44 protein-coding genes (2 of these 44 only partly in view) are annotated in these 57,671 nt (G+C 68.8%); 22 read left to right on the top strand and 22 right to left on the bottom strand.

What is annotated here, in order from left to right:
• Positions 1-453 carry the start of an OmpA family protein gene (locus tag AB0J62_RS29720; protein ID WP_363877938.1) on the bottom strand. It extends 642 nt beyond the left edge of the window, so the window shows 453 of its 1,095 coding nt (coding positions 1-453); its start codon is at positions 451-453; the stop codon falls past the left edge of the window.
• A gap of 284 nt (positions 454-737) precedes the next feature.
• On the opposite strand from AB0J62_RS29720, the gene AB0J62_RS29715 reads away from it, so the two are divergent.
• Positions 738-1,283 carry a helix-turn-helix domain-containing protein gene (locus AB0J62_RS29715; protein ID WP_363877936.1) on the top strand — a complete coding sequence of 182 codons (546 nt, stop codon included), beginning with the start codon at positions 738-740 and terminating at the stop codon, positions 1,281-1,283.
• Between the two features lie 100 nt (positions 1,284-1,383).
• Here the strand turns inward: AB0J62_RS29715 and AB0J62_RS29710 are convergent, their stop codons facing one another.
• Entirely contained in the window at positions 1,384-5,760 is a 4,377-nt protein-coding gene (locus tag AB0J62_RS29710) for a S8 family serine peptidase (protein WP_363877934.1), read from the bottom strand.
• A 295-nt stretch (positions 5,761-6,055) separates the two neighbouring features.
• Here AB0J62_RS29710 and AB0J62_RS29705 point away from each other — a divergent pair, with 295 nt between their 5' ends.
• Complete coding sequence (locus AB0J62_RS29705) at positions 6,056-6,652, top strand: winged helix-turn-helix domain-containing protein (protein WP_363877932.1); 597 nt, start codon at positions 6,056-6,058, stop codon at positions 6,650-6,652.
• Between the two features lie 11 nt (positions 6,653-6,663).
• Positions 6,664-7,821: a threonine synthase gene (locus tag AB0J62_RS29700; protein WP_363877930.1), complete on the top strand. Its 1,158-nt coding sequence runs from the start codon at positions 6,664-6,666 to the stop codon at positions 7,819-7,821.
• Position 7,822: 1 nt separating this feature from the next.
• On the opposite strand, the gene AB0J62_RS29695 is transcribed toward AB0J62_RS29700, so the two are convergent.
• The gene (locus AB0J62_RS29695; protein ID WP_363877928.1) at positions 7,823-9,811 is read right to left on the bottom strand and encodes an alpha-1,4-glucan--maltose-1-phosphate maltosyltransferase; all 1,989 of its coding nucleotides are present in this window, start codon (positions 9,809-9,811) and stop codon (positions 7,823-7,825) included.
• Positions 9,812-10,016: 205 nt separating this feature from the next.
• Between AB0J62_RS29695 and glgP the strand changes: the two genes are divergently transcribed.
• Positions 10,017-12,605 (top strand): alpha-glucan family phosphorylase, encoded by a 2,589-nt coding sequence (glgP, locus tag AB0J62_RS29690; protein ID WP_363877926.1) that lies wholly within the window; start codon positions 10,017-10,019, stop codon positions 12,603-12,605.
• Between the two features lie 69 nt (positions 12,606-12,674).
• On the opposite strand, the gene AB0J62_RS29685 is transcribed toward glgP, so the two are convergent.
• The gene (locus tag AB0J62_RS29685) at positions 12,675-14,129 is read right to left on the bottom strand and encodes an MFS transporter (protein WP_363877924.1); all 1,455 of its coding nucleotides are present in this window, start codon (positions 14,127-14,129) and stop codon (positions 12,675-12,677) included.
• Between the two features lie 49 nt (positions 14,130-14,178).
• Between AB0J62_RS29685 and AB0J62_RS29680 the strand changes: the two genes are divergently transcribed.
• Positions 14,179-14,778, top strand: coding sequence for a TetR/AcrR family transcriptional regulator (locus AB0J62_RS29680; protein ID WP_363877922.1), 600 nt, complete (start codon positions 14,179-14,181; stop codon positions 14,776-14,778).
• A 16-nt stretch (positions 14,779-14,794) separates the two neighbouring features.
• Positions 14,795-15,655 (top strand): alpha/beta hydrolase, encoded by an 861-nt coding sequence (locus AB0J62_RS29675; protein WP_363877920.1) that lies wholly within the window; start codon positions 14,795-14,797, stop codon positions 15,653-15,655.
• Here the strand turns inward: AB0J62_RS29675 and AB0J62_RS29670 are convergent.
• The 3 genes from AB0J62_RS29670 to AB0J62_RS29660 all read right to left on the bottom strand — a co-directional run bounded on the left by AB0J62_RS29670 (position 15,648) and on the right by AB0J62_RS29660 (position 17,819).
• On the bottom strand, positions 15,648-16,517 hold the full coding sequence (locus AB0J62_RS29670) for a transglutaminase domain-containing protein (protein ID WP_363877918.1): 870 nt from the start codon (positions 16,515-16,517) through the stop codon (positions 15,648-15,650). The genes AB0J62_RS29675 and AB0J62_RS29670 overlap by 8 nt on opposite strands.
• Positions 16,517-17,341 carry a MerR family transcriptional regulator gene (locus tag AB0J62_RS29665; RefSeq protein WP_363877916.1) on the bottom strand — a complete coding sequence of 275 codons (825 nt, stop codon included), beginning with the start codon at positions 17,339-17,341 and terminating at the stop codon, positions 16,517-16,519. Before AB0J62_RS29665 ends, AB0J62_RS29670 begins: the two co-directional genes overlap by 1 nt.
• A 91-nt stretch (positions 17,342-17,432) precedes the next feature.
• Complete coding sequence (locus tag AB0J62_RS29660) at positions 17,433-17,819, bottom strand: hypothetical protein (RefSeq protein ID WP_363877914.1); 387 nt, start codon at positions 17,817-17,819, stop codon at positions 17,433-17,435.
• Positions 17,820-18,148: 329 nt separating this feature from the next.
• On the opposite strand from AB0J62_RS29660, the gene AB0J62_RS29655 reads away from it, so the two are divergent.
• Entirely contained in the window at positions 18,149-18,586 is a 438-nt protein-coding gene (locus tag AB0J62_RS29655; protein WP_363877912.1) for a PadR family transcriptional regulator, read from the top strand.
• Positions 18,587-18,620: 34 nt separating this feature from the next.
• Here the strand turns inward: AB0J62_RS29655 and AB0J62_RS29650 are convergent, their stop codons facing one another.
• Both AB0J62_RS29650 and AB0J62_RS29645 read right to left on the bottom strand, forming a co-directional pair.
• Complete coding sequence (locus AB0J62_RS29650) at positions 18,621-19,388, bottom strand: SGNH/GDSL hydrolase family protein (protein WP_363877910.1); 768 nt, start codon at positions 19,386-19,388, stop codon at positions 18,621-18,623.
• 109 nt (positions 19,389-19,497) lie between these two features.
• Positions 19,498-19,806 (bottom strand): hypothetical protein, encoded by a 309-nt coding sequence (locus AB0J62_RS29645; protein WP_363877908.1) that lies wholly within the window; start codon positions 19,804-19,806, stop codon positions 19,498-19,500.
• A 136-nt stretch (positions 19,807-19,942) separates the two neighbouring features.
• On the opposite strand from AB0J62_RS29645, the gene AB0J62_RS29640 reads away from it, so the two are divergent.
• Entirely contained in the window at positions 19,943-24,220 is a 4,278-nt protein-coding gene (locus tag AB0J62_RS29640) for a BTAD domain-containing putative transcriptional regulator (RefSeq protein ID WP_363877906.1), read from the top strand.
• Here AB0J62_RS29640 and glgX read toward each other — a convergent pair.
• A complete protein-coding gene (gene glgX, locus AB0J62_RS29635) occupies positions 24,217-26,313 on the bottom strand; it encodes a glycogen debranching protein GlgX (protein ID WP_363877904.1) in 2,097 nt (698 codons plus the stop codon). The two genes, AB0J62_RS29640 and glgX, sit on opposite strands and share 4 nt — an antisense overlap.
• A gap of 136 nt (positions 26,314-26,449) precedes the next feature.
• Between glgX and AB0J62_RS29630 the strand changes: the two genes are divergently transcribed.
• From AB0J62_RS29630 to AB0J62_RS29605, 6 genes are all read left to right on the top strand, one after another.
• A complete protein-coding gene (locus AB0J62_RS29630) occupies positions 26,450-27,475 on the top strand; it encodes a Gfo/Idh/MocA family oxidoreductase (RefSeq protein WP_363877902.1) in 1,026 nt (341 codons plus the stop codon).
• A complete protein-coding gene (locus tag AB0J62_RS29625) occupies positions 27,472-28,515 on the top strand; it encodes a Gfo/Idh/MocA family oxidoreductase (protein ID WP_363877900.1) in 1,044 nt (347 codons plus the stop codon). Before AB0J62_RS29630 ends, AB0J62_RS29625 begins: the two co-directional genes overlap by 4 nt.
• A 91-nt stretch (positions 28,516-28,606) precedes the next feature.
• The gene (locus AB0J62_RS29620; RefSeq protein ID WP_363877898.1) at positions 28,607-29,386 is read left to right on the top strand and encodes an enoyl-CoA hydratase-related protein; all 780 of its coding nucleotides are present in this window, start codon (positions 28,607-28,609) and stop codon (positions 29,384-29,386) included.
• Entirely contained in the window at positions 29,386-30,336 is a 951-nt protein-coding gene (locus tag AB0J62_RS29615) for a methyltransferase domain-containing protein (protein ID WP_363877896.1), read from the top strand. The genes AB0J62_RS29620 and AB0J62_RS29615 overlap by 1 nt, the downstream gene beginning before the upstream one ends.
• A gap of 21 nt (positions 30,337-30,357) precedes the next feature.
• Positions 30,358-31,275: an acyltransferase gene (locus AB0J62_RS29610; RefSeq protein WP_363877894.1), complete on the top strand. Its 918-nt coding sequence runs from the start codon at positions 30,358-30,360 to the stop codon at positions 31,273-31,275.
• Position 31,276: 1 nt separating this feature from the next.
• Positions 31,277-32,431, top strand: a complete 1,155-nt coding sequence (locus tag AB0J62_RS29605; RefSeq protein WP_363877892.1) for a hypothetical protein — start codon at positions 31,277-31,279, stop codon at positions 32,429-32,431.
• On the opposite strand, the gene AB0J62_RS29600 is transcribed toward AB0J62_RS29605, so the two are convergent.
• A complete protein-coding gene (locus tag AB0J62_RS29600; RefSeq protein WP_363877890.1) occupies positions 32,418-33,149 on the bottom strand; it encodes a class I SAM-dependent methyltransferase in 732 nt (243 codons plus the stop codon). The genes AB0J62_RS29605 and AB0J62_RS29600 overlap by 14 nt on opposite strands.
• Positions 33,150-33,305: 156 nt before the next feature.
• Here AB0J62_RS29600 and AB0J62_RS29595 point away from each other — a divergent pair, with 156 nt between their 5' ends.
• The 4 genes from AB0J62_RS29595 to AB0J62_RS29580 all read left to right on the top strand — a co-directional run bounded on the left by AB0J62_RS29595 (position 33,306) and on the right by AB0J62_RS29580 (position 36,361).
• Positions 33,306-34,088 (top strand): electron transfer flavoprotein subunit beta/FixA family protein, encoded by a 783-nt coding sequence (locus AB0J62_RS29595; protein ID WP_363877887.1) that lies wholly within the window; start codon positions 33,306-33,308, stop codon positions 34,086-34,088.
• Positions 34,089-34,105: 17 nt separating this feature from the next.
• On the top strand, positions 34,106-35,065 hold the full coding sequence (locus AB0J62_RS29590; protein WP_363877885.1) for an electron transfer flavoprotein subunit alpha/FixB family protein: 960 nt from the start codon (positions 34,106-34,108) through the stop codon (positions 35,063-35,065).
• A gap of 288 nt (positions 35,066-35,353) precedes the next feature.
• Positions 35,354-35,542: a hypothetical protein gene (locus AB0J62_RS29585; protein WP_363877883.1), complete on the top strand. Its 189-nt coding sequence runs from the start codon at positions 35,354-35,356 to the stop codon at positions 35,540-35,542.
• Between the two features lie 9 nt (positions 35,543-35,551).
• Positions 35,552-36,361: an NAD(P)-dependent oxidoreductase gene (locus AB0J62_RS29580; RefSeq protein ID WP_363877881.1), complete on the top strand. Its 810-nt coding sequence runs from the start codon at positions 35,552-35,554 to the stop codon at positions 36,359-36,361.
• A gap of 700 nt (positions 36,362-37,061) precedes the next feature.
• Here the strand turns inward: AB0J62_RS29580 and AB0J62_RS29575 are convergent.
• The 11 genes from AB0J62_RS29575 to AB0J62_RS29525 form a co-directional block, all read right to left on the bottom strand.
• A complete protein-coding gene (locus tag AB0J62_RS29575) occupies positions 37,062-38,855 on the bottom strand; it encodes a hypothetical protein (RefSeq protein WP_363877879.1) in 1,794 nt (597 codons plus the stop codon).
• A gap of 270 nt (positions 38,856-39,125) precedes the next feature.
• Positions 39,126-40,796, bottom strand: coding sequence for a helix-turn-helix domain-containing protein (locus AB0J62_RS29570; RefSeq protein WP_363877877.1), 1,671 nt, complete (start codon positions 40,794-40,796; stop codon positions 39,126-39,128).
• A gap of 71 nt (positions 40,797-40,867) precedes the next feature.
• Positions 40,868-41,965 (bottom strand): o-succinylbenzoate synthase, encoded by a 1,098-nt coding sequence (gene menC, locus AB0J62_RS29565; RefSeq protein ID WP_363877875.1) that lies wholly within the window; start codon positions 41,963-41,965, stop codon positions 40,868-40,870.
• The gene (locus tag AB0J62_RS29560) at positions 41,965-42,831 is read right to left on the bottom strand and encodes a GNAT family N-acetyltransferase (RefSeq protein ID WP_363877873.1); all 867 of its coding nucleotides are present in this window, start codon (positions 42,829-42,831) and stop codon (positions 41,965-41,967) included. The genes menC and AB0J62_RS29560 overlap by 1 nt, the downstream gene beginning before the upstream one ends.
• Complete coding sequence (locus tag AB0J62_RS29555) at positions 42,828-43,949, bottom strand: M20 family metallopeptidase (protein ID WP_363877871.1); 1,122 nt, start codon at positions 43,947-43,949, stop codon at positions 42,828-42,830. Before AB0J62_RS29555 ends, AB0J62_RS29560 begins: the two co-directional genes overlap by 4 nt.
• On the bottom strand, positions 43,946-47,260 hold the full coding sequence (locus tag AB0J62_RS29550) for a serine hydrolase (protein ID WP_363877869.1): 3,315 nt from the start codon (positions 47,258-47,260) through the stop codon (positions 43,946-43,948). The genes AB0J62_RS29555 and AB0J62_RS29550 overlap by 4 nt, the downstream gene beginning before the upstream one ends.
• Positions 47,257-48,258, bottom strand: coding sequence for an ABC transporter ATP-binding protein (locus tag AB0J62_RS29545; protein WP_363877867.1), 1,002 nt, complete (start codon positions 48,256-48,258; stop codon positions 47,257-47,259). Before AB0J62_RS29545 ends, AB0J62_RS29550 begins: the two co-directional genes overlap by 4 nt.
• The gene (locus AB0J62_RS29540; RefSeq protein WP_363877865.1) at positions 48,255-50,126 is read right to left on the bottom strand and encodes a dipeptide/oligopeptide/nickel ABC transporter permease/ATP-binding protein; all 1,872 of its coding nucleotides are present in this window, start codon (positions 50,124-50,126) and stop codon (positions 48,255-48,257) included. The genes AB0J62_RS29545 and AB0J62_RS29540 overlap by 4 nt, the downstream gene beginning before the upstream one ends.
• Complete coding sequence (locus AB0J62_RS29535; RefSeq protein ID WP_363877863.1) at positions 50,126-51,115, bottom strand: ABC transporter permease; 990 nt, start codon at positions 51,113-51,115, stop codon at positions 50,126-50,128. Before AB0J62_RS29535 ends, AB0J62_RS29540 begins: the two co-directional genes overlap by 1 nt.
• A 4-nt stretch (positions 51,116-51,119) precedes the next feature.
• Positions 51,120-52,724 carry an ABC transporter substrate-binding protein gene (locus AB0J62_RS29530; RefSeq protein ID WP_363877861.1) on the bottom strand — a complete coding sequence of 535 codons (1,605 nt, stop codon included), beginning with the start codon at positions 52,722-52,724 and terminating at the stop codon, positions 51,120-51,122.
• 14 nt (positions 52,725-52,738) lie between these two features.
• Positions 52,739-54,127 carry a serine hydrolase domain-containing protein gene (locus tag AB0J62_RS29525; RefSeq protein WP_363877859.1) on the bottom strand — a complete coding sequence of 463 codons (1,389 nt, stop codon included), beginning with the start codon at positions 54,125-54,127 and terminating at the stop codon, positions 52,739-52,741.
• Between the two features lie 173 nt (positions 54,128-54,300).
• On the opposite strand from AB0J62_RS29525, the gene AB0J62_RS29520 reads away from it, so the two are divergent.
• The 4 genes in view from AB0J62_RS29520 to ligA are tightly spaced (at most 47 nt apart) and all read left to right on the top strand, a layout consistent with a single transcriptional unit that may run on beyond the window.
• On the top strand, positions 54,301-55,503 hold the full coding sequence (locus AB0J62_RS29520; RefSeq protein ID WP_363877857.1) for a cysteine desulfurase family protein: 1,203 nt from the start codon (positions 54,301-54,303) through the stop codon (positions 55,501-55,503).
• Positions 55,503-56,591 carry a tRNA 2-thiouridine(34) synthase MnmA gene (gene mnmA, locus AB0J62_RS29515; protein ID WP_363877854.1) on the top strand — a complete coding sequence of 363 codons (1,089 nt, stop codon included), beginning with the start codon at positions 55,503-55,505 and terminating at the stop codon, positions 56,589-56,591. Before AB0J62_RS29520 ends, mnmA begins: the two co-directional genes overlap by 1 nt.
• A complete protein-coding gene (locus tag AB0J62_RS29510; protein ID WP_363877852.1) occupies positions 56,588-57,565 on the top strand; it encodes a methionine synthase vitamin-B12 independent in 978 nt (325 codons plus the stop codon). Before mnmA ends, AB0J62_RS29510 begins: the two co-directional genes overlap by 4 nt.
• 47 nt (positions 57,566-57,612) lie before the next feature.
• On the top strand, positions 57,613-57,671 hold the start of the coding sequence (gene ligA / locus AB0J62_RS29505; protein ID WP_363877850.1) for an NAD-dependent DNA ligase LigA. It continues 2,050 nt past the right edge of the window; the window shows 59 of its 2,109 coding nt (coding positions 1-59); it begins with the start codon at positions 57,613-57,615; its stop codon lies beyond the right edge, outside the window.

The raw sequence follows: 57,671 nt of genomic DNA, 5'->3' as shown, positions 1-57,671 counted from the left end.
CGGGCCGAGCAACTGCTCGACCTCCGCGGAGATCGCGTCCTTGACCGCCTGGCTCCGCACCGGCGCCTGCACCCGGATCGATTGATTCGACCGCCCGACCTCGAACGCCGGTACGCCGGACTCCTCGGCCGGCGCACTCGGAGAAGCCGGCGTCGGAGTCGGTGTCGACCCGCCCTCGACTCGTACCGAGCGAACCCCTTCGACCCCGGCAGCGATCGCCTGGATCTGCGCCGGATCCACGTCTCCGGTGACGACGATCTTCGCGTCCCGGCCGTCGAAATCGACTGACGCGTTCTCGATCCCGCGGGCCTTCAACGCCGCAACCGTACGGTCCCGCAGATCGTCCTCGGTGGTGCCGGCCTTGGCGGGAATCAGCACAGCCGTCAGCAGTACAGGTACTGCGAGGGCCGCGAGCAACCAGATGACGAGCGGCCGCCGAACCAGACCGGGCACTGTTCCTCCGTGGATGCGGTCAGAGTGGCCGTGCGCGAGGAGACTACTCCGCATCGCCCCGGCTCCGCACACTCCACGGGGGAGCGTCGCCGATTTTCGTTCTGCAGCAGCGGGTTAGGGAGCTGGCGGGCAGCTGTCCAGGGAGCTGCCTGGGGGAGCTGTCCTGTCTCGGACAGGACGCATATGTGCCAGCCCGCTGCGCAGGGAATCCCTTGACTTAGTTCGTGCCGTGAACCGTACTTGTGGCGGGCAGTTCGACTGGGGAGGCGCTTGCTGTGATGTCGATGGAGAGGCAGTCCGATTCGTCCCTGATCATCGGCGTGGCCGCGTCCACGGCCGAACGGGTAGAGCTGGCTCGCCTGCTCGGCGAAGCCGATGCACTGCTGCTGGTGTCGAGCGCGGACCAGGCCCGCGCCTTCCTGGAGCTCACCGGAGTCACGATCGCGCCGAGCTCGGCTCTCATGGCTCCAACCATGGCCTCCACCACTGCTCAGCGCACGGCACCGGTCGCCCAGCCGATCAGGGCGGTGCCGGAGCCGGTCGCCGAACTGCGCCTGGACGTCGACCGCCGCGTGGTCCGCTGGCGGGACCGCGAGATGCCGCTGACCCGGCTCGAGCACGACTTCCTGCACTGCCTGGTGACAGAGCCCGGCCGGGTCTGGACGTACCAGCGTCTGCACCACGCCGTCTGGGGCAACGAGCACCTGGGCCACGGCTCCCACATCCACTCGGTCGTCAAACGCTTGCGCCAGAAGCTCTCGAACCTCGGCGCCACCGTCACCATTCACGCGGTCCGCGGCGTCGGCTTCCATCTCCTGCCGACAGCCTGAACAGGCTCCTGCGAACTGCCTGAACAGGCTCCTGCGAACTGCCTGAACAGGGCTCGGCCCCCGGACCAGTGCGGTCCGGGGGCCGAGTCTTACTGGCTGACTACTTGATCGACTTCAGTGCGAAGTTCTCGGTGACCGGCGTGCCGGCGACCAACTTCGTCGTACGGGTTTGTGGCTTGTAGCCGTCCTTGGCGGCGATCAGGGTGAGCGGGTTGTTGCGACGGTCGAGCCAGTAGGCGTACTGACCGTTCTTGTCGGTGATGAAGGTGTACGACTGCGCCCACGAGTCCACCTCGACGATCGCACCCGGGAGGGCGGCGGTGGCGCCGGACGAGCTGACGCCCGTGACGGTGCCCTGCAGCTTGCTCCAGGTGGTCGGCGGGGTGACGTTCATCGTCACGCCGACCGCGGGAACGGTGTACGGGGTGTTCTCGCCGATCGTCACGGCGCCGCTGTAGGTGCCGGGCTGGTCGACGTTCGCGGTGAGCGTGACCTTGACCGTCGTCGACTGTCCCGGGGCCAGGGTGGCCTCGGTCTTGTCGAGCGACATCCAGCTCACGTCCGCCGACGACTCGGTGCAGTCCTCGAGACCCGGCAGGGCCTCACTGTCCGCGGTGGCGTTGAAGCTACCGGAGGAGCCACCGATCTTGTAGAAGCCACACGCCGCACCACCGCGGTACCGCGGCAGGTTGGCGTTCGGCAGCGCGGTCCAGCTGTCCGACGCCGGGTCGTAGGAGAACCCTGCGTTGGTCACCGCACCGGCCTGTACACCGCCGACGACGAGCAGCTTGCCACCGGCGACGGCGTACGACGCCGCCCAGTGGTCGGCCGGAGCGTCCGCGATCGCGGTCCAGGAGTCTGCTCCCGGGTCGTAGACGTAGGCCGACTTCAGCGAGTTCGTGCCGTCGTTGCCGCCGGCGCAGTACAGCTTGCCGTCGATGGCGCCGCAGGATGCGAACGCGACCGACTGCGGGTAGTTCGCCAGCGTCTCCCAGGTGTTGGCGGCCGCGTCGTAGCGGACCACCGTGTTGCTCATCGGCAGACAGCCGGACGTGGTGCACCCGCCGACGGCGTACAGCTTGCCGTCGAGCACAGCCTGACCGGCAGCCGCACGCGGAGCCGGGTTGGCAGCGACCGTGGACCAGGCGTTGGCGGCCGGGTCGTACGACCAGGTCTCCGGCGCCGGGCCGGCGTCCGCCCAGCCGGAGCTGGCGATGATCTTGCCGCCCACGACACCGACGGTGATGGCGTTGCGAGCACCCGGCAGCGGGGCGATCGCGGTCCACGCGAGCGTGGCCGGGTCGTACACGTAGCTGTTAGCCGTCGACGCGCTGCCGTTGCCGCCGCCGATCGAGTAGACCTTGCCGTCGAGGTTGACGACCCGGTTGTCCATCACGGTCGCCGGGTAGTCGGCGATGTCGGCCCACGGAGCCGCCTGCGGCTGCGCAGCCACCGGCCCGGCACCGGTCTTGCCCGAGAGCATCCGGGCGAACGAGGTGTTCACGGCGAGCCGCTGCAGCGGTGCGCCGGTCCCGCTGTCCACCTGCGCCTTGGTGGTCTTGGTGCCGTTCGCGTTCTCCAGGACGAAGCCGCTGTCCTTCTCACCGAACTTCACATCGACCGCCGCGCCGCCGGTGTTGGTGACCTTGAACGACTTGGTCACGGTGCCGGTCGGCAGCTTCAGGTTGCCGGTGATGCTGCCCGGCGTGACCGCCAGCTGGCCGGCCTTCAGCGTGAAGTCGGCCGTGGTGGTCCAGTCGGCCTCGACCGGAACGGTCGCGGTCGAGCTGACGTAGTTGCCGGCCTTGGCGGTGAAGCTCTGGTCGCCGTCGGCCGCGGAGTACAGCCAGTAGAAGCCGTCGTTCAGGCCGGTGTCGTCGGGCGTCGCCACGGTGGTCGCGCTCTCGGTGGTGCCGTCATGGGTGACGACCGCACCGTTCACGAAACCGCTGGTGTTCGCGTCCTTGACGTTGCCGACGACGAGACCGCCGCCGGTCGGCTCACAGGTGACCTGGCTGCCGATCAGGACGTTGTCGACCTCCCACCACCAGGCGTACGCCGCGTCCCAGTAGTGGAACCGCACCTGTACGGCGGACTTGCCGGCCGCCTCGGGGATCGCGATCTCCTTGACTCCACGGACATCCGCGATCTGGGTCAGCGTGGTGGTCCAGGTCGCGCCACCGTCGACCGACAGGTCCACGTCGGCCTTCTCGCCCTGGTACCAGTTCAGATCCTGGTTGAACCGGATCACCGGAGCGGTGACCGAGCTCAGGTCGACGACCGGGCTGACCAGCGACGTGTCCTGCAAGCCGCCGCTGCCGTACTTGTCGCTGTCGACGACCGCGAACTTGCCGCTGCCGCCGGTCAGGTTGCCCCGGTTGCCCGGGTCGTCGAACTTCCAGACCTGCCCGTTGCCCTTGCCGTCGACGACGGTCCAGCCGTTAGGCACGGAGCCGCTGTCGAACGTCTCGTAGACGCCGTCCGAGCCCCACTTGTAACCGGGCGCGGTGGTGCACGAAGTCGGGTCCGCGGGGACCGCGATGTTCTTGGTCAGGTTGCCGCTGCCGACCGTGATCGGCTGGCTGACGGTCTGGTAGCCCGGGTACTTCGCCTCGACCTTGAGCGAGTACGCCGCACCGGACGGGACCTTCAGGCTGTACCGGCCGTTGCTCGGGGTCGTGTAGTCGAACACGCCACCCGGACCCTCCACCGATACCTTCGCGTACAGCGGCCAGCCGTGGCCGGAGCCGTCCGTGACGGTGCCACCGACACTCACCTGCGGAGTGCTCTCCAGGGCGAAGTTCTTGGTGGTGGTCTGACCAGTGGTGATGGTGGCCGTGGCGGTCTGGGTCTTGTACCCGAACGACGCGACCGTGAGGGTGTAGTCGCCGGCCGGAAGCACCGACGAGAACGTTCCGTTGCTGCTGGTGGTCAGCGACTTGTCGGCCTGACCGTCCTGGTGCACCGTCACGCTGGCGCCGGCGAGCGGGGCACCACCGGTGGCGGCGGTGACCGTGCCGGACAGCGTGCCGGTGTCGCCGATCGGGGCAGCGTTCAGCAGCGCGAGCGCGTCCAGACGACCCTGACCGAAGACGTTGTTGTTCGCGTCGGTACCACCGCACTGGCTGTTCGGGGTGTCGATCGCGGTCTGGTTCAGCAGCGCCCGCGTGGCAGCGACGTCACCCTTCAGGGACGGCGATGCCGACCACAGCAGGGCAACGGTGGCTGTCAGGTGCGGTGTCGCCATCGACGTACCGTTGAACGCGCCGTAGGTGTTACCCGGCAGGCTGGACCGGACGTTGACACCGGGAGCCGAGATGTTCGGCTTGATGGTGCCGTTCTGGCCGACGCCGCGACCGGAGAACGACGCGATGTTGTTGTTGATGTCGTAGGCACCGGCCGAGTAGTTGCTGGTCAGGCTGCCCGGCGAACCGGAGGTGTTGCAGCCGCCCTCACCACTGTTGCCGTTGGCGAACGCACCGAAGATCCCGGACGCGGTCCAGGCCAGGGTGATGTCCTCCATGAACGGGTCGTTCGACGGCAGGGTCGAGCCCCACGAGTTGTTGATGACGTTCGGCCGCTTGCTCGCGTCCGGGTTCTGCCCGGCGAGGTCGGTCGGCTCGAGCATCCACTGGCCGGACGAGATCAGCGCGGCGTCGCTCGGGCAGCAGCCGTTCGCGGCGATCCACTTCACGCCCGGGGCGACACCGATCTGGTTGCCCGCGCCGTCGTCGCCGACCATGGTGCCCATCGTGTGGGTGCCGTGGCCGTTGCCGTCGGACGGTGCGTTCGGCGAGGTGCCGGCCGCGTCGAACCAGTTGTAGTTGTGGTTGAAGGTGCCGTCGCCGTTGTTGCCCCGGTACTGCTTCACCAGCGCCGGGTGGTCGTACTGCACCCCGGTGTCGATGCTGGCGACGACGATGCCCTCACCCTTGTCGCCGTACTGCGACCAGACCTGGTTCGCCTTGATGTTCGCGACGCCCCACTCGACGGACTGGATGGCCTTCTCCTGCTGGCCCGGCGTGACCTTGGGTACCTCGATCTGGACGGGGGCGTACAGGCCCTCGACCTCGTTGTGGGCGGCCAGGTCCTGGGCCAGGGCCAGCGATCCGCTCTCGATCCGGATCGCGTTCGTGCCCCAGAACGCCTGGTACTTCACATGCTGCGCGTCCAGTTCGGCGCGGATCGGCGCCTGGCTGGCCGCGGCGGCCTTCTTCAGCGCGGAGGCCACAGCCGTGCCGCGCTCGTTCCAGTTGGTGATCTTGCTGGCGGCGGTCAGGTCGGCCTTGGCGCCGAACCGGACCCAGTAGTCCGTCGCGGACTTGGCGTCCTTGCCGTCCAGCTTCGCCATCAGTTCCGGCTTGATCTTGGCGGCCGGCGACGGCGTGGATGCGGGTTTGGCCGGCGGTGACGCCTGGGCCTGGCCGGCGGCGGCCATCCCGGTCGCGACGACGGCCAGTGCCGCCAGGGTGCTCACCACTGATCTGGTGAGTCCCTTTCGTTGATATGACATCTCTGCAGCCCCTCACTTGAACGACCCCGAGTTCGACTCCCCCGAGTCATTTGCTGCCGGAGGGCGTGAGAACGCTCCGTGCCCCCAGGTCGCGGCATGTGACACCGCAAGCCTGACGTGGAATCTATGTGTCAGAACAACGTGGTAACAAGCACACTTCGTGAGCAAGATGTGACTAGCTGTCGCGCAGATCGAGGCAACGTGGGCAAAGCCTGGCAATTCGTTGACGATCTGAGGCAGCGCTTGACATCGTGATCAGATGGTCACCGCCCGTATAGACCTGACCACTTCCACATCCGATGAAGAGCCGTTCCCGCTGCTGATCGCCGTCGCGGCCTCCGCAGACCAACGTGTCCGGCTGGCCGAGCTCGTCGACGACGTCGCGCCGTTGCTGCTGGTGTCCAGCCTCGACGAACTGCGCAGGCTGCTGGTTCCGGCCCAGCAGCCGCCGCCCGCCGCGCCCGAGCGGCCGGAACCGCCTGAGCCCGACGCGGTTCAAGCCGCCGCGGTCCGAGCGCCGGCCGAGGAGCCGGACGCCGACGTACTCACGATCGACCGGTCCCGCTCGGTGGCCCGCTGGCGCGACAGCGAGATCCAGCTGACCGAGCTCGAGCACGATCTGCTCACCCGGCTGATGTCCACCCCGCTCCGCGTCTGGTCGTACGACGCCTTGCACCAGGCCGTCTGGCGCGACCTGAACGGCCGGGGCACCGCCGACGTCCACTCGGTGGTCAAGCGCTTGCGCCGCAAACTCGACGAACTCGGCACGACGGTCACCATCGACGCCGTCCGCGGCATCGGCTTCCGTCTCACCGATCACCAACGCCCGATGATCACCGATCGCCGCGCGGGGTAGTTTCTGAGGTTGTGACCTTCTCTGCGCTGAGTCATCTCGAGTGCCCCCGTTGTGGAGCAACCCACGACGCCGACCAGATCATCGGGCTCTGCCCGTGCGGATCGCCGCTGCTTGCCCGGTACGACCTGCCGTCCGTGACGGTGACGCCTGCCGCGTTGGCCGATCGAGCGCCGAACCTGTGGCGGTACCACGAGCTGCTGCCCGTCCGATCGCCGGACAACGTGGTGACGCTGGGGGAGGGGATGACGCCGCTGCTGCCGTTGCCCCGGTACGGCGCTGAGCTCGGGGTCGACCGGCTGCTGATGAAGGACGAGGGCCTGATCCCGACGGGGACGTTCAAGGCGCGGGGCGCGGCTGTCGGTGTTTCGCGCGCGTACGAGGTCGGCGTACGGAAGATCGCGATGCCGACGAACGGCAACGCCGGCTCCGCGTGGGCGGCGTACTCCGCCCGTGCCGGCATGGAGGCATTGATCGCGATGCCGATCGCGGCGCCGGAGATCTGCCGGCGCGAGGTGACGGTGGTCGGCGCGGAGCTGGTGCTGATCGACGGGCTGATCGGCGACGCTGCGGCGTACGTCCGGGAGCAGGCCGGGTACTTCGACGCGTCGACGCTGAAGGAGCCGTACCGCATCGAGGGCAAGAAGACGATGGGGCTGGAGATCGCCGAACAGCTGAACTGGCAGCTGCCGGACGTGATCGTCTACCCGACCGGGGGCGGTGTCGGCATCATCGGCATCTGGAAGGCGCTGAACGAACTGCTCGAGCTCGGGTGGATCTCCGGTCCGTTGCCGCGGCTGGTCGCCGTCCAGTCGACCGGGTGCGCGCCGATCGTCCGCGCGTGGGAGAAGGGCCTGCCGGAGAGCGAGCCGTGGCCGGACGCGAAAACTGTTGCCTTCGGCATCACTGTACCCAAGGCACTGGGCGATTTCCTCGTCCTGCAAGCGATCGCGGAGACCAACGGCTGCGCGGTCGCCGTCGACGACGAAGACATCCTCGCGGAGCAACACCAGGTCGCTCGCCTGGAGGGCTCGTTCATCTGCCCGGAGGGAGCAGCCAACTTCGCCGCGATTCGCTCATTGCGCGAGTCCGGCTGGATCCGCGCCGATGACCAGGTAGTTGCCCTGAACACCGGCGCCGGACTGAAGTATCCAGAAACTGTGCCGCTGTGACCTACGCCTGTCCGCGGCGGACCGCGAGGATGTGGGCCGGCTCGCCGTTCGGGTCGAGCTTGATGTAGTTCTGCTGGCCCCAGCGCCAGGTCGCGCCGCTGATCTCGTCGTAGACGGTGAAGGTGTCCTCGGGCCGCATGCCGAGGGCGGCCATGTCGAGGTGGACCATCGACTCGCGGACCGAATGCGGGTCGGTGTTCACCACGACGATGACCGTGTCGGTGTGGCCGTCCGGCGCGGTCGAGCGCTTCGAGTAGCACATGATCGCTTCGTCATCGACCGTGTGCAGCGACAGGTTGCGCAGCTGCTGGAGCGACGGGTGCCGGCGGCGGATGTTGTTCAGCAGCGTGATGTACGGCGCCAGCGAGCGCCCTTCCGCCTCAGCCGCGGCCCAGTCCCGCGGACGCAGCTGGAACTTCTCGGTGTCCAGGTACTCCTCGGATCCCGGACGCAGCGCGACATGCTCGAACAGTTCGTACCCGGCGTACACACCCCAGGCCGGCGAGGACGTCGACGCGATCGCGGCGCGGATCTTGAACGCGCCGGGTCCGCCGTACTGCAGGTAGGCCGTGAGGATGTCCGGCGTGTTCACGAAGAAGTTCGGGCGCAGGTAGTGCCCGGTCTCCTTGGTGAGCTCGGTGAGGTACTCCTCGAGCTCCCACTTCTCGTTGCGCCAGGTGAAGTACGTGTACGACTGGTGGAAGCCGACCTTCGCGAGCTCGCGCATCATCGGGCGGCGGGTGAACGCCTCGGACAGGAACACCACGTCCGGGTCGGTCTTGCGGATCTCGCCGAGCAGGTACTCCCAGAAGTTGACCGGCTTCGTGTGCGGGTTGTCGACGCGGAACACCGTGACGCCCTTGGAGATCCACAGCCGGACGATCCGCAGTACTTCGGCGTAGATGCCTTCGGGGTCGTCGTCGAAGTTGATCGGGTAGATGTCCTGGTACTTCTTCGGCGGGTTCTCGGCGTACGCGATCGAACCGTCGGCGCGTTTCGTGAACCACTTCGGGTGGTCCTTCACCCACGGGTGGTCCGGCGAGGCCTGCAGGGCAAGGTCGATCGCGACCTCGAGACCGACCTCGCGCGCGCGGCCGACGAAGTACTCGAAGTCCTCGAACGTGCCGAGCTCCGGGTGGATCGCGTCGTGGCCGCCCTCCTCGGAGCCGATCGCCCACGGCGAACCCGGGTCGCCCGGCTTCGGGTCGAGGGTGTTGTTCGGGCCCTTGCGGAACGAGTGGCCGATCGGGTGGATCGGCGGCACGTAGAGGATGTCGAAGCCCATCTTCGCGACAGCCTCGAGCCGCTGCGCCGCAGTACGGAAGGTGCCGGAGGTCCACTGACCCGACTCTTCGTCGTACTTCGCACCCTCGGAGCGCGGGAAGAACTCGTACCAGCTGCCGTAGAGCGCACGCGTCCGGTCGACCCACACCGGATAGGTCTCCGAGGACGTGATCAGCTCACGCACCGGGTACCGACCCAGAGCAGCGCGGACCTGCGGCGAGATGCCTGCCGCCAACCGTGCTTCCGGCGGCAAGGCGCCGTTTGCCAGCGCATGCGCTGCATCGCTCAACGTCCCGCGGTCGGCGCGCACTGCCGGTGGTACGCCGGCCGCCGCGCGATCGAAGAACGCGGCGCCTTCGGCGAACATCAGGTCGACGTCGATGCCGGCCGGCACCTTGATCTCGGCGTTGTGCCGCCATGTCCCGTACGGGTCGCTCCAGCCTTCGACGGCGAACGTCCACGCGCCCTGCTCCTGCAGCGTCACGTCGACGGTCCAACGGTCGGAACCCTGGCCCACCGGGCTCATCAGCATGCGTCTGGTCTGTCCCGACGGCGACGTCAGCACGACGTTCGCGTTCACCGCGTCGTGTCCTTCGCGGAAAACCGTGGCCGCGATGGTGAACGTCTCGCCGACCGCCGCCTTGGCCGGATACGCTCCGGCGTCGACGGTCGGGGTGACCTCGGTGATCGGGATGCGCCCAGTCATGGCGTAGGTGAACCTTCCCTTGCTCAATGTCGATCCGCCCGCATGCGGATCCGGCGGGTGGGTAACTACGTCGGGAACTACAGGACTGACGTTATCGGTTCCCAGGAGTCCTCTGTGACACACGTGCCTGCAAAATCTTGCTCGCGTTGCAAGATCGATGCACGCCGAAGGTGTTTTGCGCACCCCGGCCCGGTACGGTGTCCCGGTGCGAGCGATACGACGATTTTCCGTCCGCCCTGTCCTGCCTGAGCCGCTGACCGGCCTGGGCACCCTGGTGAACAACCTCCGCTGGGCCTGGCACCCGGAGACGCAGGACGTCTTCGAGGCCGTCGACCCGCAGTTGTGGCGGACCACCGGCGGTGACCCGGTCAAGCTGCTCGGCGAGGTACCGGCGGCCCGGCTCGACGAGCTGGCGAACGACCACGCTTTCCTGCGCCGGCTGGAACTGGCAGTAGCCGACCTGGACAGCTACGTGACCGAGGACCGATGGTTCCAGAGCGCCGGATCGCCGCTGAACGCGGTGGCCTACTTCTCCCCGGAGTTCGGCATCACCCACGTCCTCCCGCAGTACTCCGGTGGTCTGGGCATCCTCGCCGGTGACCACCTGAAGGCGGCGAGCGACCTCGGCGTACCGCTGATCGGCGTCGGCCTGCTGTACCGGCACGGGTACTTCACGCAGTCGCTGAACCGTGAGGGCTGGCAGCAGGAGCGTTACCCCCTGGTGGACCCGGACGGGCTGCCGATCAGCCTGCTCCGGGATGGCGAGGCACCCGCGACCGTGACGCTGACCCTGCCGGGCAACCGGCAGCTGCACGCGCAGATCTGGGTCGCCCAGGTCGGCCGGGTCCCGTTGCTGATGCTCGACTCCGACATCGAGGAGAACGAGCCCTCCGAGCGCGAGGTGACCGACCGGCTGTACGGCGGGACCACCGAGCACCGTCTGCTCCAGGAGCTGCTGCTCGGCGTCGGCGGTGTCCGCGCGGTCCGCACGTACTGCCGGATCACCGGTCACGCGGCGCCCGAGGTGTTCCACACCAACGAGGGCCACGCGGGCTTCCTCGGTGTGGAGCGGATTCGCGAGCTGGCCGCCGAGAAGGACCTCGACTTCGATACCGCGCTCGAGGTCAACCGCGGCGGCACCGTGTTCACCACGCACACCCCGGTCCCGGCCGGTATCGACCGGTTCCCGGTCGAGCTGATCCAGCAGCACTTCTCCGCGGACGTGTTCGGTCCTGAGGTGCCGATCGACCGCATCCTCGAACTCGGCGCCGAGGACTTCGAGGGCGGCGACCCGGCGCTGTTCAACATGGCGATCATGGGTCTGCGGCTGGCGCAGCGGGCCAACGGTGTGTCGAAGCTGCACGGCGTCGTCAGCCGCGGGATGTTCTCCGGGCTGTGGCCGAGCTTCGACTCGACCGACGTGCCGATCACCTCGATCACCAACGGCGTGCACGCGCCGACCTGGGTGGCGCGCGAGATCCACGACCTCACGTACGCGAACTACACGGCCGACGAGAACATCTTCGACGGTCTCGACAAGACCACCGACCAGCAGATCTGGGAGACGAAGCGACTGCTGCGGCAGCGGTTCATCGACGACACCCGTTCGCGGGTCCGGCAGTCCTGGATCAACCGCGGTGCGAGCGAGGCCGAGCTCGGCTGGGTCGACTCGATCCTCGACCCGGACATCCTGACGATCGGCTTCGCCCGGCGGGTTCCGTCGTACAAGCGGCTCACGTTGATGCTGCGCGACCCGGCCCGGCTGAAGGCGCTGCTGCTGCACCCGCAGCGGCCGATCCAGATCGTCATCGCCGGCAAGTCGCACCCGCACGACGAGGGCGGCAAGAAGCTGATCCAGGAGGTCGTCCGGTTCGCCGACGACCCGGACGTGCGGCACCGGATCGTGTTCGTCCCGGACTACGACATCGCGCTGGCGCAGCCGATGTACCCGGGCTGCGACGTCTGGCTGAACAACCCGCTCCGCCCGTACGAGGCGAGCGGCACGTCCGGCATGAAGGCCGCGCTGAACGGTGCGCTCAACCTGTCCATCCGCGACGGCTGGTGGGACGAGTGGTACGACGACGAGTTCGGCTGGGCGATTCCGTCCGCGGACGGAATCGAGGACACCGACCGGCGTGACGACCTCGAGGCGCACGCGCTGTACGACCTGATCGAGAAGCAGGTCGCACCGCGCTTCTACGACGGCGCCGTGCCGGCCCGGTGGATCCAGAACCTGCGGAACACGATCAAGGATCTCGGCCCGAAGGTGCTCGCCACCCGGATGGTGCGCGACTACGTCGAACAGCTGTACGTGCCGGCCGCGCAGTCGTCGCGTTCGCTGAACTCGACGTACGACGGTGCCCGTGAGCTGGCCGCGTGGAAGCAGCAGGTGGTCGCGGCCTGGCCGCAGATCCGCGTCGACCACGTGGAACTGCAGGGTCTCGGCGACGTGCCGCAGCTCGGGACGACTGTCGGGATCCGCGCTTTCGCGGCGCTCGGCGATCTCGCTCCCGACGACATCTGTGTCGAGGTGCTGCACGGTCGCGTCGACGCCAACGACGAGATCACGGACCCGGTCCGGGCGCCGCTGTCGCTGGCCGAGACGTACGAGGGCAACCGCCACCGCTACGAAGGCGAGCTGAAGCTGGACCGCACGGGTCCGTTCGGCTACACGGTCCGTGTCGTCCCGAACCACCCGGCGCTGGCCAGCGTCGCCGAGCTCGGTCTGGCCGCCGGTCCGTCCGAGTCCGACGACCCGTCCGCTCCCGACCTACCGGGCGGCTCGGAGTTCTGAGCCTCCTTTGCAACAGACACGCCCCCGCCTGCCTCACCAGGCGGGGGCGTTCTTGCCTTCTTTCCATCGCTAGGCGGCGGATTCCTCCCGAAGATGGTGAGTGCGGACGATGCCGTAGGCAACCAACACCGCGGCGAGGGCAGTCAACGTCAGCGCAGCGGTGGTCGTCGCCTGGTGGAACTCGCTGGTCTGGCCGGCACTCCAGTTCGGCGTGGTGAGTGGGCCGGTGAAGACCACTGCGAGGATCGTGCCGGTGATAGCGATGCCGGCGCCGGAGGTGACTTCGGTCGCGGTGTCGGTGAGGGCCGCCCCGATCGTGGTGCGGTTGGCCGGCAGACCTCGGAGTACGTTGACTCCGGCAACTACTCCGACCACGCGCATCCCGGCGGCGACGAGCACCAGCGCAACCGCGACCCAGATGTAGCCGAATCTGCTCAGTGACCCGTACACGGCGAGCCCGAAAACGACCGCCGCTGCGCTGAGCCAGGCAGCGCGCCCGAGACCGACTCGTCGTACGAATGGGCCGATCAGTGCACCGCCTGCGACGAGGACGACCACCTGCGGGAGCATGCCGATCGCGGCCAGCGCCGGCGTCCAGCCCCAATCGAGCTGCAGCTGTAGCGTCACGACGTAGCCGAGGCCGGCCGTCGCGAGGCCCGCGGCGGCCTTGAACGCGAGGCCGCTGGAAACCAGGGGATGGGCAACGAGTTTGGGATCGAGCAGCGGGTACGTCGTCGAACGCTCGCGGAGATAGAAGAGCGCCAGGACGAGGACGGCCCCCGCAGCCGTCGCCCACGGAGCCCACGAACCAGTTCCGAGGTTGACGAACAGCGTCGGCGCGACCAGCGCGAGCACGATCGCCGCCGTACCGAGCACCGCACCGGCGACGTCGATCGGATCCCGGTGCAGCTCGGCGGGGACATCCGCCGCGATGCCGAGACGCACTCCGAACAGAGCGAGTACGGCGATCGGCACGTTCACCAGCAGCAGGACCTGCCACGGCGCGATCGCGAGGACGAAACCACCCGCCGTCGGACCGATCGCCAGCCCGACCAGACCCACGGTGGAGATCAGCGTCGTCGCGCGGACGCGCAGTTCGTCCTCCTCGAACAACCGGAACGACAACGCGAGCGACCCCGGCGTCGTCATCGCAGCAGCGACCCCCATCGCGGCCCGTACGGCGATCAGCTGCTCCACCGAGGACACGAACGCCGTCGCGAGACTCGCGACACCGAGCAGAACCAGCCCGGCCAGCATGATCCGCCGCCGTCCGAACCGGTCGGCCACCGCCCCGAACGCCAGCATCAGCCCGCCGAACACCACGGCGTACGCGCCTGTCACCCACTGGAGGGCGGTCGTCGACGCGTGCAGTTCGCGCCCGATCGTGGGCAGGGCGACGTTCAGGATCGAGTTGTCGAGCATCTCGAACAGGAACACCGCCGACAGTCCGGACAGTGCCACCCACGCGTCCCGCAGCGAGCGGGGCGGGCGAGCTGCTATGACGGTTGCCTGTGGAGAGGTCATGCCACTAAGTTAACTCACTAAGCTTAGTGACACAAGAAAGTGAGGGAAGATGCCCAGAACCGATGCGCGGGGCGGGCCGCAGACGCGGGCCCGGATCTCGGACGTCGCGACGCGCTTGTTCCTCGAGCGCGGGTTCGACGGCGTCACGGTCGCCGAGGTCGCGCGGGAGGCCGGTGTCTCGAGCGTGACCGTCTTCAAGCACTTCCCCCGCAAGGAGGACCTGCTCCTCGACCGCACCGACGAGGCCGTCGAGGTACTGCGATCCGCCGTCCGCGACCGCCGTGCCGACGTACTGACGTCGTTGCAGCAGGCAACCATCCGCCTGCTTGATGAGGAGCACGCGCTCGCCGGGGTCAAGGACGGATCGGTCCCGTTCTACCGGACCGTCGCGGCCTCACCCGCACTGATCGCCCGGTCGCGGGAGATCGCGTCCGAGCTCCAGCAGACGCTCGAGGAAGAGCTCGACCGGGACCCGGCCTTCGAGGGCGATGCATCACTGCTGGCCGCGTTCTTCATCGCCGGCTACACCGCCGTGCTCGTCGAGACCGCTCGGCGGATGACCGCGGGCGACGCACCGAAGGACGTGGCGGCCGACCATCGCGTTCGGCTCGACCGGTTGTTCGACAGCCTCCGGAACGGGGTCGGGTGAGGCTACGCTGTGCGCCATGGAGTTCGTGCAGCTCGCCGATGGCCGCAAGTTGGAGTATTTGATCGAGGGGCCGGCGGACGGCGTACCGCTCGTGTTCCATCACGGCACTCCGGGTGGCGCGGTGCGGTTTGCTCCGCTCGCGGAGTCGGCCGCGCGGCACGGGCTGCGGTTGGTCAGCCCCGGCCGGGCCGGGTACGGCGCGTCGACACCGCATCCTGGACGCTCGATCGCGGATGTGGCCGCCGACACGGCCGCTCTGCTCGACGCGATCGGTGCCGACCGGTTCTACAGCATCGGCATGTCCGGCGGGGGACCGCACTCGCTGGCCTGTGCCGCGCTGCTTCCAGGGCGTTGTATCGCGGCGGCCTCAGTGGCCGGCGTCGGTCCGGCCGGCGCGGACGGGCTGGACTTCATGGTCGGTATGGGCGAGGAGAACCTTGCCGAGTTCGGCGCCGCGTTCGAGGGTATCGACGCGCTCGAGCCACTGCTGGAAGCGGCGTCGAGCGGGCTGGCCGCGGCTGCCCCGGCTGACTTGGCGGCTGCCTTCGGCGACCTGGTGTCCGAGGTCGACAAGGCGGCGATGACCGGTCCGATCCTGGACTGGCTCGCGACGTCGTGCCGGCGTTCCGTTGCCGAGAGCATCGCCGGCTGGCGCGACGACGACCTCGCGTTCGTGAAGGACTGGGGCTTCCCCCTGGATCAGATCACCACCCCGGTGGCGATCTGGCAGGGCGGCCAGGACCGTATGGTCCCTGCGGACCACGGCCACTGGCTCGCCGCGCACGTCTCGGCCTGCACCTTCCATTTCCTGCCGGCCGAAGGTCATCTCTCCCTGTTGAACAGCGTCGACCAGGTGGTCGCAGACCTCGTCAGCTGATTTCGACCCACGCGTAGGGCGGTGCGCCGGCGGGTGAGGTGTGCAACGACCGGCCGGCGAAGGTCAGGTCGGGGTCGGTGCGGTAGAGCTCGTTGACCTCCTTCGTCGCGGTCTCGTCTCCGTTGTCAGAGGCAACCATCAGCCGGGCGATCCGGTCGGTCAGGTCGAGGTCGGCGCCGTCGAGCCGGTCCGACATCGCGCCCCAGTTGTCCCAGAGCAGGAGCTCGTCACCGTTCAGGTGCGCGAGTTGGTAGTGCACGTAGTTGCGGATGAACCAGCCGCCGTGCAGCTTCAGCGGTGCGTCCGGGTTGGGATCGGCTCCGTACTTGTCGCCGTCCAGCTCGCCGGCGCGGTACCCGAGCCAGGTCTCCGCGGCCGACCGGAACGGACCGGCCGGCATGTCCTCCACGTCAAAGGGGTAGTCGGCCTGATCCAGCTCGGTGTCGATCATCACCCAGCGGTTGCCGTTCCAGTACTCGGCGACGACATGATCGTGGTTGAACCCCTCGGCGAAGTACTCCGCGAAACCGACCCGGCTCCGCGCCGGGATCCCCTTGTGCCGCAGGGCCGACACGAACAGCAGCGTGTGGTCGCGGCAGCAGCCGACGACCCGGTCGACCGGCTCCCGCGGTACGGCGAGCGGCGTACCGTTGCGCTCCTGATCCGTGGCGAGGATGGCCGAAACCCAGCGGCTGTCGATCTCGGCGAGGCGCTCGCCGGTGAACTCGATGCCGCCGCCGCGATAGTGGATGATCAGGCCGCGCGTCACGGCGGCGATGCCGGGGATGTCGTCCGGCAGCGCGTCGAACAATCCGGCGTGGTCGCCGGGATCGCTGAACCGGCTCTGGGTCGTGTAGTCCATCAGGCGTTCCTCTCGAGGATGGGCAGAGCGATGTCGACGGCCGGTTCGTCGCGGGGGATCAGCTGGCAGTCCGGGAGGTACACCTCTCGCGGCGGACCCGCTTCCGGTACGCCGTTCGCCCGGACCCAGTCCGTCACGAGGTCGTAGGCGAGCATGATCCGCGGGTACGCGCACTCGTTCATCGTGATCGTGCAGTACGCCTCCCGGTGCGCGGGCTCGACCCGGATCCCGATCCGGCCCGCCGGGTCGACGAGGCCGTGGAACGGCACGCACACCTCGACCGTCGCCTCACCCTCCGGTGTCACCGCGCCGTGATAGATCACCCACGACCCGGTGGTCGCGCTCGCGCCGGCCGCGTGCAGGTGCGCCATGATCTCGTCGGTACACGTCACGATGATGCCGACCAGCAGCTGCTGATTGGTGTCGGCGCGGATCGACGCGATCTTGGTCGCCGGCACGTCGCGCGTCAGTACCGGGCGCGGCGCGAGGCCCGTCGTACCGGAGCGGGACAGGCGGTCGCGCAGGTACTGCAGGGTCGACCGGCGGGCTTCCGTTGTCGCCTCCTCGGCGGCCCACCAGCGGTCCAGCCGGATCAAGCCCTCCTCGTCGGTCCCCGCCAGTACTTCGGCGATCGTGGTCAGCGGCATGTCCAACTGCCGCAGCACACTGATCCGTCGGGCTCGCTCCAGCTGCGCCTCGTCGTACAAGCGGTAACCGTTGGCCGGGTCGACCTGGGCGGGCGCGAGCAGGCCGGATACGTCGTACAACCGCAACGCCTTGTGGGAAAGGCCGGTTCGGCGCCCGAACTCACTGATCGTCAACACGCAACCATCAAACCCTCTGCCCCAGGGGCAAGGTAAAGAAAACCCGCCACTCGCTTCGCTCGTGGCTCGTGGTGGGGCGGGGCGGGGGTTGTCAGACCGGGAACGGCCGTATGTCGGGCTCTACCCACCCGGTGCGTGCCTCGGGTGAGGCGAGGGTGCGGGGTTCGTAGAAGTGAGTCAGTAGGCGCTTGTTCAGTAGGCCGGGGTTGCGCTCCAGCAGGTCGTCGAAGGTCTCGTCGGGTGCCTCGTTCATGTGGTACGCCGTCAGCTCGACCCATGCCCGGCTGACCGTGGCGTTGTACTTCTGCGGCGCCCCCGCGTACCGAGCCGTCTGCTTGATCCCGTTGCTGACGAGGTCGACCGCGCCGGCCGTCCCGCAGCGTCGTACGGCGAGCCAGGTCAGCCGCACGTGCTCGCGGTGGCCGAACCGGTCGGCGGTCGCCAGCACTTCGCCCATCAGTTCCTCGAAGGTGTCCATCTCCCCACGTTCGGCATGCCGAGGTGCGCCCGCAACCGATTTGGGCGAAGGGGTTGTCTTGGAGACAGTAACGATATATCGTTAGTGTCATGAACAATATCGAGGAGGATATTATGAACACCCCCAACGAGATCAGAGGCCGCCGCCGAGGCGGCCACCATCACCCCCGCCGCGGTGGACCGCGGATGGGAGAAGGCATGCCGATGCACGGTGGACACGGCGGACGCGGCGAATACAGCGGCCGTGGCGAGCGTGGATCCCGACGCGGCCCGGGCCGTGGTTCCGGGCGTGGCCGAGCGCCGCGCGGTGATGTCCGAGCGGCCGTCCTGATGCTGCTTGCCGAGGAGCCGATGCACGGCTACCAGTTGATGCAGGCCATCGCCGACCGCAGCGGCGGGCGCTGGACCCCCAGCCCCGGCGCGATCTACCCGACCCTGAACCAACTGGAAGACGAGGGCCTGGTCACCGTGACCGCGGAGGCCGGCCGCAAGCTCGTCACACTGACCGACGCCGGTCGCGAGTACGTCGAAGGCCGTCGTGAGACGTCGATCGACCCGTTCGCTCCGTACGCCGGCACAGGTCCTGGGGCCGACCTGCGCGGACTGCTCGACGAGCTGGCGTCAGCCACTCGACAGGTCGCCCGCACCGGCTCCGAAGAGCAGCGCACCGCCGCCGCCAAGGTCCTGGCCGAAGCCCGCCGCTCGCTCTACCTGCTCCTGGCCGACGCTCCAGTCGTCCCCGAGCCCCCGAAAACCCCCGAGGCGTGAGACCTCCCGGTGCCATGACGCTTGGAGCGCTTGCTCAGGGCTTGAGTACGTCGGCAGGCAGTGCGGCGAGCAGGGCGTCGGCGTGGCGGCGGTAGCCCAGGTTGTTCGGGTGGAACGCGTCTGGCGCGAGCATGCCGCGCCACGGCGGCCGGGCGTACCGGGAGACCTCGGCGACAGGCAGCCCGCGGGACGTGGCCGTGTTGCTGATCAGCTGGTTGATGCCGGCGACGTACGGGCTAACAGCTCCGCCGACTCGCCAGAGCCGGTCCGGAACGGTCAGGTCCATCACAACTGACGATGAGGGCAGCCGGTCGATCACCTGACGGAGGTGGTCGCGCAGCCGCTTCGGCGGCGTGGCGAGGATGTCGTTGCTGCCGATGCCACAGGTGACCAGCGCCGGCGCCAGTCCGTCGAGCAGTGGCAGCTGGTCGTCCAGCACATGCCGCGTCTGCGCACCGGACCGCGACAGGTTGAGCACCCGCCATGGCGTGCCCTTCCGACGCAGTGCATTCAGCACCTGTCCGACGTACCCGTGCAGCGGCGAGGACGCCCCCAGGCCCTGCGCGGTCGAGTCACCCAGCACAACCCAGAGCGGTCCGTCCGACGACAACGCCGCCGAGTTCTGCCGCGTCCAGTACTCCGCATACGTCCGCGCCTGCACATCGACGTACGCCACACCGTCAACCCACCGCTGAATCGCGAGCCGCGAACTGGTCCGCTCAGCTTCCCCCCACCGCATGATCGCGCGGTGCAGCGCCCCGATAGGAGTCGTCCGCTCACGCCCGCGCTGCAGCAGAAACATCGATCCCCCAGAGATGAACAGCAGGTGACCGACGAATGTACAGGCGGAAGGTTAACAACCTCAGCGACGAGCCCGGCCCTCGCGAGAGGGCCGGGCTTTGCGACGTTGATCAGGACTGATCCGACGTCATGTTGTCGCGGCGTCGCAGGACGACGAGCCCGACCCCCAAACCGATGCCGCCGAGTGCGAGACCGGCCAGCACACCCAGGCCGGCCTCGCTGACGTCAAAGGAGTCCGAGACCGTGTCCGGCGTGACCGGCGTCCAATCGACGCAGCCACCTGAGGGCTCGGGCTTGTTCATCGCCATCGCCGGAGCCGCGATGGTCAGGGCGGAGACGCCGAGAGTGGCGCTGGCGACCAGCCGGACGAGCCGGCGGGACATGGAGTGCTTCGTGGTGCTGGTGGACTTGGTGTTCATCGGCCTGCCTCTTCCGATTTCCGATCGAACTGGACAGCACCGTTGTCCGGCCACGCGGTATCGACGCCGCTGCCACCGGTATCAACGCGGTATCGGAGACCTTGACGTCCACCGGCAACGGTCGGAGAGTCGAAACGTGGGTATCGCCGTACTCGGCCCGCTCACACTCGATGGGGGGCGGAAGAACCTCGCACGGCGCGATCGCGTCGTCCTGGCCGCGCTGGCAGTGCATCCAGGAGAGGTTGTGAGTGCTGGGGCGCTGGCCGACGCCCTCTGGGGCGATCAGCCGCCGGTCTCGGAGACCAAGATCCTGCAGGGCTGCGTCGTCCGGTTGCGCAAGGTGCTCGGCAATCACTCGATCGAGACCTCACCGGCCGGCTACCGCCTGACCGTTGCACATGGCGAGATCGACAGCCTGCGATTCGAGCACGCGCTTGATCGGGCTCGCGCTCTGCTCACCGATGACCCGGAACGTGCTGCTGTGCTGCTCGCCGACGTACTGACGCTGTGGCGGGGGCCTCCCTTCGAGGAGGTGTCGAGTTGGGATCCGGCGCGGATCGAGATCGCGCGCCTTGACGAGCTGCGCCACCTCGCTGAGGAGCTCTACGTCGAGGCGTCGCTGCGCTCAGGGGCTCACGGGACCATCCTGGGTACGGCGCAGGCGATGGTCGCGGCGGCGCCGTTGCGCGAGCGGAGATGGGCCCTGCTCGCGACCGCGCAGTACCACGACGGCCGGCAGGGCGAGGCGCTACAGACACTTCGCCGGCTCCGCGCGGTGCTGAGCCGCGAACTCGGGCTCGACCCGAGCCCGGAGATCGACGAACTCGAACAGGCGATTCTGCGGCAGGATCCGGATCTGGCTGTTCCGGATGTGCTCCCGGAGCCGAGCAGCGTCTGCCCGTACCAGGGCCTGAAACCGTACGACCTCGATGACGCCGACCTCTTCTTCGGCCGTGAGTCCCAGGTCGCCGCAGGTCTGCGGAAGCTCGCGGACGGCTCGGTCCTTGCCGTCGTCGGGCCGTCCGGTTGCGGGAAGTCCTCGTTGATCCGCGCCGGCATCGCCGCTTCCCTGCTACGAGACGGCCGGCGGGTAGTGACCATCACACCCGGTCGACACCCGATGGCCGCGCTGGCCGGCGCCCTGCCCGGGCGCGGACCACTGCCCACTGTGGTCGTCGATCAATGCGAGGAGGTCTTCTCGCTCTGCCAGGACCTCGCCGAGCGTACGACGTTCCTCGCCCGGCTCGCCGATCACGCTGCCGAGGCTCCACTCGTCCTGTCGTTCCGGGCCGACCGGTTCGCCGACCTGTCGTTCCATCCGGAGTTCGCGCACGTCGTAGAAGCAGGGCTGCACCTGCTCGGCAGCATGTCCGAGTCCGAGTTGCGATCGGCGATCACCGAACCAGCACGGCTGGCCGCACTGGTCGTCGAACCCGGGCTGGTCGATGTGCTGATCGGTGAGGTCGCCGGTCAGCCGGGCGCACTGCCGCTGATGTCGCATGCACTCGCGGAGACCTGGCAACGCAGGGAAGGCCGGACGCTGACCATCGCCGGCTACCGCGCAACGGGTGGCATCCGGCGAGCAGTCGCGCAGTCGGCCGAACAGGTGTACGCACGCCTGACCCCGGAGCAACGGCCGATGCTGAAGGCGTTGCTGTTGCGACTCGTGGCGCCCGGTCCTGACGGCGAACCGGTCCGCAGCCGGCTGCCGAGACGCACGGTGGTCACGGGTCCGGAGTCGGACGAACTCCTCGACCTGCTCATCGGTGCGCGACTGGTCACCAGTGATGACGAGGCTGTGGAACTGGCGCACGAAGCTCTGGCGCGAGCCTGGCCGCGATTGCGCGGCTGGCTCGAGGACGACCTCGAAGGCCAGCAGATCCTTCACCACCTCACCCAGGTAGCCGACTCGTGGGATTCGCTGGGCCGTCCGGACAGTGAGCTGTATCGAGGTGTCCGGCTCGCGAAGGCCGTCCAGTGGCGGGACCGAACCGCTCCGGATCTGACCCCGGCCGAGCGCGACTACCTCGCCGCGAGCGAACGCCTGGCCGACGCAGAACTCCACGCCGCCGAGCAACGGGCCCAGCACGAGTCCCGGATCAACCGCCGGCTGCGCGCGGCGCTGAGCATGGCCGCCGTACTCCTCGTCGGCGCGCTCATCGCCGGATTCCTCGCGACCGTCCAGGCCCGCCGAGCCGACCGCCAAGCCGCCGCCGCGGAACAGTCCGCAACCGTCGCAGCAGCCGGCCGAGCAGGTGCGAAGGCCGTCGTAGAGACCGATATCGACACCTCGCTGCTGCTTGCTGTTGCTGCCGTCCGTATGCACGACTCACCCGAGTCCCGGTCGAACCTCCTGGCCACGATGGCGAAACACCCGCAGCTGATGAGTTCAGTCGTGACCGAGCGAGTGGATTCGTACGGCCTCGAGGTGAGCGCGGACGGCCGGCGAGCGTACATCTTTGCCGCGAGCGGCCATGTCCTCAGCTACGACCTGACCACCGGCAAACCACTCGCGTCGTACAAGCCGCCGAACAGGTCGCATGGTGCGGATCACCTGGACTACCTGGACCCGATCGCGCTGAGCCCGGGAGACCGCGAACTCGCCGTCGGGACGCCACCCCCGACCACCGAGCCAGTGGTGTTCCTCGATCCCATGACCTTGAAACCGACCGGTCGCCATCTGCCCGGGTTCACCAAGACACCCGCCCGCGCGACCCATGTCACCTACAGCCACGACGGTCGCTCCCTCGTAGCGGTGCTGCACTACTACGGCAACGGCGTGACGAAGGACTTCAGCAGCGGTGCAGTCTTCGTCTGGGACGTCACCCCGGGCCGCGCGCCGTCCGTACGACGAGTCATGCCGCTGGCCGCCCCGTCCGTCCAGGACGCTGTTCTCAGCCCGGCCGGCGACAAGCTCTATCTGAGCAAGCCGGCGTCGGCGTACGACGTTGCTACCGGCAAGCAACTGTGGTCGAAGCCGAAGCTCGTCTTCGTCGTGTCCGATATCGCACCGGACGGCAAGACCCTGGCGTTCGCGGAGGAGGCGCGTGACATCTCCACCGGCGACTACGCCGTCGTCGTGCTCGTGAACGCTGCGACCGGTGCGACGCTGCACCGTCTGGACGGGCATCGGGCCAACCCGCTGAATGTCCGCTTCTCGCACGACGGCAAGTCGGTGGTGACGCTCGGCGCCGACTATCACGTCATCGTCTGGCAGACCGACGACGGAACGACGTTGGAGAACATACCGATCTCCGAACGAGACTCCCTGGCAGGCGCCTTCAGCCCGCGCGACGACACGCTGTACACCTCGGCAGGCGACGGCGCCTTGCGGAGTTGGGATCTGACCGGTCGTCAGCACCTGCTGAGTCAGCAGAAGGCTCCGCCCGGCTTCGCCTACGGCTGTCGCTTCATCGCTCCCGGCGGGAGGAGCTACTTCCGGCTTCTCAACTACGACCCCGCTTACCTGGACGCCGGGATACCTGACGGAGCGTTCGTCGACACCGTGACCGACAACGTCGTCCACTTCGACGCGACCCACCTCGGTGCGACAACCTTCAGTTGCGGTACGTGGCACCCGACCGGAGACAGGTTCGCGCTCGGCAACTCGGCCGGGCAGGTGATGGTGGAGGACACTCGCACCGGTCGCCTGGTGGTCGGCCGGAGGGTGACGGCCGGCAGAATCGGGGACCTCGACTACAGCGGGCGCGACGGCAGCCACTTGGTCGTGGGGGACCAGTCCGGGCTCGCGACGCTGCTGGACGCGGAAACCCTCCGTCCGGTGAGTAAGCCCGTTCAGGTCGGCGGACCGATCGCCTGGCTGTCGGCGAGCCCCGACAACCGGACGGCCTTCTTGGTGATCGGAGGCCGCAACGTCTCCACCTGGCTGGACATCCCGTCCGACCGTTGGGCGGTGGTGGACCTCGTCGCAGGCCGGGTCCTGCGGCGGGGGAGCTTCCCGATGAACTACCCCAGCATCGTGACCTACTCGCCGGACGGGACCCGGGTAGCTGTCGGCAACGAGAAGGGTGACGTGCTGATCATGGACCCCACCACCGGTGAGTATCTCGCCGCGCCGCGGACCGTCCACCAGGGCCTGGTCAACGGGATCGCGTTCTCGGCCGACAGCGCGCTGCTGGTGACGGCCGGCTGGGACGGCGGCATCGCGCTCTTCGACGGCAAGAGCGCGGCGCTGCTCGGCACGATCATGACGCCGAACCAGCAACTCGTGACCGCCGACTTCCTGCCGGACAGCCATACCGTGGTGATCGCGTCGTACGACGACGGTGTCTATCACTGGGACACCCGCCTGGAACATGCGGTCGAGCTGGCGTGCCGGATGGCCGGGCGGCAGTTGACGGCCGACGAGTGGCGGGAGAACTTCGGGGATCGGTCCTACGTGAAGACTTGTTAGAGCGCCCGGAGCAGTACTAGGCAGCGCGGGGCGAGGGGGACGGTGGCGCCGGCTTCGACCTCGGTGACCATGCTGTGGCTGGTGTCGAGGACTACCTCGTAGGCCGGGGCCCAGGAGGCGTCGGGGACTACTACCGGCTGGGTTTGGGGCGTGGCGTTGAGGGCCAGGAGGAACGAGCTGTCGGTGAGGGCGTTGCCTTCGGTGTCGGTGGCTCGGAGGGCGTCGCCGGCCAGGAACATGCCGATCGTGCGGAGGTTGCCGTCGAACCAGTCGGCGTCGGTCATTTCGCCGCCGTGCGGAGCGATCCAGGACAGGTCCTTGCGGCCGCCGGCGACGACGGGCCGGCCGGAGAAGTAGTGCCATTGGCGCAGGGCCGGATGGGCAGCGCGGAGTGCGATCAGCTGCTTTGTCAGCTCGAGTTGGTCGGAACATGCTGCCGGCAACGACCAGTCGAACCAGGAGATCTCGTTGTCCTGGCAGTAGGCGTTGTTGTTGCCGTGCTGCGTCCGGCCGCACTCGTCGCCGGCGGTGATCATCGGTACGCCGGTGGACAGGATCAGCGTCGACATCAGGTTCGCCATCTGCCGCTTCCGCAACGCGATCACGCGCCGGTCGTCGGTCTCGCCTTCGACGCCGCAGTTCCAGGAGCGGTTGTCGTCGGTGCCGTCGCGGTTGTCCTCGTGGTTCGCCTCGTTGTGCTTGTGGTCGTAGCTGACCAGATCCCGCAGCGTGAACCCGTCATGCGCGGTGACGAAGTTGATCGACGCGTACGGGTACCGCCCGTCGTCGCCGTACAGGTCGCTCGAGCCGGAAAGCCGGTAGGCGAGGTCCTTCACACCGTCGGACGTGTTCCGCCAGACGTCGCGCACGCTGTCGCGGAATTTACCGTTCCACTCCGACCACGGCGGACCGAAGTTGCCGACCTGGTAGCCGAACGGGCCGACGTCCCACGGCTCGGCGATCAGCTTCACCCGGCCGAGCACCGGATCGGCCGCGACCTCGGCGAGGAACGGATGGCCGGGGATGTCCACCTCGTGCTGCTCGTTCCGCACCAGGGTCACCGCGAGGTCGAACCTGAACCCGTCGACGCCCATCTCCTCGACCCAGTAGCGCAGCGAATCCATCACGAGCCGGCGTACCTGCGGGTGCGAGGTGTCGACCGAGTTGCCGGTGCCGGTCACGTCGTACATCGCGGCGCCGTGCGCGAGCCGGTAGTACGCGCGGTTGTCGATCCCGCGGAAGCTCAGCGTCGGCCCGTCGAACCCGCCCTCGGCGGTGTGGTTGTAGACCACGTCGAGGATCACTTCGATGCCCGCGGCATGGAACGCGGCGACCATCGCCTTGAACTCGGCGACCTGCTCACCCCGTGAACCGGACGACGAGTACGGCGCGTGCGGCGCGAAGAAGCCGAGGCTGTTGTATCCCCAGTAGTTCGGCAGGCCGCGCGCCGCGATCGCCGGCTCGGTGAGGAAGTGGTGGATCGGCAGCAGCTCCACCGAGGTCACGCCGAGCTCGGTCAGATACCTGATCACCGACGGATGCGCGAGCCCGGCGTACGTGCCCTGCTGATGCTCAGGTACGTCGGGGTGCCGCTTGGTGAAGCCCTTCGTGTGCAGTTCGTAGATGACCGTCTCGCCCCAGTGCACCGGCTTGCTGATCGGGGGCGGCGGAGCGGAGTCCGCGACGACCACGCCGACCGGGACATGGCCGGCCGAATCGCCGTCGGACGAGTCATAGATCAACGGACTGGAGAAATCCAGCGAACCGTCGATGGCCCGGGCGTACGGATCCAGCAGCAGCTTCGACGGATCGAAGCGCAGACCGTGTGAAGGGTCGAACGGGCCGTGCACGCGGTATCCGTACCGCTGGCCGGCGCCCACGCCCGGCACGAACCCGGTCCAGAACTCGCCGGTGTGGCTGAGATCCAGGTTCCGCTGGCTGCCGTCGTCCGCGATCAGGGCCAGTTCGACGCGTTCGGCGGCCGGAGCCCACAGCGTGAAGGTGGTCCCATCGGTCTGGACCACTGCGCCCGGACGCGGACCAGTGCCGGCGGTCGGGCCGGGAGCGCTCGGGGCGGCGGTCGCTTCTTTCACCGGCACATTCTGCACAGTTCGGGGTGAGTTCTCGATAGTGAGGCACTTATGTTCGTGAGACGGTGGTTGCGAACGCCTGTGCGCAGTGATACGCAGGGACCGTTACTAATTTACCCACAGGGTTGTAGGGGATCTCATGTCGGAAGAGCTTGCCGGTCTGACCGTGGGTCTGATCGGCGCGGGCAACATCAGCCACGTGCACGTGGCCGCGTGGAAGGCCGTCGGGGCCCGGGTCCTGGTGTATTCGCTGGAAGGCGCCGAGGAGCTGGCGGAGGAGTACGGGCTGGAGGTCGTGCCGTCACGGGACGAGCTGCTCGCCACGGAGGTGGAGTTCGTCGACATCATCACACCGTCGGCGACGCACAAGGAGATCACGCTGGCCGCGATCAAGGCGGGCAAGAACGTGATCTGCGAGAAGCCGCTGACGCTGACGGCGGCCGACTCGCACGAGGTGATCGACGCGGCGAACGCGGCCGGCGTCCGGTTGTACCCGGCGCACGTGGTGCGGTTCTTCCCGGCGTACAAGGCGGCGTACGACGCGATCCAGGCCGGGCGGATCGGTGAGGTCGCGGTGGCGCGGTTCTACCGGCAGGCGTCCTCCCCGGCCGGTGCCGGCTGGTACCGCGACGTCGCGCACTCCGGCGGCGTGATCATGGACCTGATGGTGCACGACCTCGACCAGGCACGCTGGCTGTGCGGCGAGGTCACGGCGGTGTACGCCGTGCAGAACCCGCCGACCGTCGACGGCATCAGCCCGGTCAACGTGGCGGCGCACGTGACGCTCACGCACGAGAGCGGTGCGATCAGCCACTGCCGCGCGACCTGGGGAGCGACGGGTACGACGTTCCAGACCGGGTTCCAGGTGGCGGGGTCGACCGGCGTACTGAAGTTCGCCTCGGACGCCGACACCGGCTACCGGGAAGAGCTGCAGAACGGCGGTGCCGGCGGCGACCTGCTGATTCCGGCGTCGACGCTGGGGGAGAGCCCCTACCTCACACAGCTGCGTGAGCTGGCGATCGGGCTGCGCGGAGGACCGGAGCCGCGGGTGCTCGCGTCCGACGGCGCGACCGCTGTCTACCTGGCCGAGGCGGCGCGTGCGTCGATGGAGTCCGGCCAGCCGATCGACATGAAGACCTTCGTCTCGAGTGGAGCAGTGGCATGACCCTGAAGGTTGCTCTGGCCTCGTTTGCCCACGTTCACGCCGGCTCGTATGCGCATCTGCTCGCTGCGATGCCGGACGTCGAAGTACTGGCCGCTGACCCTGACGGTGCGTCCGCACCGGACGAGGGACCGCGCGGTGCGGCGCTTGCCGAGGCGTTCGGCGTCCCGTACGTCGACACGTACGACGAACTGTTCGCGTGGGGACCCGACGCCGTCATCGTGACGTCCGAGAACGCCGGCCACCGCGCACTGGTCGAGCGTGCTGCCTCTGTCGGTGCACACGTGCTGTGCGAGAAGCCGCTGGCCACCGAGGTCGCCGACGGCGAGGCGATGCTCGCAGCGTGCGAGGCGGCCGGAGTCATCCTGATGATCGCGTACCCGGTCCGGTTCGCGCCGTCGTACCTGCAGCTCCGGGCGAACGTCGAGGCCGGCCGGCTCGGCGACGTCTTCGCAGTACTGGGAACGAACAACGGGAAGATCCCGTACGCCGCGCGGCAGTGGTTCGTCGACGCCAAGCAGGCCGGTGGAGGCGCCATGGTCGACCACACCGTGCATTGCGCCGACCTGATCGACGGTCTGACCGGCGGTGCGTCCGCCACCCGCGTGTACGCCGCGTCGAACCGGATCCTGCACCAGGACAAGGGGGTGGAGGTGGAGACCGGCGGTCTGGTGACGATCAACTACGACAACGGGCTGCTGGCAACCATCGACTTCTCCTGGAGTGTCCCGGACAACGGTCCGACCTGGGGCGGCGTCTCGCTGCAGGTGACCGGCACCAACGGTTCGGTCGAGATCGAGCCGTTCCGCCCACACGTGGGTGGCACGGACGCCAACGGCGAGGTGTTCCTGGGCATCGGCGGCAACCTCGACGAGTCCATGCTCGACACCTTCCTGGACGCGGTCCGTACGTCCGGACCGGCCGTCGCCGGCCGGCCGCCGGCCGTAGTACCCCAGCCAGACGGCGCTGTAGGCCTCCGCACCCTCCGCATCGTCGACGCAGCCCGTCGCTCCGCGGCTTCCGGCCAGGCCGTCGATCTTTAGAAGCCCGTAGTACACCGGCTTGCTCTGGTCCGGTACGGTTCCCGGGGATGTGACCGATGGGTAGTCCCCGGGAACCGTAGGGAGCTGGGTTATGGGCGAGTTCGTCAACCTGACCGTGAGTGATGGGGTTGGCACGATCCGGCTGGATCGGCCGAAGATGAACGCACTGAACGTCCAGGTCCAGGAGGAGATCCGGGCCGCCGCCACCGCGGCGGCCGAGGACGACGTCGTCCGTGCGGTCGTGATCTACGGCGGCGAGCGGGTGTTCGCGGCCGGCGCGGACATCAAGGAGATGGCCGACATGTCGTACGCAGACATGGCCAAGCGCTCCGGTCCGTTGCAGTCGTCGCTCTCCGCGGTCGCCGCGATCCCGAAGCCGACCGTTGCCGCGATCACCGGGTACGCGCTGGGCGGCGGTTGCGAGCTCGCGCTCTGCGCCGACTACCGGATCGCCGCGGACGACGCCAAACTCGGCCAGCCGGAGATCCTGCTCGGCATCATCCCGGGCGCCGGCGGTACGCAGCGCCTGTCCCGTCTGGTCGGCCCGTCAAAGGCCAAGGACCTGATCTACACGGGTCGCTTCGTCGACGCCGCCGAGTCGCTCGCGATCGGGCTGGTCGACAAGGTCGTGCCGGCCGCTTCCGTCTATGAAGAAGCGGTTGCGTGGGCCTCGCAGTTCTCGCGGGGCGCGGCGATGGCGCTGCGCGCGGCCAAGGAATCGATCGACTCCGGACTGGGCGTCGACCTGACCACCGGGCTGGAGATCGAGCGGCAGCAGTTCGCCGCGCTGTTCGCCACCGAGGACCGCTCGATCGGCATGACGTCGTTCGTCGAGAACGGTCCCGGTAAAGCTGAATTCAAGGGAAAGTGATGTCTGCTACTTCGAAGCCCGCCGCGTCCGCCGAAGATGTCGAGGCGGCCTGGAACGACAACAAGCTCGCCCAGGTGCTCTACCACGATTGGGAAGCGTCGACGTACGACGAGAAGTGGTCGATCTCGTACGACGAACGCTGCGTCGACTACGCCCGGGACCGCTTCACCGCGGTCGCCGGCTCGCGCGGCTGGCCGTACGGGAAGTCGCTCGAGATCGGCGCCGGTACGGGCTTCTTCACGCTGAACCTGAAGCTGGCCGGCGTACTCGACGAGGCGCACGTCACCGACCTCTCGCCGGGCATGGTCGAGGCGGCGAAGAAGAATGCGAAGACGCTCGGATTCGCGATCGAGGGCCAGGTCGCGGACGCGGAAAAGCTGCCGTACGACGACGACACGTTCGACCTCGTCATCGGGCACGCGGTCATCCACCACATCCCGGATGTGGAGCTGGCGTTCCGCGAGATGCTGCGCGTGCTCAAGCCGGGCGGCCGGTTCGTGATCTGCGGCGAGCCCACGCGGTACGGCGATTTCGTTGCGCGGCGACTGTCCCGCTTCACGTGGTGGGCGACGACGAACGTGACGAAGCTGCCGGCCCTGGCGAACTGGCGACGGCCGCAGTCCGAGCTCGACGAGTCCTCGCGGGCGGCCGCGCTCGAGGCCGTCGTCGATCTGCACACGTTCGACCCGGACACGCTGGCGCGGATGGCGACGCGGGCGGGTGCTTCGCAGGTTCGCACCGTCACGGAGGAGTTGCTGGCGGCGTGGGTCGGGTGGCCGATCCGGACGTTCGAGGCCGCCGTACCGGAGCAGAAGCTCGGGTTCGGCTGGCGGATGTTCGCGTACAAGTCGTGGCTGCAGCTGTCCAAGGTCGACAAGGTGCTTTCCACCGTCGTGCCGGATGAGCTGTACTACAACGTCTCGATCACCGGGGTCAGTAACAAGGAGTAGGACAAGCAGTAGGGTGTGTTGATGCGGTTGCTGTCCGTGGCGAATCTGCGCTGGGTGGTGCGCCACCGGGCGTGGACGCCGTACTACCTCAAGCGCTACTGGCGGTTCGCCTGGTTCAAGCTGCGCCACCCGCAGGTGATCACCGAGGGTTTCGTTTTCCTGGGTAAGCATCTGGAGATCGTGGCGCGCCGCGGTCACGGCCGGATCATCCTCGGCAAGTGGGTGCACCTCGGTGACGAGACCCGGCTGCGGGCGCACGAGGGGACGTTGCGGATCGGCGACAAGGTCGTGTTCGCGCGCGACGTCACCGTCAACTGCTACCTGGACATCGAGATCGGCGCGTCGACACTGATCGCGGACTGGACCTACATCTGCGACTTCGACCACAAGACCGAGGACCTCGACCTGCCGATCAAGGACCAGGGCCTGGTGAAGTCCCCGGTCCGCATCGGTCCCGATTGCTGGCTGGCCACGAAGGTGACCGTCACGCGCGGTGCCGACATCGGCCGCGGCGCGGTGATCGGCGCCAACAGTGTTGCCCGAGGCAACATCCCGGCGTACGCCGTGGCTGCCGGCGTCCCGGCGGTCGTGCAGGCCGACCGCACGAAGCGGTACATGGCGGGCGCCGAACGCCGTAAATACCTGGCCGGCCTCGCCGCGGCCAACGACCGGACGACTGCTCAGCTGCACGCCGGCGCTCCGCCTGTTGAGTCTGTCGAGTCTGTCGAGTCTGTGGAGGCGTCCGTTCCGCCTGCTTCCGAAAACCCGCCCGCGGTTCCCCGGAGCGTCGGTGAGGGGGATGCGGGTGGTGATGAGGTAGAAGCAGATGGTGAAAAAGAGGACCGTGAGGGGTTCTCAAGTTACTCACCAGTCGGGCACTATGGCCCCCACGTCCGGTCGGACGCCCACGACCGGTTGAGCGTCGGAGAGGAGAAGTAGCGTGGCGGACCCGGCTGCGATCGATCCGGCGGATCCGGCAGGCCGGTCGTTGCTCGACCAGGCCGCGGCCGACGGCTCGATCACGCAGGCCAGGACGCGCGCCGTCGACCCGGTGCCGATCGTCGCAGCACCCGGTAGCGCTACGTTGGAACCAGTGCTTGAAACAAACGAACCAGACATGGGCGTGAATGCAGGTATGAGCTCGGAAGCACAGGCAGCAGACGGCAGCACAGCGGCGCCGGCCCCGGTGGCGGGTGCCCGCCGCCGGTTGTCGCCGCGCCCGGTCCCGGTCAGTCGGCGTAGGAGACCGCCGGCCGCACCGACCGAAGCTGATCTCGACCCGGTCGAGAAGGCGGACAGCGTGGGCTCGGTGGCCACGGACGAGGAACGGACCCCGGCTGAGGAGATGGACGACGTGGGTACGCAGGACGAGAAGGGAACGGCCGCCAAGGCGGACGTGACGCCGGACAAGGACGCGGGTACGGCGACTGACGCGGCCGCGGCTGCCTCGAGTGGCGGGGGTACGGCGACGAAGACGGCCCGGCCGAAGACCGCGGCCGAGATCGTGGCCGAGCAGCGGGCGCGGGAGAAGGCGGCGGCCGAGGCCTCATCGGGTGCGGCCGCCTCGGAGGATGCCGCAGCCGATCAGCCGGCCGCGACCAAGGACGCTGCTGCGAAGGAGCCGGCCGCGACTGCGGGCGCCGCGACCGGCTCGACCGGCGCAACCGGGTCGGCGGCCGCTGCGGGTAAGCCGGGCGGCAAGGCCTCCGGCCCGACCGGTGCCTCAGGCAACAAACCGCCGACGGCCCGGGGTGGCGCATCGGGATCGGGTTCCGGCAAGGGGAAGCAGGCGCTGTCCTCGGTCGGCTCCGGTGTGCGCAAGCTGCGCAACCTGATCGCCTCGCTGATCTGGTTGATCGCGGTGCTCGCGGCCGCCGTACTGGCGCTCGGTGCGCTGTTCACCGCGCTGGACCAGACCAACCAGAGCAACGAGATCGTGCGCTGGATCCTCGAGCGCGGTCACGAGCTGGTCGGCCCGTTCAAGGATCTGTTCCGGCTCGAGACCGCGAAGAACACTCTGCTCGTCAACTGGGGTATCGCGGCGCTGGTCTACCTGATCGCCGGCAAGATCGTCGAGCGGGTCATCCGCCCGTAGCCACCACGATGAGGTCGAGAGATTCGTCCAGCTGACCGGGGCGAATCTCGAAATCCTCGTAGGTGGTGCTCCGCACGAGCGCGGCCAGGTTGTCGTCCCACTGGCCGTGCTCGGCGGCGAGCTGCGCATCCACACACGATCCGTACTGCGTCTCCCACGACGTGAGCCGTTCGCCGTGGTGGAGTCCGAGCGCGTGCGTGATGGCGAAGTACGGCTCGAGCAGTTCGATGAACTCGGCCGCCGTCAGCTCGTGGGTGTGGTACCAGTTCCCGCTCGGGAAGGTCAGGCGGTTCGGCGTACTCAGGACGACCGTCCCACCCGGCGCGAGGATGCGCGCGCACTCCGCGATGAACCGCGGCTGCTCCCACAGGTGCTCGATCGTCTGCATCGAGGTGACGAAGCCGAACGCGCTGTCCGCGAACGGCGTCTGCACGAGATTGCCGCGCACGACATTGGTCTGTGGATAAACCCGGCGGACGTGCCGCAACGTCGTATGTTCATAGTCGAGACCGGTCACGGAGTCCGCGCCGCCCGCCAGGCGCAGCAGCTCCGCGCCGTAGCCCTCGCCGCAGCCGGCGTCGAGGATCCGGCCGGTCCGCTCGATCGGCAGATGGGCCGTGATCCAGCGATAGGCCGCGTCGTGGCGCGCGAACCAATAGTTCTCGTGCCAGATCCCGGGTGCGGTCCTCTCGCCGGTGAGCGGTAACGTCTCGGTCACCCGAGTCAGACTACTGAGTCGGACCGAGGGAGGGTCTGATCGTGCCCTCCGCGGTGCCGGGACTGTGATGGGACTCGCACGAGGCGTATGTTTCTCGCGGGTAACATCCGTGGCAGGCTTGGGAGAGACCGTTAACCAGAAGGGGTCCCACACGCTATGAAGATCGTCGTCTGCGCGAAGTTCGTGCCGGATGCCACGGCGGACCGCCGCTTCCGCTCCGAGGACAACACGGTGGATCGCGCCGGTGTCGACGGGCTGTTGTCCGAGCTGGACGAGTATGCCGTCGAGACCGCGCTCACCGTGAAGGAGTCGGGCGACGGTGAGGTGACGATTCTCACCGTCGGCCCGGAGCAGGCTGCTGACGCGGTGAAGAAGGGCCTGCAGATGGGCGCCGATGCCGGCGTGCATGTGGTCGACGACGCGATCCACGGTTCGGACGCGGTCGCGACATCGCTGATCCTGTCGAAGGCGCTGGCCAAGCTCGAGGCCGACCTGGTCGTGTTCGGGATGGGTTCGACCGACGGCGGCATGGGTGTCGTGCCGGCGATGGTGTCGGAGCGGCTCGGGCTGCCGGCTGTGACGCTGGGCTCGGAGGTGACCGTCGACGGGCAGACCGTCCGGATCCGCCGCGACGGTGACACCGCGAGCGAGACGATCGAGGGCACGCTGCCACTGGTCCTGTCGGTGTCGGACCAGGCGAACGAGCCGCGGTACCCGTCGTTCAAGGGCATCATGGCGGCGAAGAAGAAGCCGGTCGAGACCTGGTCGCTGGCCGATCTGGAGCTGACCGCTGACCAGGTCGGCGGCTCGTCGGCGTGGACCGAGGTGGTCGAGGTGACCGCTCGTCCGCCGCGCAGCGCCGGCACGATCGTGACCGACGAGGACGGCAGCGGTGCCGCCGAGCTGGTCGAGTTCCTGTCCACGAACAAGTTCCTCTGAGGAGCGGGGTCTTAGTTATGTCGAACGTTCTGGTTCTGGTCGACCACGCCGCGGGCAAGGTCCGCAAGACGACTGCCGAGCTCCTTACGATCGCCCGCCGCCTCGGTGAGCCCGTCGCGGTGTTCGTCGGTGAGGGTGTGCAGGACGCACTCCCGGCACTGGGGCAGTACGGCGCGACCAAGGTGATTGCCCTGTCGAACCCGGAGCTCTCGCAGTTCCTGGTCGCGCCGAAGGCCGAGGCGTTGCAGCAGGTTGCGGCGAAGGTCGAGCCGTCGGCGATCCTGATCTCGTCGAACGCCGAGGGCAAGGAGATCGCCGCCCGGCTGGCGGTCAAGCTCGACTCCGGGCTGATCACTGACGCCGTCGACGTGCAGGCCGGTGACAGTGGTGGCCCGGTGACCACGCAGTCGGTGTTCGCGGGCAACTACACGGTCAAGTCGAAGATCACCCACGGCACGCCGATCATCACGGTCAAGCCGAACGCCGCGACGCCCGAGGCCGCAGAAACCTCTCCGGAGGTCGAGGAGTTCGACGTGTCGATCTCGGACGCGGCGAAGACGGCGCGGATCACCGAGTCCAAGCCGCGGGAGGCGACGGGTCGTCCGGAGCTGACCGAGGCCGCGATCATCGTGTCCGGCGGTCGCGGCACCGGTGGTGACTTCGGTCCGGTCGAGGCGTTCGCGGACTCGCTGGGTGCGGCCGTCGGTGCCTCGCGCGCCGCGGTGGACTCGGGTTGGTACCCGCACGCGTACCAGGTCGGTCAGACCGGCAAGACCGTGTCCCCGCAGCTGTACGTCGCGGCCGGCATCTCCGGCGCGATCCAGCACCGCGCCGGCATGCAGACCTCGAAGACGATCGTCGCGGTCAACAAGGACCCCGAGGCCCCGATCTTCGAACTGGTCGACTTCGGCGTCGTCGGCGACCTCCACAAGGTCCTCCCGACGGCCACCGAAGAAGTCACCAAGCGCAAGTCCTGACACCCACGAGGTCCACAACCTGACCTCACGACAGACGCCCGGCTCGGTCCCCCTCCCGAGCCGGGCGTCCCCATTCGAGCCTGACCGGCGGGAATCAGACCGGCGGCATTCGAACGGCCGGCATTCGGTCCGGCAGGATTCGGTCCGGCGGGGATTCGGTCCGGCGGGATTCGGCCGGGCATTCGGGTCGGCCGAATTGGAGCCGGGCCGTCCGCATTCGGCCCATCGGCACCGCCGTCCTTGGTCAGCACCGGGTCGGTGCCTCGCGCGTTGGGTGGGGAGCAGCTCGTGGACGAGCTGGGCGGATTCCAGACCGGGAGCGCAACGGCGACGGCGTTGATCGAGGCGATGACCGGGTTCGGACCGGTCGCAGCGCCGGCTGCAGTGGGCCGGCGGCATTCGGACTGGCGGGATTCGGGCCGGCCGCACTTCAGCCGGGTCGGCGCCCGAGGGCGGCTGCCGGTGTGCGCGGGCTAGCATGCGGCGATGCGGATCTGGGTCAGTGGTGCACGAGGCAAGCTGGGTGCGGAGGTCTGCCGGCAGTTGATCGCCGCCGGTCACGAGGTGATCGAAGCCGACCTCACCGGCCCTGACCCTGTCGATCTGATGGATCGCGATGCAGTCGCCCGTTCGCTGCGCGGAGCCGACGCGATCGTCCACTGTGCCGGCATCGCCAGTCCCGAGAACATCGAGCCGGTCCGCCTCTTCGAGATCAACACGATCACGACGTTCAACGCCCTGGAAGAAGCCTGGACGCAAGGCATCCGTACCGCGGTGCTCGCCTCCAGCGGCTCGATCTACGGCACCGCCTGGTCCCCGGACGAGATCGGTACGCCGGACGTCCCGATCGACGAGAACACCGAGCTCCGCTACGTCGACCCGTACGCGCTCACCAAGGACGTCCTAGAACGCATGGGCCAGACGTACGCCCGCCGCGGCGTACAGGTCACCGCCCTGCGCTTCCACTGGATCCTCACCCCGGACGAGGTACGCCGCTACATCGCCGACGCCCCACCGGAAGACAACCGCCGCAACCTCTGGGGCTACGTAGACCTCCACGAAGCCGCCCGAGCCTGCATCCTCGCGCTCCACCCCCGCACCCACACCCGTTACGTCACCCTCGTAATCGCCGCCGAAGACACCGGCCGCCCCGAGCCGACCACAGACCTCCTGTCCCGCTACTCGCCCTACACCAAAATCCACACCCCCTTAACAGGCACCGCCTCCCTCTACAACACCACCCAAGCCGCCACCCTCATCCACTGGACCCACCACTCCACCTGGCGAAACCCCTAGCCAACCCCGCCCGCCGCTTCCGCCCGGCCCGTGGGGGTCCTGCCCAGGAATGGTCTCGGCCCCGGCTGGCCCCGCCGCTCTCGCCAGGGCTGGCCGCCGGTCCGGCCCGGTCACCCGGTCCCGTGTGGTCCGGTCCGACTTTCGCGTGGTCCCGGGCCGCCTGGTCCCGCCCGTCCATCCGCCTCGCGTGGTCCCGGGCCGCCTGGTCCCGGCCCGGTCGGCCCCGCCGATCCTGCCCGGACCGTCAGGCCCGCCTCGCCCGGTCCCGCCCGTCCGTCCGCCTCGCCCGGTCCCGGGCCGCCTAGTCCGGCACGGCTGGCCTGGCCCGGTCCTGCCCCGGCTGGCCCCAGCGCCGGCTGGTCCCGCCGCTCTTGCCCTGGTCCCCGCTTCGGGCCGTTCGGTGCGGTCTCGCCCTGGTTCGCGTCACCAGATCCGTGTCGCCTTGTCCGTCCGGCTGGTCCGGCCCGGTTGACCCGCGGATCCTGCCCGGACCGTCGAGCCTCGTCTCGCCTCGTCCGGTCCCGGGCCCCGACCGTCCGGTCCCGTCCATCGGTCCAGTCCGTGCTGCCTCGCCTCGCCTCGCCTGGCCACGCCGGTCCGTCCGGTCCGCAGGTCCTGCCCCGGCCCTGTCCGGCCCGTCCGGTTCGGCCCCGTTCGGTCACGGCTCGGGCCGTGATTGCTAGCCGGTGTGGGGGACGGGTTAGGTGGTGAGGTGGTTGCGGATGGTGGTGAGGTTGGTGGTGATGGTGGCTTGGCGGGTGTTGGTGGCGTTGGTGTAGTCGGATAGTTGGCTGGCGGCTGTGGTGCAGCGGTCGGTGAGGCGGGTGGCGCGGTCGGCGGCTGCGGTTTGGTCGGCCTTGGCGGCGGTGCGGATGTTCCAGTAGTGGAAGGCGCCGATGCCGATCAGGATCAGGCCGGCGACGATCCAGATCGCGTTCAGGAAGCCGAGACCGACAGCGACGACCGCACCGACGCCGACGAGAACGGCCGGGACGGCGTACTTGCCGGCGGACACGACACCTGCGGACTGTTTGATTGACGACACGGCAGCGTTCAGCTGGAGCTGATCGGGGCCGTCGGGCCGGATCACGATCGTGTGGCCGTCGCCGGTCACGTCGATCTGCGTGGGGCTTGGCTGGCCCGCGATCTGCGCCAGATCCTCGACGGCAGGCAGAAGCGACGGGCCGATGACGCGGAGTACGGTCGCCGCCAGATGTGGGTCGTCGTTCTGGCTCAGGTCGTCGGCGAGCAGCTCCTCGACGGTACCGACCGGGTCCTCGAGCCGCTCGGCAGCGGATTCACCGGCGCCGCTGATCTGAGCCCGCAGTACGGCGACGCGCGCCAGCGACTCACGCTCCGGCTCGCTCCCTTCGGCGATCAGCAACCGCAGCAGCGCCGCGGTGCTGTCCTGCGCAACCGCACCCTTCGGAGCCGCACCTCGCCCACGGCCACCCTGCTCACGTCCTGCGTCACGCCCTGTGGCTCGCCCGGAGTCGCGCCTTGTGTCACGTCCCGAACGGCGCCCGGGGTTGCGTCCGGTGTCGCGGTCCGCGGCACGAGCGGTGTCGCGGTCAACGGCACGGGCGGAGTCGTCGTCGGCCGGGATGTAGGTGAGGGTGGGAGCTGGTTCTCGGGCTTCCAGGTTGCCGGCGATTGACTCGATGGCGGAGCGGAGGCGGGCGAGGCGGGTGGCTGCGGTTAGCTGGTTTGCGACGGCGTCGAAGCGGGGGCCGGATGAGCGGGGCGTCTCGCCGAGCTTCTCCAGCTTCGGTAGCCAGCCGTCTGCGGGTGGTGCGACCGCCTGCAGCCGCTTCACCACCAGCGCGAGACCGTCCGCCCCGAACCCGCCGCGCGCCGCAGTAGCCCACAGTCCGCGCTGGACCCGGGTAACTGTCCCATCCTCCGGGAGTACGCCGAACGCCACGTCCAGCCACTCGCTCCGTACCCGATGCCGCTGCCCGAGCGCAGCCAACGCCAGCACCAGGAACGTCGCCGTACGACGCGCGTCGAGCCCCATCGCAGTACCGAGCGCCTGCTCCTCGAGTCCCATCGCCGTACCGGGCACCTGCTCGTCGTGCGCCTTCGCTGTATCGGGCGTCTGCTCGTCGAGCGTCATGGCCGTACGGCGCGCCTGATCGCGCTCTCCACCGGTGAGTGCGATCAGTGCCTCGGTGGCCGGGGCCAGCCAGTACTGCGGGACCGGGTTGGTGGGGGGTGGGAGCGGAGTGTTGGAAGCCATCGCGGATAGGACGCGGGTGGTGTAGCGGCGTAGTTCGGCGGCGTTGAGGAAGCCGGACATCTCGTAGCGGAGGTCGGATAGCTCTACGAAGGCGTCGAAGGCGGTTGAGAGGCGGTTGACGCGCTCCTGGAGACCACCCTGGATCTTGGACAGCTGGGACTGCAGTCGCGAGGTCTCCTGCCGCGCATACGACATCTCACTCTGCAGGTCTTCGAGCTGCTCGTTCTGTCGCCGTTCCCGCCACCAGTCAGTCATGTGCCCCGTCTCTCGTCCGCGATTGCTCTCCGGAAGGATGGCGGGTCAGCGGGTCATCAGGCGGGTCAGCGGGTCGTCAGGTGGTGTGGTGGGCTGGCCGGGTGGGTCGGCGGGTCGTCGGGTGGTGTGGTGGGCTGATCAGGTGGGTCGGCGGGTCGTCGGGTGGTGTGGTGGGCTGATCAGGTGGGTCGGCGGGTCGTCGGGCGGTGTGGTGGGCTGATCAGGTGGGTCAGCGGGTCATCAGGCGGTGCGGTGGGCTGACCAGGCCGGTCAGCGGGTCATTAGGCGGTGGGGTGGGCTGACCAGGCGGAGTTGGAGCATGGCTGCGAAGCGGGAGTCGGGGTCGTCGAGGTCCAGCCCGCCGACCTCGGCCAGCCGGCGTAGGCGGTACCGGAAGGTGTTGGGGTGCACGTATACCGCCGCAGCAGCCGCCGCGACATCGCCGAAGGCGTCGAGCCATGCCCGCAGGGTCTCGACCAGGTCGGTGTTGTGCTGGCGGTCGTACGCGACGAGAAGGGCGATCGGACCGGTCGGCTCGTCGCCCCGCGCTTCGATCAGGTCGCGCAGCTCGAGTAGAAGCGTGTCGACGTGGACATCCGCGAGCCGGGCGACCCGTGGCGCGCCGCGGCCGGTTCGCAGTACCCGCAGAGCACGGTCGGCACCAGCACGGGCATTGGGTAGATGCGCGGCCTCAGCGACGACCGGGCCGACGCCGATGCTGGCGGTGACGCGATCGCCGATTCGTTCGAGGAAGTGCTTGCCGATGCGTACGGCGCGCTCCTCGCCGTCGGACCGGTCCGGCCGTACCGGGATCAGCCCATAAGCGACATCCCCGACCAACGCAGCGGCTGCCCTGGGGTGCACAGCCCCCAGGTGCATGGCGAACGCATCAGCCAGCCGCTGACGCTCCCCGGCCAGTCCGGCCTGACTGACCAGCGATTCGTCGGTCTGAACAAGGGAGTCTTCCGAGTCGAAGGCGATGATCCCCAATGCGAGTACGACGAGGTGCTGGTCGGCCAGACCCAACCGGTCCAGCGCAGCGCGTGCGCCGGGTCCGCCTTCCAACGCCGTACTGACGAGGTCGGCGCGCAGGCGGCGTTCGACATCGGCACCGGCGCGGATGCGGAGCATGTGCAAGGCAACTAATTTCGCAGCGTCGCAAAGAGCCTGGGAGCGCTCGGCGGTCAGCGGGTCGCGGACGGCAGCCCAGATCGAGCCAAGAATCTCGTCGCCGGCGCGGACCGCGACGGCGACCCGCGGGATCGTGAACGTCTCGCCGGTCGTCGGCAACGGCGGGACGTGCACCGGGCGGTCCGTGCGGTAGAGCTCGCGGAAGATGCCGTACTCCGTCAGCAGCCGGAAATACCGCTGCGGCACCTGACGGCCGAGCACGGTCTCCACCCGCGCGGTGTCGGCCTCGTCCTGCCGACCGGAGAACGCCAGCACGCGGGAGCTGCGGTCCTCGATCGTGACCGGTGCGTCGAGCAGCGCGGCGGTCGCGTTGGCGAGCGCGAACAGGTCACCGGACGGCATGCCCGCGAGCGTCTGCACTTCACCGACGTCGCCGTCGGCGAGGAGAGACCGCAGCAGTACGGCGAGCTGGTCCCACGACGCGCCGCGAGTCAACGCCAGCAGGGCGACTCCGGACTCGGCCACCGCGGCCGCCAAGAGGTCGCCGGCCGCGATGGGGGAGCGGACGACCAGCCCGGCGGCCTGCTGACGGCCGAGATCACGCAGTACGTCGGCGATCCGGTCGGGCTCGTGCAGCCCGACGCCGAGGACGAGGGCGTGCGAGGGGAGCACGGGCTCGTCGAGCGGATCGAGGATGACGATGCCGCCGATCTCCGCCGGCCGATCCGGTTCCCCGTGCACGAGCTCCAGCAAGGTCGCGCCCAGGTCGTCGAGAACCCGGCCGAGGCTTGCCCGCGGTCGATTCGTCACCGATCACCTCCGAGAGCCCCCAGCCTAAGCGTCGGAGCAGCACCCTAAGCGTTGAAGCGGCAGCCCGAGCGTCAGAGCGGCAGCCATTCGGTGCTCGTGGTCACCGCGGCCAGTTCGGCCTCGAGCGGCTCGATCCCGATGCCGGCGCTGGTCGGCACCGGCAGGTACCCGTTGTCGAGCGTGAACGGCGGGGTGATGTCGGTCCGGTAGTACCGGTCCGAGGCCGACGTGTCGCCGGGCAGCGTGCAACCGGGGAGTGCGGCGAGGGCAACGTTCGCGGCTCGGCCGATGCCGGTTTCGAGCATGCCGCCGCACCAGACCGGGATGTCGTTGGCAACGCAGACGTCGTGGATCCGGCGCGCCTCCAGATACCCGCCGACGCGACCTGGCTTGATGTTGACGATCGCGCAGGCACGCAGCCGGATCGCAGCGGCCGCCGCGCGCGCCGATGTGATCGATTCGTCGAGGCACACCGGAGTGCTGATCTGCTGAGCCAGGTCCGCATGCCCGAGCACGTCCTCCTCGTCCAGCGGCTGCTCGATCAGCAGCAGATCAAAGGGATCGAGCCGCGCCAGGTGGCGCGCGTCGGCCAGCGTGTACGCCGTGTTGGCGTCGACCTGCAGCAGGATGTCGCCGAACTGCTCACGCACCGCGCGCACCGGCTCAATGTCCCACCCGGGCTGGATCTTCAGCTTGATCCGCACGTACCCCTGCTCGAGATACCCGCCGACCGCGTCGAGCAATTCGCCGATCGAGTCCATGATCCCGACCGACACGCCGCACGGCACCCGGTCCCGCACGGCGCCCAGCTCGCGAGCCAAGGGACGGTTCTCGGCCCGCAACTCGGCATCGAGTACGGCGGTCTCGACCGCGGCCTTCGCCATCCGGTGCCCGTGGAACCGGCTCAACGCCGGCCCGACCCCGACTGCGGACTCCACCGAGGCCAGCGCGGGCACGAAGAACCGCCGCAGTACGTCGGCCGCCGCGTCGACGTACTCCGACGAGTACAGCGGCCCGCTCATCGCGACGCACTCGCCCCACCCCTCGGCTTCCGTACTCACGGCGCGCACGAGCAGCACGTCCCGCGTCGTCTCGGTGCCGAACGAGGTCCGGAACGGCGATACCAACGGCATCGAGATCCGCCGCAGTTCGAATCCGGTCAGCTTCATCACAACCCCTTCTGCGCGACGACGTACCACCCGGACCGATCGAACCCGGTCACCCGCGCACCCTCCGCCAGCAACCCGCCCAGCACCTCACGCAACGCGGCCCGCCACGCCTTCGCAGCACCCGGATCGGTACGCCGCAACCCCTCGGCATCAGGCGGTACGGCGATCAGCACGACGCCGTCGCCCGCGGGACCGGCAAGCGATGGCCACCCATCCGCCCCGCACGCCAGCGCGACCGTTGCCTCAGGCATCAACCCGACATCGGTCGAAACGGCCCGGCGAGCCGCGGCGGCACCGACAGCCGGGGCATCGAGCTTCCAGCGCACCAGCAACCGATCGGTGTCGTCGCCGCTGTTGATCCCGTCGCGCATATCGCCGTAGAAGTTCGTCAGGTACTCCGTCGGCTGCGCCGCGAGCTTCGCCACGTTGAAGTACGCGTTGCGCCGGATCAGCGGATCGAACGTCCACGAGATCGACGACACTCCTCGGCGCAGCGCCCAGGCGCGCTGATGCAGCTTGAGCGCGAACCCGACGTTGCGCCCGCGCGCCGATCCCGACACCCCGGCGACGTGGCTGTGCATCGAGACCTCCGCCGGGGCCGAGAAGAACCCGACGCAGGCGCCGATCAACTCGTCGCCGTCGTACGCGCCGCCCACGTAGTTGCCGGCCTTCGTCAACGCCCGCAACAGCTCGGTCGTCACCGGCGGATTGCTCGGGTCCGGCCGCCAGATCGAGTCGTACAAGCGGTAGACCTCGTCGAGCTCCGACAGCTCCCGCAACTCGCGCACCCGCACTCCGGCCGCAGCCGCCGCATCGAGACCCGCCTCCGTAGCGGCGGCAATCGACGGGCTCAGATCGAGCGTCATGGCGTGTCCAGCAGGTCGGCGATCAGCGCGGCCAGCAACGCCGTCCGCGGGGCGAGTTCGGCGACCAGGACGTGTTCGTCGTCGGCATGGGCGCCACCACCGACAGCGCCCAGTCCGTCGAGAGTCGGAGTACCGATGCCGGCCGTGAAGTTGCCGTCCGATCCGCCGCCGACCGCGACCGAGCGCAGCGCCGGCAGCCCCAGATCGATTGCGAGCCGGGAAGCTCGCGCGTAGAGCTCCTCGGACATCTTGCGCTCGAGTGGCGGCCGGTTCGGTCCGCCGATGATCTCCAGTAAGCTCCCGGGCAGAACCGGTCGGAGCGCGTGCATCGCCTCGTCCACTCGCAGTTGCTCCTCGACGGTCCAAGCCCGCGCGTCGACGAAGAAGTAAGCGGTCGCCGGCACGGTGTTCCGCGTCGTCCCCGAGGTCAGCACGGTCGGCGTCACCGTTGTACCGAGGTCAACATTGCCAAGGTTGCTGATGGCAAGCACTTGATGCGCGGCTTCGACCGAGGCGTTGATGCCGAGCTCGGGCTCCAGGCCCGCGTGCGCGGCCCGCCCGGTGATGCGCACCTCGTAGACAGAGACGCCCTTCCGCTCGAGCTTCAGCGCACCGGCATCGGCCGACGCCTCCAGCACCAGAGCGGCCGAACAACCAGCCGCCTCCGTCTCGATCAGCTCCCTGGACGACGGCGAACCCAGTTCCTCGTCGCCGGTCACCAGCAGTGTGACGGTTGCCGACGGCAATGTGGAGATCGCATGCAGTGCCATCACCAGGCCGGCTTTCATGTCGAAGCAGCCCGGCCCTCGCAGTACGTCGTCCTCGTTCGTGAACGGATGCGTGGTCAGCGAGCCAACAGGCCAGACGGTGTCGTGGTGTGCGAGAACCAGGACCCGCCGCGGCCCGTCACCGAGCCGCCAGCGCAGGTGCGTGCAGCCGTCAACCACGACGTACTCCGGTTTGGACCCGAGCCGCTCCGCTCCGAGCTGGGCCACGACGTCCGCGCTGTGAGCCACCGCCGCGACATCCGACGACGGCGACTCACACGTCACCAGGGTTTCGAGATCCGCGAGCAGCTGCGGCAACCGGGCCGCGAACTGCTCGACCAGCTCGGTCATCCGCCGACCTTCGGCGTAGCGCGGACCCCGAAGTGCAGGTACTTCTCGCCGGTTGGCAGCGAGTAGAACGTCACCGGAGTCCACGTGAGCGCACCGGGCGCCCGGACCACGAACAGGTCACCGCTCTCGTCGACCGGAGTCATGCGCAGCTCCTCGGTCGGCTCCGGCAGCAGCTCGGCCAGCGGTCCGGTGAGCGTCATCCGCAGCAGCGGGCCCTCGTCGTCGACCAGCACCTCCTGAATCGTGCTGGCGCGTTCGTACCGGCCCACGTGCCGGCGTACGTCGACAACAGGAGGCTCTGCCGGGGGAGCGAGCGGCGTGGGCATCGAGACGTCGGCCAGCTCACCGAAGATCTCCCGGTAGAGGTCCTCGTACAGGTCACGCGTGTGGCCGCCGTTCGTCAGCAGTACGACGGCCAGCCCCTCGTCCGGCAGCACCCGCAGGAACGCGGCCTGGCCGATCGTGTTGCCGTCGTGGCCGATCAGCCGTCGGCCGTCCCAGCCGAACCGGATCCAGCCCAGCCCCCACGAGTCACCGAGCGAGTACTTGTCGGGCAGCTCCGCCTGCTGCTCGGCCATCGCCGTCACCGAGGCCTCGCTGAGCAGGCGAGTGCCGTCAGGTGCCACACCACCGTTCAAGTGGAGTCGGGCAAACGCCAGCGCGTCCGCCGCCGTCGACGTGATCAGTCCGGCCGGTCCCAGGGAGCGGGGGAGTCCCCAGACCGGTGCGCGCTTGGGCTCCTCTTCGCCTTCGCTGACGTGCCCGACCGCGGCCGATCGGAGCAGTGCCTCTTCCGGCAGCGTGACCGTGTTCTGCAGTCCGAGCGGTGTGATGATCCGGTCCCGCAGCGCTTGGTCCCAGGTAGAGCCGGTCAGCTTCTCGATCACGCGACCCGCTAATGAGAAGCCGGAGTTGCAGTACGACCAGGTCGCCCCGAGCGGGTGATTCTGTACGACGTCCGCGAGCAGGTCGACATACTTCTCCAGGCAGTCGTCGCCCCGACCCGTGTCGGTGAACACGTCGCCGTCGATCCCGCTGGTGTGCGTGAGCAGGTGCCGCATCGTCACCTGCTTGGCGACGTCCGGATCGCCCAGCTGCAGCTCGGGGATCACCTGGCTGATCGGTGCGTCCAGCTCGAGCAGTCCTTCGTCGACGAGCTGCAGTGCGAGCGTCGCGGTCCAGACCTTCGACATAGAACCGATCTGGAAGACCGACTCGGTCGTGGTCGCCACTCCGGTGTCCTTGTTCAGTACGCCGGTCGCCGCCTCCACCAGTTCGTCTTCCACTCCCGGCCGCACCCGCAGGATCCCGAGCGTCGCACCCGGTACGCCGTGCCGCGCAGCCAGCGTGGTGAGTCGACGCTGCCAGTGCGCCGCGTCGATCTTCGCCCGGCGCGGACCGCTCGCGTCACCGGCGTACTGCTCGACCCAGTCGCGGATGCGCCGGTTGAAGTCGAGGCGATGGGACGGACGGCCCTCGACGATGAACAGGTGACTGGCCTCCGGGTACAGCACCAGCTGACTCGGTACGCCGTTCTCGCGCAGTGCAGTGTGCCATTGCTGTGCCTGTCCGACTGGGCAGCGTACGTCGGCGTCGCCCTGCAGGATGAGCGTCGGAGTGGCCACCTTGCTGACCTCGGCGAACGGCGACATGGAGCTGTAGTCGGTGGCGCTGTTGAGCTCGTACACGTCGAGGAAGTGGCCCATGTCCGACGTACCGGCCATGCTGGTGAGGTCGCTGACCACACCGCCGGTGACCGCTGCAGCGAACCGGTTGTCGCGGCTGGTCAGGTAGCAGGTCATGAACCCGCCATAGCTGTAGCCGGCTACGGCCAGCCGATCGGGGTCAGCGATGCCCTCGGCAACCAGTTCGTCGAGGGGTTCGAGGAAGTCGCGCGCGTCTGCCGTACCCCAGGCGCCGAGCGCGGCGTTGAAGAACTCCTCGCCGTACCCGTCGCTGCCACGGGGGTTGAGCAGCAGCACAGTCCATCCGTGGGCGGCGAGCTCCTGGTGGTAGAGGTGCACCTCGTCGGCCGCCGCGTTCCACGCGTTGTGCGGACCGCCGTGGATGTCCAGCAGCAGCGGCTGCGATCCTTCGGCGGCAGGGTCGCGAACCAGCCAGCCCGAGACCACAGTCCCATCAGAGATGGTGAACTCGCGCTCCACCCGGACAAACACGTCCTTCTCGCCGTACGTCGTCCGCGTGGTCGCCGTACCAGTTGTCAGATCGAGTGTGACGATCTCCCCGAACGACGTGGGCGTGGTCACCGCGAACGTCGCCACACCCGCGGCAACGGACAGCCCGGACACGACCTGTCCAGGCTCGCCGAACACGCGCTGAGGCGTGCCGCCCTCAACGGGGACGGAGTACAGGTGCGTGCACCCGCGATCCCGGGCCGCGAACAGGACAGTGCGTCCGTTGTCCGTGAGCGTCGGCTGAGCACCCGGGTACGCCGCTCCGCCGGACATCACGTTGCGGTCGAGCGGAGCCGCCAGGTTCACCACGTCGCCGCTGTCCAATGAGAGCCGCAGTAGACCGGCGTGACCGACCGGTCCTGAGAGCATGCCGACGATCAGCAGTGCGCCGCCGTCTGCGGTCCAGGTCACCGTGCCGGTCAGTCCGTCAGCCAGGCCAACCAGTTGCGGCTTCGCCTTGGGATCCGATGCGTCGAGCACGTAGGCAGGAGCTGTTGGGGTGAGGTCCGCGTCAGGCGCGGTGGCAGCGCCGAACGCCAGCTTCGCGCCGTCTGGTGACCAGGCCGGGTCGCCGGCGTGCCAGTCTCCCTCCGTGGACTGACGGCACTCCTTGGACTCGACGTCCACCACGTGCAGATGCTTACGGATTGTTCGCAGCCAGCCGGCGCCGTCAGCCTGGTAGTCCAGCCGCTCGGTCGCGATCGGTGCATGCTCGCTATCACTGGAGGCAGCGATGTCGACCGGCGCAGAGAAAGCGATCCGCGTCCCGTCAGGACTCCAGTTCGGTGTTCCCGCGCCCAGCGGCAGCGTAGTGAGCTGCTCCGGCTCACCGCCTCCGGCCGGCAGCACCCAGATCTGTGCTGAACCGTCCTTGGCCCGCAAGAACGCCAGTTGCGTCCCGTCCGGTGACCAGACCGGTGTCGAGTCCGCCTCGCCGCGCGTGAGTTGATGCGGCGTACCACCGGAGGCAGGGATCCGCCACAGGCTCCGCAGCGTCCGGTCGGCCTTCGCGTCGGTAGTCCGGAGGACATACACGAGCTGGGCGGCGTCCGGTGACAGCGCCGGCTGCTCCGGTACTTCAAGCTCGGTCAGGTCGTCGATGCGCAGACGTGTCACTGGGAGTCCTCCTTGAGTTGCATGAGCACAGGCGGGTTCGAGCCGACGGCCCGCAGTACGCCGGCTGCGTGGTGGCAGGCGGCGCGGTGCAGACGGTGATCGGCCTCGGCGGTGGGATCGAGGGTCAGACAGTGCTCGCGGTCGGTCCGGATCAGCGGACCGATCGGGCACCTCGGATGGAACCGGCAGCCCGCCGGCGGGTAATGCGGATCGGCCGGCTCGGCGTCGGCGACCAGGGCCTCGTCCGGTGGCGGCAACGAGGTCGAACCGCGCCGCGGAGCCGCCGCGAGAAGCTCTTTGGTGTAAGGGTGTTGCGGGTTGCCGAGGACGTCGTGGGCGGGCCCGACCTCGACGATCCGGCCCAAGTACATCACCGCGACGATGTCGCTGACGTACCGCACGACCGCCAGGTTGTGCGAGATGAACAGCATCGACAACCGCAGTTCGCGTTGCAGGGTGCGGACGAGGTTCAGCACAGTGCCCTGGATCGACACGTCCAGAGCCGAGGTGATCTCGTCGGCGATGAGCACCTCGGGCTTGCCCGCCAGCGCCCGCGCGATCGCGACCCGCTGGCGCTGACCACCCGACAACGCACCCGGGTACGCCGACACGCGGTCGGCGTCCAGTCCGACCAGCTCGAGCAACCGCACCACCTCGTCGCGTCGACTGGGCCTGCTTGAGTCTCTCGGCATGGCCTCCGCGATCGAGTCGCCGATGGTCATCCGTGGATCCAGTGAGGAGTACGGATCCTGGAACACCATCTGCAGCGGACGCCGCGCCCCCGGCCGATGATGCAGCGGTACGCTGTCCAGCAGGATCTGCCCGCCCGCGGGCTCGGCCAATCCGACCGCAGCACGCGCCAACGTCGACTTGCCGGACCCCGACTCACCGACCAGTCCGACCACCTGTCCTGATGGGACGGTCAGGTCGACGCCGTCGACAGCTGTCAGCGCTCGTCCGTACCGGACCGTCACGCCTTCGAAGCGCAGTTCGCTCATCGCTGCCCCGTCCGGAAGCTCGAGTATTCAGCCTGCGCCTGCGGATGCCAGCACGCCACCTGATCGATCAGCACAGGGTCCTCGACCCGGCACCGGTCCGACGCGAACGCACACCGCGCCGCGAAGGCACACCCCTCCGGCATCCGCGCCGGATCCACCGGACGCCCTGGGATGACTGCGAGTGGTTCGTCGAGCGCGGTGTCCAGATCGGGTACTGCGGCCAGCAAGGCCCGCGTGTACGGGTGCCGCGCACCAGTGGCCAGCTCCGTCGACGGCAGGTCCTCGACGATGCGCCCGGCGTACATCACCAGCACGCGATCGCAGATCTGTGCGACCACGCTGATGTCGTGGCTGATCAGCAGCACCGCGACGTCGTCCTCGGTTCGGATCGTCTCCAGCAACCGCAGTACCTGCCGTTGCACGGTGACGTCGAGGGCGGTGGTCGGCTCGTCGGCGACGATCAACGCCGGCGCGCCCATCAGGCCCATACCGATCATGGCCCGCTGCCGCATTCCGCCGGAGAACTCGTGCGGGTACTGCCGCGCCCGGCGCTCCGCAGCGGGTACCCGTACCGCCCGCAGCCGGTCGATCGCCCGGTCCATCGCAGCACGACGGGTGAGGCCTTGATGTTCGCGCGCACCCTCAGCCAGTTGTACGCCGATCCGCTTGGTCGGGTTGAACGATGTCATCGGGTCCTGGAACACCATGGCGAACGACGTACCCAGTAGCCGTCGCCGTACGGCCGCAGTACTACGGACCGGCAGCCGACCGAGCAGTGGAGCGCCCAGGAACGAGAGCTCGGCCGCGCGCACCTGGCCCGGCGGTTCGATCAGCTGGGCGACAGCGAGCGCGGTGAGGCTCTTGCCGGAGCCGGATTCGCCAACCACGCCGACGATCTCGCCCTTGTGGATCGTGAAGCTCACACCGCGGACCGGTGTGACCGGGCCAGGGAAGGTGACGTGCAGGTCCTCCACCACGAGCACGGCGTCGCTGTCGTCGTCCCGAGCCGGCGTGGCCTCCGGCGTACGGTCGGTCCACCGCGTTCGAGGGACCTGTACGCCGAAGCCCTTCGCGACCGCTTCGCCGAAGAGGTTGAACGCCAGCCCTGCAATGACCACTGCGACTCCGGGAGCGAGTGCCGCGGCTGGGTGCACGTAGATGCCGCTGAGGCTCTCGCCCAGCATCCGGCCCCAGTCGTACGCCGGCGGCTGCACGCCCAGCCCGATGAACGACAGCCCGGCGAACGCGAGCAACGTGCCGCCCGCGCCGATCGTCGCGTTCACGACCAGCGGCTCCGCGATGTTCGGCAGGATGTGCCGCACGAGCATCCGGAACCGTCCGACGCCTGCGATCCGCGCAGCCGCGATGAAGTCCCGCTCCGCCACCCCCGCGACCAGCGTCTGCGTCAGCCGCGCGAACGACGGCGCACCCGCGAAGCCGATCGCGAGCACGGCGCCCTTCGCGCCAACTCCGAACACCACCGCGAAGAACAGCGCGAGCAACAGCCCGGGAAAGGCGACCGCGATGTTCACCACAGCGGTCGCCGCACGGCCGCCGCGCTTGCCGAGGATCGCGGGCGCACTGCCCAGCGCGAGCCCGGTGACGACAGCGATCGACGTCGCGAGCAGCGCCAGCAGGATCGACGTACGCGAGGCGACGAGGACCCGGTAGAAGATGTCGCGGCCGAGGTTGTCGGTGCCCAGCCAGTGATCCGCGGACGATCCCTGCAGCAGATGGTCGGTGTCGATCGCGTTCGCCTGGTGTGACCACAGGACCGGTGCGAAGACGGCGAGGAGCAGTACGCCGAGGAGCAGCAGGCCGGCACCGGCGCCAACCGGGGTCCGCAGTACGGCCATCCAACGGCGCATCAGCTCTCCCTGATGGTGGATCGGGGGTCGAGCAGGGCGAGCGTCACGTCGACGGCCAGATTCACCAGCAGTACGCCGACGCCGTACACGAGGACCACGCCCTGCACCAGCGGGTAGTCCTTCGCGATGATCGAGGACACGATCGTGCTGCCGAGCCCGGGCCAGCCGAAGACGTTCTCGACCAGCACGGTCCCGGCGACCATGCCACCGAGTAGCAGGCCGCCCAGTGTGATCGTGGCGGTCACTGCGTTCGGCAGAGCGTGCCGCAGGTAGATGGCCGGCGCAGGCAGTCGCTTTGCGCGGGCGGTGCGCAGATAGTCGGTCTGCAGCACTGCCAGCAGCTCCACGCGGCAGATCCGCGCGAGCACAGCAGCCGGACCGACAGCCAGCGACAACACCGGCAGCACGTACGACGCGACGCCGCCGCGCCCTGCGACCGGGAACCAGTGCAGCGTCACCGCGAACACGTAGACGAGGCCAACGGCCAACAGGAACTCAGGAATCGCTGCGAGCACCACTGCGGTCGAAGTGAAGCCCAGCTCGGCCCGTGGCCGTCGGCCGCCCCTCGTCAAGACACCCATCGCCAGACCCAGCGGTACTGCGATCAGCACCGCCACGACGAACGCTGCGACGGCCAGCTCGACTGTGGCGGGCAGGCGGTCCCGGATCACGTCGGAAACGGGCAGTCCGGTCGTGATCGACGTACCGAGGTTGCCGGTGACCAGGTGGTGCAGGAAGTTCAGGTACTGCTGCCAGAGCGGGTCGTCGAGGCCCAGCGAAGCACGCTGGGCGTCGACGAGGCTCTGTGCGGCAGCAGGTCCTAACGCTCCGCGGACCGGGTCACCAGGGATCAGGTGGATCATGAGAAACGCAGCACTGACCAGGATGAGGACAGAGCCGACCAACCGGCCGAGTCGCCGTACGGCGAAGCCGAGCCACGGGTGAGTGGTAAGGACCGGGGCGCTGACTGACGTCGCGGTTGTCGTCACTGGCTCACCCCAGCATCTTGATCGACGACGGGATCACGCTGCCTTCGCTCAGGTCGAACGTCGCGCCCTTGCCGAAGATCGGCACGGTTGCGTTGACGAACGGCACCAGGTTGACCTGCTTGAACAGAGCCCGCTCGGCCGTGGCCCAGTCAGCGCAACCGTCGGCGCCCGGGATCGCGGCGGCCTTGGCCACGGCAGCGTCGTACTCCGGGTTCTTGATCGAGGAGAAGTTGCTGCCGTTCGGGGGACCGGTGCCGGAGAGGAAGCTGACCAGCTGGCTCGGCAGCGACACAGTCAGCGGGATCAGGCCGGCGTGCCAGGTGCCTTGGCCGGCAAGGACGACCGTACTGATCTCGGCAGTGGACACGGCCTTGAGGGACACGTCGACACCCAGCTCGCTCCACGCCTTCTGGAGCAGCTCTGCGCCGGACTGCAGCGTCGGGCCGAGGCTGGTGGGGTAGTAGAAGACCAGCGACAGCTTCGTACCGGCTTTCTGCCGGATGCCGCCCGCTCCGGGTCGCCAGCCTGCCGCGTCGAGTGCTGCTTTGGCCGCGTCGAGGTCGTGGCCGGGCAGATTGCCGGTGACGGTGTCGTCGGGGCACGGACCCATGCCAGGGGCAACCAACCGGGTAGCCGGCGAACCGGTGCCGCTCGTGATCACCTTGCCGAGCTGAGTGAGGTCCAGCGCCTGCGTGAGCGCCTTGCGTACTGCGAGGTCCGCGGTGGGCAGACCGGCCTTCTGGTTGAACCAGAGCTCACCGAGTGGTGTCCCTGCCTCACGCTGGAACGTCTTCTGAGCCTGCAGCCGCTGCTTGTCCGGTCCGGCGATCGCGACGATGTTGACCTGCCCGGACAGCAGCAGATTGGCCGCTGTGGTCTCGTTGCTGACCACCTTGAGTACGACCTTGTCCGGCAGACCGGACTGCCCCTGCTTGAAGTCACCCGGACCCCACGCGTAGTCCTTGCGGCGGGTGAGTGTGTAGTGGTCGCCCGGGACGGCCTCCGCGACCTTGTACATGCCGGTGCCGTCCGAGCTCTGCTTGAGGATGCTGCGATCCTTCATCCCCTTGCTGCACACGATGTGCAGCCCGCCGACGTTGCGGACGAGGAACGCGTCCGGAGCCGGCGCTGTCACGGTGACCGTGCCGGTCGCGTCGTCACCGGTCGCCTTGGCACCCGGTGGGATGAACACACCGATCCGCGTGGACTTGTTGGCCGGGTTGCCGACGAAGTTGATGTTCTGCGCGACCGTACTGGCCGTCAGCGGAGTCCCGTCCGCGCACGTGACTCCCTTGCGCAGCGTGTACTTCGCGGTGGTGCTGTTGCCCTCGAACTTGTCGGCCAGACCGGGCACCTGCTTGCCGTCCGGGCTGATACCGACCAGCGAGTCGTACAGGAACCAGTCGACCTGCATGGTGACCGACAACGAGGTGAACTGCGGATCGAGGTTGCCGGGATCGGCGCTGATCGCCATGGTCATGGTCTTGCCCTCCGCGGCCTGACCGGTGCCGGCGGCCTGCTCGCCCGAGCTACAGGCGGACAGTGCCAGACAAGCGGCGAGACCGGTGACCAGGGCTCCGGCCGCCAGAGCGGTGCGTACGGATCGCATGTTGCCTCCGGGAATCAGACGGCCGCGCGGCGGAGAGCCCGGCCGCTGTGCAGGTACAGGGCGCGGCCGGAGCCGTCGTCGCCGACGAAGACGTGCGGCTGGTGCATGCCGTGCTCGGCCTTGACGGCGATCAGGCTCTGCTCGTCGCGACCGACCAGCTCGACCGGGTCGGGCTTCGGACCGAGCTCGGTGAAGATGCCCTTCGGTGTCTGGTCGAGCCAGATCTTCCCGTCCTCGCCCTGGCGCACGGTGATGTCGACGACCTCGCAGCTGTAGGTGCCGAGGATCCGGTCCACGTCCACCGCGGCAGGCTCGGTCGGCGGGACGGGGAACGCCGGCAGGGTCAGCCCGGCGAGCTCCTGGACGAGGTGACCGAAGACCTTCTTGTAGACCTCGATCGTCTCGCCGCCGTTGGTCAGCAGCGCGACCGCGAGCCCGCGCTCGGGAACGACCCGCAGGAAGGCGTTCTGGCCGATCGTGCCGCCGTCGTGCCCGATCACCTTGGTGCCGCCCCAGTCGAACAGCTCCCAGCCGAGGCCCCACGACTCGCCCATCATCCCGAGAGCGGGCAGCTTGACCTGCGGTTCCTGCATGGCCTTGACGCTCGCCGCGCTGAGCACAGCGTTCCCGCCGGCCGCAGTACCGGAGTCGAGGTGGAGCTTGGCGAAGGCCAGCAGGTCACGGGCGCTCATCGCGAGCATCGCTCCGGCGGGCGCCATACCGCGGGTCATGGCCCAGATCGGTGCGGGTACGGGTGCCGCGTCGGCCTCCGGCCTGATGTGCCCGACGGCAGCCCGGTGCAGGATCGCCTCGTACGGATCGGTCGCGGCGTGGGCCAGGCCGAGCGGCGTGAAGACGTGCTCCCGCAGCGCAGCGTCGTACGACGTGCCGCGCAGTACCTCGACCAGACGGCCGAGTACTGCGAAGCCGGCGTTGTTGTACGAGAACATCTCGCCCGGCGGGAAGAGCTGGGTGGTCGTGGCGATCGAGGCGACGAACTTCTCGACGGCGTCGTCGCCCTTGCCGGTCTCGTTGAAGATGTCGCCCTCGAACCCGGCGGTGTGGCAGAGCAGCTGCCTCGTGGTGATCACGGCGGCCGCTGCCTCGTCCGCGATGACGAACTCAGGCAGGTACGAGCGGATCGGCTGGTCGAGGTCCAGCTTGCCCTCGTCGACCAGCTGCATGACCAGCGTGGTCGTCCAGACCTTGGTGATCGACCCGATCTGGAACACCGAATCGGCTGTTGTCTCAACTCCGGTCGATGTGCTCAGTACCCCGGCCGCGTGGGCGATCACCTCGCCGTCCAGGAGTACGCCGACTGCTGCACCGGGGACCTCGTGCTCGGCGAGCAGCGTCGCCAGCTGGTCTTGTAGCCACGTCTCGATCTCGCTCAGAGTCGCCATGCGCCGACGCTAGGCCCGCCGCCGCCTGCCGGTATTGGTGCCGGCGCACAACGGGCGGTCCGGAATTCGTTCGATCCGACGAAGCAGGTCTGCCGTGATCGAGCGCCCCGAGCAGGGCTGGTGGAAGCCCGGCGAGCGGGAACAACGCGGGCGGACATACCCTTGAACCAGTTATGGCTACCTCTGACCGCCGCACGGTGTACCTGGACCATGCGGCGACGACTCCGATGCTCCCGGCCGCGATCGAGGCGATGACCCATCACCTCGCCCGCACCGGCAATGCGTCGTCCCTGCACGGCTCCGGCCGCTGTGCCCGGCGGACGGTGGAGGAGTCGCGCGAATCGATCGCTGCCGCGCTCGGTGCGCAGCCCAGCGAAGTGGTGTTCACCTCCGGCGGGACCGAGGCGGACAACCTCGCGCTGAAGGGCCTGTGGTGGTCCCGCCTGGCCGAGGACCCGCGCCGCCGCCGGATCCTGCTGAGCGGTATCGAGCACCACGCGGTCCTCGATCCGGCGATCTGGCTGGGCCGGCACGAGCAGGCCGAGATCGAGTGGCTTCCTGTCGACGAGCTCGGCCGGGTCAGCCCGGACGACGTCCGGCGGGCGGTCGAGCGCGATCCGGAGTCCGTGTCGTTCATCACGTTGATGATGGCGAACAACGAGGTCGGCACGCTCCAGCCGGTCCGGGAGATCGCGGAGCTCGCCCAGCACTACGGCGTACCCGTGCACACCGATGCGGTCCAGGCGATCGGGCAGGTGCCGGTCGACTTCAGCGAGCTGGGCGTCGACGCGATGACGGTGACGGCGCACAAGCTCGGCGGTCCGTACGGGATCGGAGCGCTCGTCGTGCACAAGGAGACGAAGCTGACGCCGATCCTGCACGGCGGCGGGCAGGAGCGCGACGTACGGTCCGGCACCCTCGACGTACCGGCGACCGCCGGGTTCGCGGTGGCGCTGGAGCACGCGATCAAGAACCAGGCCGACGAGGCACGCCGCCTGACCGAGCTGCGGGACGCGCTGATCGAGGGCATCACCAGCACCGTCGAGGGCGCCCAGCTGTCCGGGGACCCGGCGGCCCGCTTGCCCGGTAACGCACACTTGTCCTTCAGCGACTGCGAGGGTGACTCGCTGTTGCTGCTGCTCGACGCACGCGGGATCGAGGTGTCGACCGGGTCCGCGTGCAACGCCGGGGTCGCCGAGCCGAGCCACGTCCTGCTGGCGATGGGGTACGACGACCAGCGGGCCCGCGGCTCGCTCCGGTTCACCCTCGGGCACACGAGTACGCGCGCCGACATCGACGCCGTACTGGACAACATCGGGCCGGTCGTGGAGCGGGCGAAGTCCGCCGGCCTGCAGAACGTGGGAAGGAACACCTGATGCGGGTACTCGCAGCCATGTCCGGCGGAGTGGACTCCGCGGTCGCGGCGGCGCGGATGGCCGAGGCCGGGCACGACGTGACCGGAGTACACCTGGCACTCAGCCGGAACCCGCAGTCGTACCGCAGCGGTGCCCGCGGCTGCTGCACGATCGAGGACTCCCGCGACGCCCGCCGGGCCGCCGACGTGATCGGCATCCCGTTCTACGTCTGGGACCTGGCCGAGCGGTTCCACGCCGATGTGGTCGAGGACTTCGTCAACGAGTACGCCGCGGGCCGTACGCCGAACCCGTGTCTGCGCTGCAACGAGAAGGTCAAGTTCAGCGCCGTCCTGGAGCGGGCGCTCGCACTGGGCTTCGACGCGGTCGCTACCGGTCACTACGCGCGGATCGTCGACACGGCGTCTGGTCGTGAGCTGCACCGGGCGGTGGATCCGGCCAAGGACCAGTCGTACGTGCTCGGCGTACTCACGCAGCAGCAGCTCGCGCACGCGTTCTTCCCGCTCGGCGACACGGTGAAGACCGAGGTGCGGGCCGAGGCGGAGCGGCGCGGGCTGTCGGTGGCCGCCAAGCCGGACAGCCACGACATCTGCTTCATCGCCGACGGCAACACGCCCGGCTTCCTCAGCGCACAGCTGGGCGAGGCGCCCGGGGACATCGTCGATGCACAGGGCAACAAGCTCGGCTCGCACCAGGGCACGCACGGCTTCACCATCGGCCAGCGCAAGGGACTCAAGATCGGCACCCCGGCCGCGGACGGCAAGCCGCGGTTCGTGCTGGACATCAGCCCGGTCGACCGCACTGTGACGGTCGGATCGCGCGAGGAGCTTGCGGTGGAGCGACTGACCGCCTCGAAGCCCCGCTGGTGCGGTCCGGCTCCGACCGACCAGCTGACCGCGAAGGCTCAGCTCCGAGCCCATGGCGACGAGGTGTCCGTGACCGCCTTGCTGGACGGTGACCAGGTGCAGGTCGAGTTCACGGAGCCGACGTCGGCTGTCGCGCCCGGTCAGGCCGTCGTGCTGTACGACGGGACCCGGGTGATCGGCTCCGCGACCATCGACACCGTCCAGCGCGTCACCGCCGCCGTATGAGGACCACCGGGCTCGGTTCGGTCCCCGGTGATGACGTCCGCGAATGGATGCGCGCCGTACTCGAGTTGGTAGACATCCCGTTCCTTCCGGAGCTTCCAGCTCGGCCGTACGGCGACATGCTGAGCCGGACCGTCGCCGTACTGACCGAGCTGGCTGCTGACCTGCAGCCTGTCGGGTGGCGGCTGACCGGTGGTGGGGGCGCGCGGGCGAGTCTGGATCAGCGGCGGGCGCGGGCGTTGCTGCAGGAAGACCTCGACGTGCTTGAGGAGTACGCGTACGAGTACGAGGGGCCGCTGAAGGTACAGGTCACCGGGCCGTGGACGCTGGCTGCGGCGCTGGAGCGGCCACGCGGTGACAAGGTGCTGGCGGACCACGGTGCGCGGCGGGATCTGGCGCAGGCGCTGGCTGATGGAGTCCAGCAGCACCTGGCCGACGTACGGAAGCGGGTGCCGGGCGCTGAGGTCGTGCTGCAGGTGGATGAGCCCGGACTGCCCGCCGTACTGGCTGGAGCCGTGCCGACGGCGTCTGGCTGGAGCAAGCACCGCTCGGTCGACGGTCCGGGGGCTGTGGAGCTTCTGAGCATGTTCACCACGGATGCGCCGACCATCGTGCACTGCTGCGCAGCCCGCCCGCCGATCGAGGTCTTCACCAAGGCCGGCGCAGCCGGTGTCGCCGTAGACGTGTCGCTCCTGGGCAACGCTGCGTGGGACCAGATCGCGATCGCAGCCGAAGCCGGCACCACCCTCTACGCCGGACTGGTTCCCACCACCGGCCCCATCCCAGCCGCAGACCAGGCCGCGGCTCCACTGGTACGCCGCTGGCGGGAACTGGGCCTGGACCCGGCCCTCCTCCACCAGATCACGATCACTCCGGCGTGCGGGCTCGCCGCCGCTCCGTCACCGGCCGACGCCAGAGCGCGACTGGAACTGCTCCGCCGCATCGTCGAGATCGTCGGCGAAGCCGCCGAAGCCTGATCAAACGCCTGCGCCAAAACGTCCGTCGTCCCCTGTAAGTTCAGCTCATGGCTACGGAGGAGAAGGCGCCCGCGACGCCTGAGGCACGGTTGCGGCATGCGGAGTT

Origin of the sequence: Kribbella sp. NPDC049584 (assembly GCF_040675555.1) — a bacterium.
Lineage (GTDB): Bacteria > Actinomycetota > Actinomycetes > Propionibacteriales > Kribbellaceae > Kribbella.
Note: the sequence above shows the minus strand (reverse complement) of the source record. Positions and strands in the feature narration are given on the sequence as shown.

Excerpts from the sequence above, each read along its gene's own strand:
- AB0J62_RS29520 (WP_363877857.1), top strand. The coding sequence starts at position 54,301 with ATGGCTACCTCTGACCGCCGCACGGTGTACCTGGACCATGCGGCGACG.
- AB0J62_RS29630 (WP_363877902.1), top strand. The coding sequence starts at position 26,450 with ATGTCGGAAGAGCTTGCCGGTCTGACCGTGGGTCTGATCGGCGCGGGC.
- AB0J62_RS29510 (WP_363877852.1), top strand. The coding sequence starts at position 56,588 with ATGAGGACCACCGGGCTCGGTTCGGTCCCCGGTGATGACGTCCGCGAA.
- AB0J62_RS29540 (WP_363877865.1), bottom strand. The coding sequence starts at position 50,126 with ATGCGCCGTTGGATGGCCGTACTGCGGACCCCGGTTGGCGCCGGTGCC.
- AB0J62_RS29650 (WP_363877910.1), bottom strand. The coding sequence starts at position 19,388 with ATGTTTCTGCTGCAGCGCGGGCGTGAGCGGACGACTCCTATCGGGGCG.
- AB0J62_RS29670 (WP_363877918.1), bottom strand. The coding sequence starts at position 16,517 with ATGGACTACACGACCCAGAGCCGGTTCAGCGATCCCGGCGACCACGCC.
- AB0J62_RS29525 (WP_363877859.1), bottom strand. The coding sequence starts at position 54,127 with ATGGCGACTCTGAGCGAGATCGAGACGTGGCTACAAGACCAGCTGGCG.
- AB0J62_RS29575 (WP_363877879.1), bottom strand. The coding sequence starts at position 38,855 with ATGACTGACTGGTGGCGGGAACGGCGACAGAACGAGCAGCTCGAAGAC.
- AB0J62_RS29590 (WP_363877885.1), top strand. The coding sequence starts at position 34,106 with ATGTCGAACGTTCTGGTTCTGGTCGACCACGCCGCGGGCAAGGTCCGC.
- AB0J62_RS29615 (WP_363877896.1), top strand. The coding sequence starts at position 29,386 with ATGTCTGCTACTTCGAAGCCCGCCGCGTCCGCCGAAGATGTCGAGGCG.
- AB0J62_RS29580 (WP_363877881.1), top strand. The coding sequence starts at position 35,552 with ATGCGGATCTGGGTCAGTGGTGCACGAGGCAAGCTGGGTGCGGAGGTC.
- AB0J62_RS29530 (WP_363877861.1), bottom strand. The coding sequence starts at position 52,724 with ATGCGATCCGTACGCACCGCTCTGGCGGCCGGAGCCCTGGTCACCGGT.
- AB0J62_RS29695 (WP_363877928.1), bottom strand. The coding sequence starts at position 9,811 with ATGACTGGGCGCATCCCGATCACCGAGGTCACCCCGACCGTCGACGCC.
- AB0J62_RS29610 (WP_363877894.1), top strand. The coding sequence starts at position 30,358 with ATGCGGTTGCTGTCCGTGGCGAATCTGCGCTGGGTGGTGCGCCACCGG.
- AB0J62_RS29545 (WP_363877867.1), bottom strand. The coding sequence starts at position 48,258 with ATGAGCGAACTGCGCTTCGAAGGCGTGACGGTCCGGTACGGACGAGCG.
- AB0J62_RS29645 (WP_363877908.1), bottom strand. The coding sequence starts at position 19,806 with ATGAACACCAAGTCCACCAGCACCACGAAGCACTCCATGTCCCGCCGG.
- AB0J62_RS29685 (WP_363877924.1), bottom strand. The coding sequence starts at position 14,129 with ATGACCTCTCCACAGGCAACCGTCATAGCAGCTCGCCCGCCCCGCTCG.
- menC (WP_363877875.1), bottom strand. The coding sequence starts at position 41,965 with ATGAAGCTGACCGGATTCGAACTGCGGCGGATCTCGATGCCGTTGGTA.
- AB0J62_RS29555 (WP_363877871.1), bottom strand. The coding sequence starts at position 43,949 with ATGACCGAGCTGGTCGAGCAGTTCGCGGCCCGGTTGCCGCAGCTGCTC.
- AB0J62_RS29675 (WP_363877920.1), top strand. The coding sequence starts at position 14,795 with ATGGAGTTCGTGCAGCTCGCCGATGGCCGCAAGTTGGAGTATTTGATC.
- AB0J62_RS29705 (WP_363877932.1), top strand. The coding sequence starts at position 6,056 with ATGGTCACCGCCCGTATAGACCTGACCACTTCCACATCCGATGAAGAG.
- AB0J62_RS29655 (WP_363877912.1), top strand. The coding sequence starts at position 18,149 with ATGCTGCTTGCCGAGGAGCCGATGCACGGCTACCAGTTGATGCAGGCC.
- AB0J62_RS29620 (WP_363877898.1), top strand. The coding sequence starts at position 28,607 with ATGGGCGAGTTCGTCAACCTGACCGTGAGTGATGGGGTTGGCACGATC.
- AB0J62_RS29560 (WP_363877873.1), bottom strand. The coding sequence starts at position 42,831 with ATGACGCTCGATCTGAGCCCGTCGATTGCCGCCGCTACGGAGGCGGGT.
- AB0J62_RS29660 (WP_363877914.1), bottom strand. The coding sequence starts at position 17,819 with ATGGACACCTTCGAGGAACTGATGGGCGAAGTGCTGGCGACCGCCGAC.
- AB0J62_RS29715 (WP_363877936.1), top strand. The coding sequence starts at position 738 with ATGGAGAGGCAGTCCGATTCGTCCCTGATCATCGGCGTGGCCGCGTCC.
- AB0J62_RS29680 (WP_363877922.1), top strand. The coding sequence starts at position 14,179 with ATGCCCAGAACCGATGCGCGGGGCGGGCCGCAGACGCGGGCCCGGATC.
- AB0J62_RS29625 (WP_363877900.1), top strand. The coding sequence starts at position 27,472 with ATGACCCTGAAGGTTGCTCTGGCCTCGTTTGCCCACGTTCACGCCGGC.
- AB0J62_RS29595 (WP_363877887.1), top strand. The coding sequence starts at position 33,306 with ATGAAGATCGTCGTCTGCGCGAAGTTCGTGCCGGATGCCACGGCGGAC.
- mnmA (WP_363877854.1), top strand. The coding sequence starts at position 55,503 with ATGCGGGTACTCGCAGCCATGTCCGGCGGAGTGGACTCCGCGGTCGCG.